Below are 57,671 nucleotides of genomic sequence, written 5' to 3'. Positions count from 1 at the left end.
ACGTACGCCCGCGGGCTAACCCGGCGGTGCGATTGCCGCCCATGGTCCCATGCCCGGTCGGGGACTTCCCGACAGGCTTGACCGTGTGATCGAAGTCAACGAACTCACCAAGCGCTACGGCAGCAAGACCGCCGTCGATCAGCTGTCCTTCACGGTGCGGCCGGGTCAAGTCACTGGATTCCTGGGCCCCAACGGAGCCGGCAAGACGACCACTCTGCGGATGATCCTGGGCCTGGACGCACCCACGTCCGGTGCCGCCACCGTCAGCGGCGTGCCCTTCGGCACCCACCCCCGTGGACTGCGGCACGTCGGCGCTCTCCTGGACGCCACCCAGGTCCACGGCGGCCGCAGCGCCACCGCTCACCTGTCAGCCCTGGCACGCAGCAACGGCATCCCGCTGCGCCGGGTCGACGAGGTCCTTCAGGAGGTAGGGCTCGCCGAGGTGGCGAGCCGCCGCATCGGCGGGTTCTCGCTCGGCATGAAGCAGCGGCTCGGCATCGCCACCGGGCTGCTCGGCGATCCGCCCGTGCTGATGTTCGATGAGCCGATCAACGGCATGGATCCGGAGGGAGTTTTCTGGGTGCGCCGCCTGTTCCGGCGGCTGGCCGCCGAGGGGCGCACTGTCTTCCTCTCCAGCCATCTGATGTCTGAGATGGAGAACACCGCCGACCAGCTCGTCGTCATCGGCCGGGGCAGGCTCATCGCGGCAGAGTCTGTAGGGGACTTCGCGGCCCGTAGCGGTTGCCGCAGTGTCGTGGTCGGCAGCCCGCAGGCTGCCGCGCTGGCAGCGGTGCTGACCGCCGCAGGCGCAGCGGTCGAGGTACAGGACTCGACCGGCACCGCGAAGCTCGCCGTGACCGGGCTGCCCGCGGAGCGGATCGGCGCGCTTGCTTTCGAGAACCAGATCGTGCTGAACGAGCTGACCACCCGTACCGCCTCACTGGAGGAAGCGTTCATGCAACTCACCGCCGACAGCGTTGAATACCTGGCAGGACACCCTCGATGACTACGATCACCTCCCTACCCTCGACCACCTCGCACGCGCCCGTCACCGAGCCGCCGGCCCGCTTCCGCGACGTCCTGGCCGGCGAGTGGATCAAGATGAGGTCCCTTCGCTCCACTCCGTGGACGATCGCCCTCACCAGCCTGTTCGTCATCGGGTCCGCAGCCGTGGCAGCCCTGGCGGACTACAAGAACTTCCAGGGCCGCGGCGCGAGCACCCGGCAGCCTCCCGGCTTCCTGCCCTTCGACGCCTATCCGCCTGCCGGCTACATGACGCTGATGCTCATCGCCGGCAGCCTCGGCGCCATCACCGTCACCAGCGAATACAGCAGCGGCCTGATCCGCACCACCACCGTGGCCGTACCTGCCCGCAGTTCAGTGCTGTTGGCCAAAGCGGTCGTCACCGCCGGCGTGTGGGCCGCCGTCGGCACGGTCACCTCCACCGGATCCTTCCTGGTCTCCCAGGCCATCCTGAACGGACGGCACATAGGGGTACCCATCACCCACCCCGGAGTGTTCCGGGCTCTGGTGGCATCCGCGCTGCTGGCCCCGGTCTGCGCACTGGTCGGCGTGGGCCTCGGTGTCCTGATCCGTCACAGTGCCGCGACCATGGTCACCAGCGTCTTCGCACTGGTGATGCTGCCCACCATCTTCTCCCAGGACAAGCGCTGGTCCGCCGACGTCAACCATGCGATGGTCGCCAGCGCCTGGAAGCGCCTGGTCCAGAACTGGCCGCCGGATCCCCATTCCCTCGGCTACACCGCCACGGTCGCCGGCTCCTGGATCGTGTACGCGCTCTGGCCGCTTGTCGCGGTCCTGCTCGCGGTGGTCGTCGTGCGGCGCCGCGACGTGTGAACCGTACTGGTGATCTCCGGGCGGACCGCCGTCTCAGGGGGTGGCTGGTTGGGCACGTCACCGTGGACAAAGGCAGTTGGGGAGAGAGGCAGGGGGGCGCAGCGCCAGGCTGCACAGGGCCGCCGAGGCCAGGACGCGATGCCGACGGCGACCTGGTGGCGGCCCTGGGCGGGCCGCACCGGGTGAAGAGGCGCTGTTCTGGCTGTGCAGTCTCCGCCCCGCGGCGGCGCCGGCCTCCACCGGCCACCGAGCCCGATCCTCCCGGGGATCAGCCGTCACGTGATCAACAGCTCTTTGTCGGAGCCGGTGAGGCGCAGCCTTTCTCGGCACGAGGCGATGCTGCTCAGCGCCCAGGCCCTGATGGCGCTCCTGTCGCGCGCCATGCCCCTCAGTTCCCGCACGGTCTGCTGAGCACTGTCCATCCAAGGGGCGACGGGCTCCTCCTCGAGCACCGTGGCGAATCGCTCCTGCGCCACGGCAACGTCACCGGCGAGCGCTGCCGCGACCCCGGCGTGCCACGGCTCCCAGAACCACCCGCGCCTCACCGGTTGGGCAGCCAAGTACCTCGCCACCGACTGAACATCGGGGAACTGGTGCCGGAGCTTCTGTACCTGAGTCTCTGCGCGAAGTGCGAGATCCTGTGCGACCGGCGCGAACTGCTCATCACTGCGGTAGCCCTCGGCGCCACTCAGCCGCTCACTGAGGTGGAATGCGAAGTGATCAACGTCCTGCCACAGCCACATCGCTCCGACGTGCAGTCCACTGCCCTGGCTCCAGCTGGGCGAAGGAAACTCGACGAGCCCCAGCCACCAACCATGGTCGTCCAGCCAGAGGCGGGACTGGCTGCGCCGGCGAAGTCCAAGGGGGCGCAGCCGGGCCCTGGCGGCCCCAGCCACGAACTGCGACGCGGGAGAGGCAGGTGGCATGACGATATTCTCCTCCAGCGCAAAGCGACTCACGGGCGCCTGAGGGGTCTTCGCTGTACGGGGTGCCTTGGCGGCCGGTCCGGGTGAGGCCAGGTTCGAAGGCGTTGGGGTCTGCAGCCGGATCCGCTTCCGCCCGGCCCTCTCGGCGTCGGTCAGCCCGCCGCCCTGCGCGTACCTCACACGCCAAGGGCTATCGCCGCCGACAGCCAACTGTCCGGCCAACGCCCCGACTTCACGCTCAGGGCCGGATTCCCCAATCGAGGCAACGGTGGCCCGACCTGTCTTCGTAGGGTGTAGGCCAGTGATTCAGGAAAGGAGTGCTCGTTTCCAGAGCATCGGCCAACGCGCGGAAGAACTCAGTGAGGCTGGCCGCCCAGAGCGTCCCCTCCAGATCTCCCGATCCGATGCCCATCTCGTAGACGTGGCCGTACGTAGGGCCGGGTCGGTGATCGACGAAGGCGACACCACCATCGTTGGGCAGCGCGAAAGGCACGCATCGATGCAGATTCACCGCCAGGGCTTCTTCATCCCAGAGGTCGGCGTCGATGTTGTCCTCGCCGACGTCCACGAGTATGTCGTATTCCTCGAGGATGTCGTCCACACCGCTCATCCGATGGCCCAACGGAAGGAAGGCCCCGGCATGCAGAGCTGCTGCACTCATCCCGGGGAAGGCTGAGGGAGCAGCGACTCCGTCGTGCAGCTCCAACAGCGTCCTCAGCTCCGGGTGCAGTGGGAATCCCAGTCGTGCTTCAAGCTCGGCGAGCTGTCCGCTGTCGGCAGGCCCGCGCAATGTCTCCAGGTCGGCGGGCGAGTGCGCCTCAAGCCACGACTCGAGTCGGGCCCATTCACGACGGAAGTCAGCAGGATCTGTCTGTTTCATGCGGCGAAGATAGACGGTGGTGCTGACAATGCGGCCTCGCACGGCCCGGGTGACAACGGCTCGATGAGCGACTGCAGTTCGTCCGAGACGAACACGCCGTGACTCCCGCTTCCCTACGACAAGATCAAGAAGCAATCGGGCCGACAGTCGCAGCATCGACAGTTTCTGGTGGGAGCTCTTATCGCTTGAGGCTGGCCATGAGGTCACGCATGTCGTTGATCATGGCCGGCTGGTACGAGGACAGATCAGGGGTGTCCGGTCCGTCACCGATCTGGTCGCCCGTGCCGTCGCCTTCGTAGTGGGGAACGGCGGAGAGACTGAGGGAGAGGACCGTTCCGCCGTCCACGACCCGCAACTCGGTGTCGCCGAGAGACCGGGTGACCAAGTAGGCCTTGTCGCCGAGGTGCATGACGGCCTTGACACTGTCTTCGGGAACGACCCCGAGATCGGTGACCCGTCGCCGCGCCTCGAACTCGGCCCTGGGATCAGCCTTCTTGTGCTGTTCCACCGTGATGCCGACGGTGTAGTAGAGGAACCAGCCTGGCTTGGACTGCTTGGCATTGGTTTCGGGCTGAAGAGAGACGAAGCACTGGACCTGGTCGAGGGCGGGATCCTTGAGCAGTCCCGAATCGGTCAGGCTGGCGGAGTCTCTTGGTGCGATGGCTGACTCGATCGACGCCAGCTGCACGGACGGGCAAGGGTCGTGGTCGAGGTGGTACCCCCGTGCGTCCGGCCTCGGACTGCCCAGCCCGAAGTGGAACACCGCTGCCGCCCAGAAGGCCGACGCTGCCACCATTCCCCCCAGCGCCCACAGCCAGGGGCTTCGCGACCCAGGTGGGCTGGTAGGGCTTCGGTCGAGGTCGCTGACTATCTCGGGCGTTTCAACCGCGCCGATCTCCCCTGCCATCTCCGGCTCGGAAATCATGCTGCTCCCCTTCAGCTGCGCTTGGCGTGCTCTGTGTGATCCTAGAGCCGATCTGGCTGGGGCAGAGCAGGGCGGTGCGGGAGGCGAGCCACGGTGGCCCTTGCGGGCACCTGCGGCGCGGTGACTTCGACTGCTCAACGACACGCGTCCTTGGCGCTGCTACGCGGGCGTGGCCGGGGAGGTCTGTGGGGTGCGAGGTCGCCGCGCCGGTACTGCTGCTGTCGCGCCTGACGTCACCGAAGCCGGACGACCTCGAAATGCGCTGGGGAACGGTCGGTCTCGCCTATGCCAGTTCCGCGCTCGCGATCGGTGAGGCGCTGATCACGGTGAACCCGCCGCGCGCTCGGCACGTCATCATCGACCCGTTTCAAGAACGTGACTGGTCCAATGCCGGCTGGGACCTGCTGCGCTCCGCGGGGCTGGACTCAATCGCGTCGCTCATGCTCGTTCCGTCGTCGATCGCGCTTCCTCAACTCCTCACGGAGGGTCTCGCCGCCGACGCGGCGTTCGTGGACGGCAGTCACCGGTTCCATGAAGTTTTCGTCGATCTCTACTTCCTGCGCAAGGTCGTCCGCCCCGGCGGGCTGATCGTCGTCGATGACGCCTGGGCTCCGTCTGTGCGAACTGCCGCGCGCTACTTCGAGAGGAACCTGGAATGGACGGTGCTTCCCGATGCCTTCCCCGGCGAAGCTCCGACGACGGTTTCCGCCGGTCCTCAGGCCGAACCAGCCACTCGCTGCACGGCTTTTCGCTTGCCTGACCCGTCGTTCGAGCCTCCCTTCGAGGAGTTTCACACGTTCTGACGGTGACACGGGCGCGCCGCGTTGGCGCCGGGTGGTTGGTCCAGGGGGCATGCGTGCGTTATCAGGTCTTGTCGCTTCCGCCGCGTAGGGATGACAGGACGAGGCGTCCGTAGGGTGTGGTGAGGGCTGCTGCTGTGGCGGCGATGGACAGTGCGAGGGCGATGAGCAGGTGTGTCACGGAGCCGTCGCCGAGGACTTGGAGGATGCTCAGCGCGGTGCCGAGGGGCAGTCCGAGAATGGTGAGGATACCCAGGGCGCCGCTGATCTGCTGGCTCTCCTGCGTCTGTACGAGCCTGCTGTAATCGGCTGCTTCGGCGAGGATCTCGTTGAAGCGGGCGGGCAGCCGATGCTGTTGTTGGAAGGCGAGCAGCAGATCGTTGGCAGCGCCATGCGCGGTGAGGTGTTGTCGCCAGTAGGTGCTGCGGAAGACGGCGATGTTCCTCTCCAGCGTGGCGACTCGTTGTGCCATCCGTGGGGAGGTGAATACCTCGGAGAGTTCGTCGGTGAGCTCGTCGATGTGATCGCGTTGGAGCGAGCCGAGGAGCAAGGCGTCGAGATAGACCGTGCGGGAGTGCAGCGCCCCGAACTCGAAGAAGTCGCCCGTGCCGGTGTCGGGCCGGTTACCCAGGAAGGCGGTCCCTTGACGCAGCACCAGGGCGCTCCAGTCCGCCGAGATCCTCACCGTGTCCTTGAGCTGTTCGTCGGCCGTTTCCGGAGGAAGAGGGAAGTCCTCGGGTGTGGAGCGTGAGGCCAGTTGCCACAGCCAGCGGTCCGCAGTGGCGGGCAGTGCCATTTCGGGGCCGGAGCGCAGGGCGGGAGTGTGCTGGTGACTCGGAGTCATGAAGGCGATGCTGTAGGGCCGGGCTATGGCGAAGGGCGCGTCGTGGTCGCGGACGTCGGCGATGCCGGCCAGCAGCCGGGCCGGATCGAAGGGCCCACTGAGGAGTTCGTCCGCGGGATCGAGCCGCCGTCCCGCCAGGGCCCGCAGTGCGGGCAGCAGTGGTCTTTCCACGCTGAAGTGCAGGACGGCGAGGGCGTGTTCGGGGTTGCGGGCCGTGGCCGCGCGCAGAAGCTCCAGGCCCAGCAGATGCATCCCGTCATGCTTGACGTCCAGGGGCAGGTGCCAGCGACGCGGCCGTCCCGGCGCCCCGTACAGCGCGCGAGCGGAGGCGGGTGCGAAGTAGGTGGACCGCGTGTGGGTGTCGGTGCGGCGGCTGCCCAACTCGAAGGGGAACGGGCCTTCGGACCAGTCGGGCAGGCGCAGCAGCCGCACGGGCAGGACGACGGTCAGCTCTTGGCGCGCCCCTGTGACAGTCTCCAGCAGAGGAAACCCGGGGGCGGTCACCGGTCGTACTCGGCGGAGTGGGGCTGGTCGAGCGCACCGACGAACTCCGCCCGGCCGGGGCTCTCGACGCTGACATGGAAGCGGACGCGTTCGCCCGTGCGGATGGTCCGGAGCCCGTCGGTCACGTTCTCACGATAGTTGAAGGTGTCGTCACGCCAGTCCTCGTTGTGCCGGACGACGAAGGAGCCGAGCGCAGGGCTCGGCCCCCCGCGGTGCGCGGCGGCCCTGGCGGTCGGCCTTGCGTGTGCCCGGTGCGTAGGAGTCCGGCGCTCGAGGGGAGAACGGGTGGCGTGGTGCGGTGTTGGCTGGGCTGGAGCGGTGCTCGGGTGTACCCGTCTGCTGGCTGAGTCGCCGGCCTTGGCGATCACTTCGTTGGGGTTCGTCTGCCGCCTGTGATCAGCAGCGCGGTCACAAGGTAGGGGAGTGCGGCCCAAGCGAAGGCGGCATGGTGGGAGGTTGCGGAGGTGACGGCTGTGTACGCGGCATACACCACCACGGTCGCTACGTCGGTGCCGAGGCTTGCGAGGGAGGTGAGGGTGGCCCGGCGCTGGTCGTCGATGCGGGCCTGGAGCCGGGCGTCGGCGAGCACGGTGGCCAGTTGGAAGCCTGCGAAGGCGAGCGCCACGAGGAGGAGGCCGGCCGGTGTGCGCAGTGCGGCCCCTGCGGCCAGTGCGAGCGCGGCGCTGGCGAGCAGCACGGCGAGGCCGTTCTGGCTCAGGCGTGAGCATGCTCCGGCCAGCAGGCTTCCTGTCGTGGTGGTGGCCCAGATCACGAGGAGCAGGTAGGGCACGGTGTGCTCGGCTACGCCGGTGCCTTGGACCAGGAGCGGGGTGTATTCGTCGAGTGCGCCCCATACGGCGCCGACGGCCGGGACGAGCAGGAGGGCTGTGCGCACGGACCGGTCGGCAAGGGCTTCGGCGAGCCCGGCCCGCAGGGTCGTGGCCCAGCTGCCGCTGCGGGCGGCCGGTGGTGGCTGTTCGGGTAACCGGGTCGCTGTCGCCGCCGCGAGCAGGCAGGCCAGTGCGCTTGCCGCGCCGACGGCGGAATAGCCGCCCAGGGTGAGGACGGGGCCGGCGAGCGCCATGGCCGCGACCACGGCCACCAGGCCGGCCGCGCGGGCGTGGCCCATGACGTGGGCGTACCGGCCGGCGGCGCCGAGCCGCTCCAGTTCGTCGTAGACGAGTGCCTCCAGCGCACCGGAGCTGAGTGCTCCGCCGGCGCCCCAGAGGACGAAGCCGGCTGCGAAGGCCCCGTACGAGGGGATCAGCACCCACAGGGTGAAGCCGGTGGCCGTGAGGAGCGGGCCGAGCCAGAGCGCGAGTCGGCGGGAGACGGCGTCAGCCAGGGCGCCGAAGGGCACTTCGAGGAGTACGCCGGTGAGTGACCAGAGGGCGAAGAGGGAGGAGATCTGCCACAGCGGCAGGCCGGTGTCGCTGAACAGCAGCGCGTACACCGGGTAGAGCAGGATGAAGTCGTTGAGGAATGCGTAGGAGTACAGCGTCGCCGTCAGCCGCCTGATTCCGGTGGCGGTTGTACGTGCAGGTGTATGTGTCATGAGGCCTTCCCGCAGGGACAGTTCGGACGCCGGAGGTAGGGCGTTCCGAGGCGGTCCTCGGGAGGCTCGGCTGCGGGATCAATGTCGCCAGGTCATGGCTCGCATGGTAGGCGGCGGCGCCGTGCGGCGCAGGGAATTACCTCGCGAAGGGTGTCGGCACCCGGGACCGTAGCTTCTGCGAGACGCCAGGCCGATGGGCAGGAAGAGTTCGACCGACTCCCTGGTTGTCGTTGCGTTGGTGGTGCGGTTGGCCCGGTGGGCGACTGGGCGTTCACTTACCGCGCTGCCTCGGCTCCAAAACCGTGTGCGAGCGACCGGGTGGTGTCCCTACCCTTCCGGCATGGAGCTTCGCGAAGAGCGTCCTGGCGACAGTGAGCCTGTACGGGACATTCACCTGCGGGCGTTCGGGGACCACGGCCCTGTCGTGGCCGACCTGGTCGATACGCTGCGGCAGATCATCACGCCCGCAGACGGTCTGTCGCTGGTCGCCGAGAGCGAGGGACGGATCGTCGGGCATGTCATGTTCACCCGCAGTCTGCTCGATGCCCCTCGACGTCTGGTCGAGGTGCAGGTGCTCAGCCCGTTGGCCGTCATGCCTGAGCACCACAAGCGCGGTATCGGCTCGGCCCTGGTCCGGCACGGACTGAAAATCCTCGCCGAGCGATCCGTCCCCCTCGTCTTCCTCGAGGGCGATCCGGGCTATTACTCACGCTTCGGATTTACTCCCGGCGGTGACCAGGGCTTCCGAAAACCATCCTTGCGCATTCCCGACGGTGCCTTCCAGGCCGTCAGGCTCCCGCAGTACGAGCCGTGGATGACGGGGACGCTGGTCTATGCGGAGCCGTTCTGGCGGCATGATGCAGTCGGTCTCCGGGACCCCAGCGCATAGCGCCGCGGGGGGTACGCCTGTTGTGACGTGACGCGCCGTCCGGGCCGGCATCCGCACTGCCGTCACCTCACCTGTACGGGCGGACAGGACCAGTACACGTCCCTGCCAGCCGCGTGAGTGGCTTTGCGTCGGGCCAGGCGCTGCTGGCCGGCGCCACGGTGCGGTTGTGGAACTTCGGCCGTGCGCGAGTGCCGGGCTCCTTCTTCGCCACGCCTTGCCGCGCCGCTATTTCGTGTGGTTCCGGCCTAGTGGGGTGGTACGTTGCGAGACTTTGTTCCGACCGGAAGGAATGCCATGGATGTGCCCTCCCTGCACAGCCGGTTCCTCAGCGACGTACTTCCTCGGATCCAGCAGGATCCGAGGGTGACGGGTGTTGCTGTCTCGGGGTCGATCGCGGACGGAAACCCCGACATCTACTCCGATGTCGACCTGATCGTGGTCATCGACGACGAGGCGTTCGACTCCGTCATGAAGGAGCGTCTCACGCTGATCGGGTCATGGGCCGCCCTGGTGGCCGGTTTCACCGGGGAGCATGTCGGTGAACCCCGCCTGATCATCACGCTCGTCGGGCCGCCCCTTCTCCATGTCGACTTCAAATTCGTGCGGGCCTGTGACTTCGCCGAGCGCGTTGAGGACCCGGACATCCTGTGGGACCGGGACAGTGGCCTGGCCGACTCGCTCGCGGAGCATCCCCCAGTACCGGCGTCGCTCGACCTTCAGTGGATCGAGGACCGGTTCTGGGTCTGGGTGCATTACGGTGCGACGAAACTCGGCCGCGGTGAACTGTTCGAGGTCATCGGCTTCCTCTCCTACCTGCGCGAGGCCGTGCTGGGCCCTCTGGCGGGTCGCCGGGTGGGTGCAATCCCGCGTGGCGTGCGCCACCTCGAGTCGATCGCACCGGATGAGGCGCGCGACCTTCAGAGGACCGTGTGCGGCTATGACCGGCACGGCGCCGGTCAGGCGCTCCTGGCCAGCGTCGAGCTGTACCGGCGGTGGCGCGACGACACAGGCGCGGCGATCGAACGCCATCGGCACGCCGAAAGCCTCGCGGTGCAGTACCTCTTCGACGTCATCGATGAGGCGAGTTGACCGCGCCGCCCGGCGTGCACCGCTCGGCCGTCGGTGGCTGTTCACCCTGAGCTTCACCCTGAGCGCCGTGCAATCTGGACGGCATGAACAGCGGCGACGGTGAACGCCATGCAGGTGGTACTGCTGCGGGCTTCACCAGAGATCCGCCGCTCCTTCGGTAGGGCGCAGCCCGCTCACTCGGGGACCCAGCCGGACATGGTCATGGTGGAACTCCCGGTACTGCCCCGGCGGCTAGCGCTCGGGCCCCTTACAGAGGGTGCGGAAGGTGGCGCCGTAGCCCGGTAGTGGCCGGCGCGAGCACCGGGCAACGATCAGGAGTAGTGCCGGGTCTGTCACGGGTTGTCGTAGTTCGCAAGGCAGCTGCGCATCGTGCCGGGGCGTCATCCATTACCGGTCAACAGTCGGAGCTTTTCGGGGTTGCGTACCGCCCAGATGTGCTTGATCCGGGTCGTCTGCGATGTCGAACGCGTACACCGTGACCGTGACGCCGTCATGCTGGGCCACCAGGCCGGGCTGGCCGTCTACCCTGCGCTCCAGGTGCGTCAGGTGGGGCACTCGGGCGGCGATTTCGACCCAGGCGCGGGCGATCTCCTCGCTCCCTTCGATCGGGTGGAGCACCGCGCTGGCGAGGCGGCCGACATCGGCGGTCGCGGTGGCGTCGGGGTCGAGGAGGCCGACGAGGGCGTCGATGTCGTTGGCTTCTCACGCCTGCTTGAAGGCCCTGACGATCTCGGCCTGCCGGACTGTGGGAGGTGCAGGGTCTGCCCTGCTGCGCTGACGACGTCACTTGCCGGGCGGCAGCAACCGGTCCGTCATCGCCTCGACCGCGGCGATCACCGCAGCACGGTGCCTTTTCAGCCGCGCCGCCTCGTCGTCCTTGCCCGGGTTCCGGATGGTCGGCGGGGTGGCGAGCCAGGCCTGTGCGGCGGCCAAGGCGATCATCAGCGCGTCCATGCCGGCCTCCAGGTCCGCGCCGTGCGCGTCCGCGACGGCCTGGGCCTTGGAGAGATGGGCCTCGAGTTCCGTGGCGGAGGCTTCGGGCTTTTCGAGGGCCTTCCACTGGGTGAGGCGGATGAGGTCGGGATCGGCGATGAAGGCGTCGAAGAGGGCGGCGGTGTAGGCGGGGAGATCGTCGGGGGTGAAGGGCACGACGTCGGCGAGGACGCGCAGGCGGCTGTCGAGGACGGCGTCGAAGAGATCGTGCTTGGAGCCGAAGTACGCGTAGATGGCCTGTTTGTTGGCCGGTGCGTTCTTGGCGATCCGTTCGACGCGGGCTCCGGCGAGGCCGTACGCCACGAACTCGGCGTACGCGGCCTCGATCAGACGCGCACGCGTGGCGGAAGAGTCGTAACCCATGGCGCCAGCTTAAAAGACAAACGTCTGGTTTGAGAAAGCCCGGGGACCCGGCAGCGCCACGGAGCCCAGGTCGTCCACGTCGCGCGGTGCCAGGCGGCCGACAGATAGACGGCTGCCTGGCACCACGCAGCTCGTCGGACGATCAGAGCTCGATCGTCACGACGATCTTGCCGCCTGAGCCCCCTGCCGCCAGCGCCCGCTGGGCGTCGGCGGTGCGCTCCTGCGGATACGTGGCACCTACCCGCACCTTGAGCAGGCCTGCGTCGGCCAACTCCGCGACGGCGCGCAGATCCTCACCGTTCAGGCGGCAGAACATCGGAGTGATGCCCGGATGACCGACGTCCGCCACGGACGCCGTACGTGCACCGTCCCGGGCCGCCGTGGCCATGGTCGCTCGGATGCGGTTGCCGACCGTGTCCAGCACCGTGTTCACCCCGGCCGGGACCAGTTCCCGCCAGCGATGATCTGACGGGGCTGAAAGGCGTCCAGGTGGGGGACCACCTCCTGGGCCGGCGGCCCGCGGTCACCCTGGCCGATCTCCAGGACCCGCCCAGCTACCAGGGTCACTGCCCGGAGGCAGGCCGCGACGAGATCATCGATCTGGTCGCGCTCGGCCGCCTCATCACGGTGGCCCGCTCGGCTGTGGCGGACCGTCTGCCGCCGGATCTCGCAGCCGTCCCAGCGGGCCACCTCCCGCCTACGCCCTTGCCTTCTGTTGGTCGCCCCGCAGCGCAAACGCGGAGGTCCTGGCTCTCGCCAACGCCTTCACCGCCCACGCACGTGGTGCGATCACCGCGGCCTCGCGACCGAAAATCCAACTGATTGGTTGGTAAGCGGGGACACCTGCGGCCTGAATGAAACAAGCCAGTTGGATGATTGATGGGGGACGCACGTATGCCTTCACACACTTGGTTCATCACTGGTGTCAGCAGCGGCTTCGGCTGCGAGATGGCGCGGCAGTTGCTGGAACGTGGAGACCGCGTTGGACGACCGGGCCACCGTCCTGAGCCGGATGCGAGCAGATGCCACTGCCAGTCATCTGACTGATGCGTACTACGCCCTCCAGCGGCCACGTTAGGAGAAGCGTCGTATGCAAGGGGTGGTCTCCATGAGCGGGAACCAGTTCGAACCACAGGCACAGCACTCCGGAACCGGGCGTACGGCCCCCTGTCGCTGGTCGTGCACCGGGTGCTGTGGGAGGACGTCCGGGTCCCGCTCGGCGCCGAGTTCCGGTTCGCCCCTGAGGACCCCTTGCTGGTGACCGTCGTCCTCCGGCCGGAGGACGGCCCCGCCGTCACCTGGCACCTCGGCCGCGACCTGCTGTGCGAGGGGCTGCTGGTATCCAGCCGCATCGGGGACGTCCGGGCCTGGCCAGTGCACAGCCGAGGCCGGTCCCTGCCGCGGCTTCGGCTTGCGACGCGTCGGGCCAGTGCGCTGTTCGAGATCGACCGGCACGCCCTGGAGAAGTGGCTGTTCGACACCTGCGACATGGTGCCGCCGGTCGAGGAACTGAACGACGTGGACTGGGACGCCCTCCTTGTCGGCCTCTTGGACGGCAGATGACACCGCACGGTCCGTCCTTCGCACGCACGCCAGCGAGTACATAGCGCCCCCCACGGCCCTCGGGGCGCAAGTGAATACGCTCGGCACCGGATCCACCCCCGGACCGGACCGCTCGCCCCTGCCACGCAGGCCTAGCAGCCCAACCCGTCCGGCGCTCACGCTGGTGGTCGACGAAGATCCCTTCAGGCGCCCGGTGGAGCTGCGTACCGTCAGTACGTCGCGCATGCCGCGCGGTGTGCGCGGTGCGCTGGTGACGGTGGTGGATGTGACGGCCCGCGCCGTCAAGCCGGTCGCGGGCCGCCGTGTGTCTGGTGGGAGACACGGCCCCGGTGCGGCGAGCGCCGGGGCCGGGCACCCCTACGGACGGACCGAGGTGGAACTCCCGTTGAACGCCGTCACCTCGAGCCGGGGCCGGCGCGAGGGCAGGGCGTGGGCGGGCCAGGACAGGGTGACCGTCCTGGACTCACCGGGCAGCAGCCACAGGTAGTTGTCGCTGTAGAGGGTCGGCAGCACACGGTGTCCCGTGGCGTCGTCCAGCAGCGACAGCCGGACCATCGAGGCGACCACCGAACTGCGGTTGCGGATCGTGGCGGTCAGCTCGTGACGGTCCCCGGACTGCGTCTGGTGCGTCACCGAGCCGGTGACCTTCACCTGCCGCGCCTCGGTCAGCTTCCGCATGGCGTCCGGTGTCCGGTAGCGCCAGTAGGTGTTGTCGGACAGCAACCGGCCGTCAGCACTCTCCAGCGTGAGCCGCAGGAGATGCAGATCGGGCAGGTCGTCCGTCCACGCGGCGGTGAACGCCTTCGCGGTGGCGGCCGACGCCACGTCCAGTTGGACGCTCTTGGTCCTGCCCAGCCGGCTGCCGGTCAGATCGAACAGCGTGGCGGAGACCGTGGCGTGCTTCAGGTCCTGGCGGGTGTGGTTGACCGCGATGACCCGGCCCTCAGGGTCGGCCTGCACGTGCAGGGGCTCGCAGGCCGCGCGGGCGCCGTAGTAGGTGCCGTTGACGTCGAAGTCGTAGTCGTAGGTCTGCCAGACCGTGCTGTGCCAGGCGGGGTGGGACATCCACAGCATCAGACCGGTGGCGTTGTCCCAGAGGTTGGCGTTCCACGCCTCGAACATCGCCCGTGTGTTCTCGTAGTTGACGAACTGGGCCTTGCGGGCGAAGTCGTCGAGGTCCCGCGCCTGCCCGAGGCGGGTCTCGATGGCCGCCTTGTACGTCTGCGGCGCCTGGTTCCCGTGCTCGCTCCAGTCGTGGTAGTACCACGCCCCGCGAATCGGCCACTCGGGCTCGTCGCCCGTCATGTTGCGCATGCTCGCTGCGGTGGACACGACCGGCATGCCGATCTCGGTGTGGAAGCCGAAGTCCCTGCTCCCGTACGTGGAGGCGTCGAAGTATTTCTGCGGCTCGACCCACCCGTAGGGGCCGCCGCCGGTGATGATCCCGCCCGCCGAGTTGTTCTGGTAGAGCAGACCGGGTGCCTGCTGCTCGACCGCGTCGCGCATGCCCTTGTCGATCGCAGCGGGCGGGTTGCCCTCGTTCGCGCCGCACCAGACGACCACACTGGGGTGGATGCGGTAGCGCAGCACGGTGTCCCGGGCGATCGAGATGAAGTCGTCGTGGTTCGGCGGGTCCATCCCCCACGCGTTGGGGAAGTCGTTCCACACGAGGATGCCGTGCTCGTCACAGGCCGCGAAGAACTCCTCGCGGTCGCACGTGCCCACCCAGTTGCGGATCATGGTGAAGTTCATGTCGCGGTGCATGCGCACCGCCGCGTCCATGCGCTCCGGTGGCATTCGGCGCAGCAACTCGTCCCAGCCCCAGTTGCCACCGCGGACCAGTACCCGGACACCGTTCACGGTGATCGTCAGCGGGTCAGGAGTGTTGGACACCGACTTCACGTCGGTCCACGAACTGCCGTCGTCGGAGACCTGGATGACATACGTCTTCGGGTAGGCCACTTCCCACACGATGGCCACACGGTCGAATTGCTGCGCCGAGCCGAGGTCGACCTGGATCCACTGGTTGTCCTCGTAGGCGGACGACCATCGGCTGCCTGGGTTGCCGTCCGTGGCGTTCGAGGCGGGGTTGCCCGGGTCTTCGCTGGAGGCGGTCGCCGTTCTGTGAAGTGCGAGATCGTGTCCGGGGTCGGCGCTGTTGACGACACCCAGTGACCACAGGGAGTTGCCCCAGCTGGTGTTGCGCACCCCGCAGGCGATACGGACGTAGCGGGCCGTACGGGCGTCGAAGTCCTCGACCTGGAGGCTCGCGTTGCCGTTGTTGAACGGCAGCGGTACGGCGGTGTTGTCGACGGAGGCCGCGTCGGTCCAGGTGGAGCCGTCGGCGGAAACCTGCACCACGAACGTCTTCGCGTACGCCTGCTCCCAGACCAGGTCGACCCGGTCGAAGGACTGCTGGGAACCCAGGTCGACCGTGATCCACTGGTCGTCCTCGTAGGCGGAGGACCAGCGGGTGTTCGGGTCGCCGTCGGTCGCGTTGGCCGCGCCGTGGTCGCTTTCGTCCACGCTCGATGCCTCGGCCGGTGCGTGCAGTGCGAGATCCGTGGTGGGCCGGGTGCTGTCGAGTACGGACAGGGTCCACAGCGAGGAGCCCCAGGAGGTGGCCCGGGTGAGGCACTTGACGCGCACGTGGCGGGCCTGCTGCCGCTCGAAGGTCACGGTCTGCGTGTAGGCGTCTCCGGAGGCGGCGAAGGGCAGCGGCACCTTGTACTCGTAGCCGAACTGCCGGATGCCGAACCGCGTGGTGCGGCGGTCGCTCTCTGCGCCGTCCACCGACGCCACGAGGGTGAGCGTGTGCAGGTCGGCGTCACCGAGCCCATTGGGCCACCACAGCTTGGGGTTGCGCAGCCGCAGTTGGCGGAAGGCGTCCGGGGCGAACGTGACATCGACGCTCTGTCCGGCCGGGACGGTGACGACCTTACTCACCCGGACGTCCTCGAAGGACGCGACGACGATCGCCTGGTGGTCGGCGGTGTCGGCGTTGCGCACCGGGACGACGACGGTCAGCTCGGCAACCGACACGTCGGGCAGGTCCGGCAGGACGGTGTCCACACGCGGGTCGCCGATGACGACGTGGCCGGTGGAGCGCAGCCGGACGTGGTTCCAGATGCCGGCCGCCCGGTCCCGCACCGCGGGCATCCAGTCCCAGCCCGAGGAAGCCAGGTACGTGGGTGAATTGAGGTTCATCTGGTTGGCGCCGGCGTCCACCCAGGACTCGCCGGCCGGGCCCTTGTCACCGGGGCTGCCCGGGACCGGCATGGGGTCGATCCGCACCGCGAGCGCGTTGGTCTCGCCTGCTGTGAGCAGTCCGGTCACGTCGTGGGCCGAGCGGGCGAAGGGGTACGTCAGACCGCCCACGTGCTGACCGTTGAGCCAGATGTCGGCCTTGTGGTTGATGCCGTCGAACTCCAGCCAGATGCGCCGGCCACCACCCGTGCGCAGACCGCGCGGCAGCTCGAAATCGCGCTTGTACCACCAGGAGTGCCGCGACAACGCTTCGGGGACGTGCAGGTTGTTCAAGCCGACAACCGGGTCGGGCAGCTTGCCCTGGTCCACGAGCGAGGTCAGGACCGTGCCCGGCACGGTGGCCGGCAGCCAGCCGCTCGTGTCGACGGACGTCCGCGACAGAGCCGAACCCTCGGCGTCGGCCCAGTCGTCGAGCGTCAACCGCCAGCCCGACTCCAGCGGCACGGTGCCGTCGGCGGCTACCGCCAGCTTCGGCGGGCGACTCGTGTCGGTACCCCAGTCGGTCCAGCCGGTGGCGGAAGGACGACGCCCCTTGGGCGTGCCGTAGACCTCGAAGCCGTTCAGCCCCAGCGGGTTGGCGCTGGAGCGCCGACGCGAGGTCATCCGCACCCAGCGGGCCGACACCGGACGCGGAAGCTGGAGGTTCACGACTCCGCCGGTGCCGGCGGTCGTACGGTAGACGCTCGTCCAGGACTTGTTGTCCTGGGAGGTCTCCACCACGAACTCGACGGCGTAGCTGGACAGGATCTCCTTGCCCGTGGTGCCGCTGTTCGGATTGCCGGTGCTGGGCGGCGTGAAGACGGGGTCGCTCGCGTCCGCCTCGAAGGTCAGACGGATCCACGTGACATCGCAGACGGACTGAAGATCGATCGATATCCACTGCGGATCGCTCGCCTCCGCTCGCCAGCCACTGCCGCGCACGCCCGGCGAGGTGAGCCGGTCGACCACGAACTCCGCCGGGGTGGGCGCGTAGGCCGTCGAGGACACCGTGACCGGCCGGTAGAGCGCGAGTTCCTGTGGCGAGGAGGAGGCGGTGGACGCGTCGGTGCCGGCGGCCGCGGCGGTCGCCACGGGCATCAGCGATCCGAGGCCGAACCCTGCCAGCAGTGTGGAGCCCGTGGTGACGACCGACCGTCGCGACACGTGCCGCGACGGACTCTCCTGATCTCTCATGAGCGTGATGTCCCATCAAAAAAGACAGCGGCGTGGGCCGGAGCGACCTGGCCGACCAGCTCGGCACGCCCGGTGCCAACGAAGAATGACAACGTTGCCAAAGGCTGTGGTGTGAGAAGAGTCCTGTCAACCCCTGATGCCGGAATCGTCATGAAAGCCGAGGCCGCGGGGGCGGGTTGACGTGTGGGCTGTATTTGCGTGAGCAGACGAAGGCGGGGGAGTTGGCGAGTGGGAGGCCTTGGATGTTTTCGCTGGGTCGCCGTCCGTGCAGGGGGAGCGCCTCGGGTGGGGACGGAGCCTGTGTCCGGGGCCGGCCGAAGTGTTGGTCGCAGTAGGGGAGTCGGAGATCCGTCTCCTCTCTTTGACGCGCTCCGAGTGGACTTTGAGCACGCCAAGGGGGCGCGCACCATGAACGCTCCAACGGCAAGGGGGGGTTGGACCGACCGGGTCGGTACGTCGCGGTCGCCGCCGCACATCGCTCGAAAACGGGCCGTTGGGTCCCGGACCACGTGCGGGGCACGCTGGGTGTCCTGGCGAGGCCAAAGGGTCTCCGTCGCGGGTCGGTTGCGGCGACGTCGTTTGCCTACGCACCGGGCAACTCGCGCGCCTGCGCCGGGACGGTTGGGGTGGATACGGGGAGTGCACTGCCCGTGACCCGGGGGCGCCGATCGACCCGCGGGCGCTCAATTGGGTCGCGGCCGTGCGGCATGGAGCGTCGGCCCGTCATCTGATGAATGCGCCGTATGTCCGTTTCGTTGCGGGCGCCCTGGACCGCTGTCCCGGGCTGCGCATGATCCCGTTGTACGCCGGGGGAGGGGTCCCTTTCCTACCGCGCCTTCTGACCGCGCGCCGGCATCAGCAATCCGACGCTGAAGGCATGTCAGCTGCGGGCGCTCTAGGCTCGTTGCGCAACCCTGTACTTGGACACGGCCGTGATCCGCGAACCGGCACGCGCTCGCTGGAGCAGTACCGAGAAGCCCGCTGTGCGTACGGCCTGGCAGCGATGCCCTGAGGTACCCACCCGTGAGGGACGTGCACCACAGGGCGAGCCGTGTGCCGTATCGGTCAAGCGTCGGCTCTGACACCGTTGATGACCGTCATGCCCTGCTGGGCGGGGACGCCGAGAGCCTTGAGGAAGGGAAGGGGGAAGTTGAGCGCCGGGGCGGTGAGGCCGTCGAGCTCGGTGAGGTGGCCGGGGGAGAGGGTGACGTCCAGGGAGGCCAGGTTGGCCTCGAGTTGTGCGACCGTGCGGGCTCCGATGACCGTGGTCGTGGTCAACGGCTGCTGGCGGACCCAAGCCAGCGAGACCGCGGCGACCGTGGTGTCCAGTTCCTTGGCGATACGGGCGAGCACGTCGAGCAGGACGAAGGTCCGCTCGTTGAGATGGTGGTCGACGAACATGCCTCGACCGGCACCGTCCGGGTTGTGATTCTCACGCGTGTACTTGCCGGTCAGCACGCCGTTGGCGAGCGGACTCCAGGGCAGGACGCCGAGGCCGAGTTCCCGCGCGGCGCCGAACAGCTCGCCCTCGGAGGTGCGTTCCAGCAGCGAGTATTCGAGCTGGAGGGCGGCGACCGGGGCCCAGCCGCGCCACTCGGCGAGCGTCGCCATGCGGGCGACCGCCCAGGCAGGAGTGTCGGAGAGGCCCACATAGCGGACCTTGCCCTCGCGGACGAGGTCGTCCAGTGTGGACATGGTCTCCTCCAGCGGCGTGTGCTGGTCCCAGTTGTGCTGCCAGTACAGGTCGATGTAGTCGGTGCCGAGCCGCTCCAGCGAGGCGTCGATGTGCTTGCGGATGGCCTTGCGGCTGGTGCCGCCGTTGTTGGGGTCGGTGGGGTCCATCGAGAGGGCGAACTTGGTCGCGATGACGAGCCGGTCCCGCTGCTGCGAGTTCTTGCGCAGGTACGCGCCGATCACCTGCTCGGAACGCCCCTCCATATAGCGGTTTGCGGTGTCGATGAAGTTGCCGCCCGCGTCGATGTAGCGCGCGAGGATGTCGAGCGAGGCCTGCTCGTCGGCGCCCCAGGAAGGGTCGCCGAAGGTCATCGTGCCCAGAGCCAGGGGGCTGACGCGAAGACCGGTGCGTCCGAGCGTGCGGAAGTCGGTGAGGCTCACGGGGGTTTCCTTAACTCTGCTCTGAGGGTGCTGAGACCGTCGATACAACCGGCAGGACTGCCGCTGCCGGCACTTGTCCGGCGGGCCGGAGGGAGGGGCGCTGTTGAGGGACGTACGCCGGGTGGGCTACTGGTCGTAGTCGGTGGAGAAGGAGATGGACTTCGTGCTCTCGAGCTGGGCGAGCCGACGCTGGAGCGCGGCCTGGATGGCCCCGTAGGAGTCGCTGCCGAGCGCAAGCCGCAGGGGGGCTGGGTTGATGTTGACGGAGTCGATGACCGCGGCCGCCACCTTCTCGGGGTCACCGCTTGCGTCGCCCGTCAGGTTGCCGCCCGACGCCTCGATGTACTGGCGCATCTGGCCGACCGGGGTCGAGGTGTAGGCGGGGATCGGCGGGGCGATGGAGAGTGCGGCGCCGAAGTCGGTGCGCACGACGCCAGGCTCCACCAGCGTGATCCCGATGCCGAACGGCGCGACCTCAGGGGCCACCGACTCCAGGAAGCCCTCCACACCCCACTTGGAGGCGTGGTACATGCCGGCGCCCGGCGAGGTGATCTGACCGCCCATGGTGGAGGTCTGGATGAATCGGCCGCCGCCCTGGGCGCGCAGGCGGGGGAATACGGCGCGGGCGAGCTGGATCGGGGCCACCAGGTTGAGGGCGATCTGCTGCTCGATCATCGAGTCCTCGAGTTCCTCGGCGGCACCGACGGCGCCGGAGCCGGCGTTGGAGAAGACGACGTCCACCTGACCAAGCTCCGCGAAGACTCGGTCGATCACGGCGCGCAGGGCCTCGGTGTCGGTGACGTCGAGCTGGGCCGTCCAGATCTGGTCGCCGTACTGTTCGGCCAGGTCGTTCAGGCGGTCCCTGCGCCGTGCCACGGCGGCGACCTTGTCACCGCGCTTGAGAAGCTGCTCCGCGACCTTGCGGCCGATGCCCGACGACGCACCGGTGACCAACCATGTGCCCATGATCGTTGCTCCAAGCTGAATTGACTGACTGAGGTGACGGCGCTGTGACGCTGGCCCGTCACTGAACTTGCATCCATCCGGTTGGTTGGAAATCTAGCGTGCCTCGTTCGAGAAAACAACCGGATGGTTTATTCGGTCCGGCTCCGCGCCCAGAGGCCAAGGCCGGGCCGCCCCTACGTCAGGCCGGCTCAACGATGGGGGTGCGGCACGCCGAAGGGATCTGCCTTCCAGCTGGGGCACCCGACTCTGTCGCGGGGACCGACACGGTCCCCTGGGACACGAGCGGCAGCCGGCGGGAACGCACCCGTCGGAACTCCTCGACAGGCGTTCTACCGGCGTCCGGGCGGAATGGCCATCGCTGCCGCGCTCGTTGACGTCGGACAGGGCTGCTCGGCCGCAATGCGGCCAGTCCCGAACCGACCTGAAGCGAAGGAGTCGTCACCGTGACGGACATCGAGATTCCCCCCGCCATCCGCACGTTCATCGACGCGACCAACGAAGGCGATGCGGCGGCCTTTGTGGCCGCTTTCACCCCTGACGCGTATCTCAATGACTGGGGCCGCGAGTTCCACGGACGGGACGGCGTGAGTAGTTGGAACGGCACTGACAACATCGGCGTCCAGGCGCACTTCGCCCTCAAGGGCGTTGACAAGTCTTCCGAGGACACCTACGTGGTGACGCTGACCGTCTCGGGCAACGGCTACAACGGCACCGGCCCCATGACCTTCGTTCTGAAGGACGGGCTGATCGCGAGCCTGCGGATCAGCTAGATGCGCTGACCACGAGCGTTGTTGAAGTTGGTTCTCGATCGTGACGAAAGCCTCCGTGCGAGGTGGAGGTGTCGAATCTTCACCGCACGGAGGCCTCGGGCACGACCCTGAACCTTGCGCCCCCACCCTTCAGTGCCGCTGGCAAGCACACCGCGCCGGACTTCGGCATGGACGGATGCCCCGAGCCCGTACACCAACATGCAACTGGTTCAGCCGGCCTCGACGCGCAGCCGCCCGAGCCGGTGCTCCCAGCCGGCGCGGTGGTTGCCGATGTGGGTGGGCGGCAGGCCGCGGTGCGTGAGTACGACCAGCGTGTCGTCGCCGTCACGTGTCAGCGTGACTTCGACGGTCGATCCGCCGGGCGGCAGCGCGTCGTTGCCGGGGATGCCCCAGCTGAACACGACGCGGTACGGCGGCTCGACGGTGATGTAGGCACCGCGGGCGACGACCTCACCCATGTCGAGCGAGAACACGCCACCGGGCTGCGGGTCGAGCTCGGCCCGTTCACCGACCCACTCGACGATGAGCGCGGGGTCGGTGAAGTACGGGAAGACCACCTCGGGCGGTGCCTTGATGTGCTCGGTCGCGACAATGACGTCATTGCGGATCTGAGCGGTCACGGCTACCTCTTCGGTGGTCGGGGATGGGCCGTCTCGACGGCCTTCTTCAGGCGGCTGAGGGCGTCGGGCCAGAACTCGGAGAGCAGCTCGCGCACCGGCTCGAGCGACTCGTGGCGCAGCGCGTAGAGGCGACGGGTTCCCTCGCGGCGCTCGGTGAGGAGGCCGGCCTGTTTGAGTACCCCGATGTGCTGGCTGACCGCCTGCTGGGTGAGGGTGAAGCTCGCCGCGATCTGGCCCGCAGGCAGTTCGGCGTGTTGGACGAGGCGCAGGATCTGTCGGCGGTGCGGGTCGGCGAGCGCCCGCAGCACCACATCGGTTGCCGCGGGCGTCGACTGCTTCGACTCTGCCATCGGACCAGGATCTCAAGCCCCGAACGGGGTGCCGATGCCGGTCTTGGCAAAGGTCTCGATGCTCGCCATGAAGTACGTCCAGGCGGAGACACAGGAGTCCCAGCACTCGAGCTGCGGGGTCAGGCCGGCGTGCCGGAAGCGGAGCTCGGTGCCGCTGCCGGCGGGGACGATGTCGAACTCCATCGTCGTGCCGAGCCACTCCTGCGCGTGCCCGGTCGGGGTGATCCCGTCGGGCGCGATGGACTCCCAGACCACGCGGCTGGGTCCGGCTTCGAGGACACGCATCGCGTTGACGCCGTGGTCGCCGAAGCTGGTGACGAGCGTGCCGCCGACTGCTTCATCGCCCTCGGTCGGGCCCCACCAGCGGCTGACGCCTGCGGCGGAGGTGAAGAGCGCCGACACGGCGTCGGGGCTGGAGGGGAGGTTCAAGACCGCGCTGAAGTCCTCGGTCCGCGTGCTGGTGGTGCTGGTCATCCCGGTCTCCTCCCGGATGCACAAGCAGTTCCTTGTACAAGCTAGCGCTTGTAAAACTAGGTCGACCTCTGTCGTCTGTCAAGACGTCGTGGATTACGGCGAGTCGTCGCCACCCGGATGTGTGTGCAGTGCGGGTGCATAGGATCGCCGGCATGGCACTGCGACCAGTTCAGGTGAACATCAAGGGTCGTGATGGCGCGGCGGTCGGCCGGTTCTGGGCGGAGGCGCTCGGCTGGAGTGCTTACAGCCCCGGCGTGACGGCCTACGTCGGACCCGCCGGCGGCCTTGTTTGGCCGGACCCGGTCGCCGTCTGCGTCGACGTCGTTCCCGTTCCGGAGCCCAAGACGGCGACAAAGAATCGTGTGCACCTCGATCTCGCCACCAGCTCTGCGGACCATCAGGCGGAGTTGGTCGCGCGCCTCCAGGCTCTGGGGGCGACGCCCGCCCACGTGGGTCAGGGCGATGTGCCGTGGACGGTCCTCGCCGACCCCGAGGGCAACGAGTTCTGCGTGCTGGAGCCTCGGGAGATCTACCGGGACACCGGACCGATCGCCGCAGTGGTGGTCGACTGCGCGGATCCCCGGGCCATGGCACGGTTCTGGAACGAGGCGATGGACTGGACCCTGCACGAGGTGACCGACGATCATGCGACGTTGCGCTCCGCCAAGGGTGTCGGCCCGTATCTCGAGTTCCTCCGCACACCCGACGTGAAGACCGTGCCAGACCGCGTCCATCTTGACCTGCTGCCGAACCCCGGTGACGACAAGGCGGCGGAGGTGGCCCGGCTGCGGGCACTCGGCGCCACCGACCTCGACCTCGGCCAGGGCGACGTCCCGTGGACGTGCCTGGCCGACCCGGAGGGCCACGAGTTCTGCGTCCTCGCCCCGTCCTGACGCGGAGCCTTGACGACACCCCGACATGTGAGCCTTGTGCGCTGATGCGCCATGACCCCAGGTGAGTTGGGTTGTGGCGTCTCGGTCGATTCGAGCGGCGAGGACTTGCGTGCCGGGGCCGAGATCAGCTTGCTCGCCGAGCACAACGCTCAACTCGCCAACTATAGCGCTGAGTTACATCCTGTCGTGACTGAGTACGCCGGCTGACCTCACGGATCTCCGCGAGAATCCAGCGATCCGGACACCTCAGGACCGCTTTCCCAGAGCCGCCCTGGGCACGGCGCGGACGGGCGGTGGCCGCGCTCCATCAGCGGGGCCACCGCCTCCCATCTCCCACGTTCCGGGCAGGGCGATGCCGGTCGGCCTCTCTTCACCTCCCGGGATCACGCGTGATGGACGGCCTTCAGCTGCCGGATCCGAGCAGGGCGGCGTAGCGAGCCAGGTACAGCGGCCACCCGGCGTCGTCGGCGACACCGCCGGCGACAGCCTGCCAGCCGGGGCCGTGCCGCTCGATGTTGCGGTGCTCCAGCTCCACCCTGGTGCGCTCCGGGGCCTCGGCGACGAACCGGACCTCGACCTCGCTGGTGTTCTCCGGTTCGGTCTCGATCTGCCACTGGGGGTCGATGTCCCAGCTGAACACGACCCGGTCCGGCGGCTCGTAGGCGAGGACGCGCGCCCAGCGGCACTCGCTGCCGTCCACGCCGCGGTCGTAGATATGGCCGCCGACCTTCGGCTCGAACACGGTCTCGGCGATCTCCACCGCGAGAAGGTTGTGCTCCGGCGGCTTGAAGTCGCCGAACCGCTCCGTGAACACGGTGAACGCCCGCTCGAGCGGCGCGTCGACCACGATCTCCCTGCGGACCACGGTGGTGGCTTCCTGGGTCATGAATTTTCCTCTTCCGGTTCTTCGGCGACGTCCTGGTAGCCGGCCAACGCCCGGTTCCAGAACGTCTCGAGTTGATCGCGCAGCGCGGCCACGCCGGCTGGGTTGAGCCGGTAGATCCGGCGAGTGCCGTCCGCTCGCTCGCTCACGAGCCCGGCGTTCTTGAGCACCTTCAGGTGTTGGGACACCGCGGGTCTGCTGACCGGGAGCTCGTCGGCGAGTTCGCCGACCGCGCGCGGCCTGTCAGCCAGGCGCTCGACGATGGCGCGCCTGGTGGGATCGCCCAGAGCGCCCAGCGGATCGCCAGCTTGGTAAGTACCCACGAACGGTAAGTATTGACTTACGGATGGGGGCGCGTCAAGGCCATCGCCCGGGAAGATCGCTCCTCAACATGCCGCCGATCGGTGGTTCCGCCTGCCGGAGCGACCCTCGCGTTCAGGGCTTGATCATCACCGTCACGACCGTTGCCCGCGTCTCCAGCGCCCGGCGGGCAGCGGCCGCCTCCGCGAGCGAGAAGCGCTGGACGGCCGGTGCGGGGCGGCCGGCCGCGGCCATGGCGAGGGCGCGCAGCTCCAAGGTGCGTACCGAGTGGGGACCGCCCGCTTTCCGCACGCTGCATCTCAGATTCGGCGCGCTGGACGCTCTCGCAGTCCACTCAGGCCATCAAGAGCGACCCTCACCGATCACGGTGCAGTGGTGATCGGTCTCGACCAGATGGGCTGAGCCGCAGCGAGGTCCAGTTCACCCTCGAGGGCACCGACTACGCCGGCCACAAGAAGCTGGGCAGCATGATGCGCCGGTTGATCAACGGGCGGCACCGGCATGCCACCGATGAGCGCCTGCAGGAATTCGTCGACGCGGCGAACGTTGCCTGACGCGACACCGCTGAACTTGATGGGTGATGTCGGGGTCGTACGCCCGCTGAGAGTCGGTGTGATCCGGTAGGTCTGGGATGTGAGGTACACACAGTGCGGCGGGCTGACCGACGCCGGGAGGGCTGCGGGAGAGCGGTTGTGACTGCTGGCCGTGGGGCGCGCTGAGGGGCTTCCCCACCCTGCTCTTGGGGAAGCCCCGCTACGTCGTCGAGCCGACCTTTGCACTCCCGCACCACGTGTAGCGCCTGGCCGCCGCGGTGATGCCGAAGCATCGGTTACGTGGCGAGCGCATCGGCGTCCGCATCGCGCACAAAGGAGTCGAGTCCAGCGAACGACTGGGGCGCAGCGGATGGGTCATCGAGCGCACCTTCTCCTGGCTGACCGGCCGCCGGGGCTCAAGCCCCGCTACGAGCACCATGCTCGGAACTCCCCGGCCTTGCTCGGACTCGCTCGCAGCAACCGTCTGCCGCTGCGAGCGACTGGTCCGCGTCACCGCATAGGGCTCAGCCTCATACAGCCTCGGCCTTGGGGCTGGCCCCCGTCATGGTGTTGGGCTGCTTCCCCGTCGGCAGGGGCGGGTTTCTCCGGGCCAACAGCCAGTACAGCAGCGCGGGCGCCACGAGACCGACGATCCAGGAGATGTCCGCGCCGCCCAGCGGGGCGACCAGCGGGCCCGTGTAGAAGGCCGTGGAGAGGAACGGCAGTTGGGCGAGCAGACCCACCGCGTAGACCCCGAGCGCGTCCCAGCGCCAGGCCCCGTAGCGGCCCGCGGGGTCGAAGAGCGCCGGGATGTCGTACCGCTCCTTCGAGATCAGGTAGTAGTCGACCAGGTTGATGGCCGACCACGGCGTGAAGAAGGTCAGCAGGAAGAGCAGGAAGTCCTTGAACGAGGCCAGGAAGCTGTCCTTGCCGAGGAGCGCGACCGCCGTGCCCGCGATCATGATCAGAGCGATGTACGCGGCCCGACCGCGCTGCGAGAGCACGCGCTGGCCGCGGAATCCGCTGACGCTGGTGACCATCGACATGAAGCCGCCGTACGTGTTGAGCACGTTGACGGTCAGCTTGCCGAGCGCGATCACGAAGTAGAGGAACGACGCGATCAGGCCCGCGCCGCCGAGGCCGACGACGTAGCCGACCTGGTTCGCGAGGAACTTGTCGCCCGCCGTCGCCGCCACCAGTACGCCGAACGTCATCGACCACTGCGAGCCGAGCGCCGAGCCCGACAGGGTCCACCAGAAGGTCGCCCGGCCGGAGGTGGTGCGCGGCAGATAGCGCGAGTAGTCCGCGACGTACGGTCCGAACGCGAGTTGCCAGGACGCCGACAGCGACATCGCGAGCAGGAACATCGGCAGCGAGAAGTGCGCGTTGTGCAGCAGCGTCGACAGGTCCACGTTGTCGAGCAGGCGTATGGCCAGGTAGATGAAGGCGAGCGCGCAGACGACGCTCGCGAACCGGCCGAGGGCGTGGATGACGCGGTAGCCGACGACCGCCGTGACCGCCGTGACCACGGCGAAGATCACGATGCCTGAGGTGTGGCTCGTGTGGGTGAGTTCGCCGACCGCCTGACCCGCGAGCACCGTGCCGCTCGCGAAGAACCCGACGTACATCAGGATCACGAGCAGCAGCGGGACCACTGCGCCGCGCACGCCGAACTGGGCGCGCGATTGGATCATCTGCGGGAGGCCCAGCTTGGGACCCTGCGCGGAGTGCAGCGCCATCACGGCGCCGCCCAGCAAGTTGCCCACCACCAGGCCGACCAGCGACCAGACGACGTCCCCGCCGAAGACGACGGCGAGTGCGCCGGTCACCACGGCGGTGATCTGAAGGTTGGCACCGAGCCAGAGTGTGAACTGTGAGAAGGCGGTCCCGTGTCGTTCCTCGTCCGGTACGACATCGATGGAGCGCTGCTCGACAAGAGCCTCTGCCATGATCCGTTGTCCCTCCTCGGTCCTGTTGCCGACGGACCTCGGGTTGCCGGGCCTGCATAACGGCATGCAGAGTTCTTGATGGCTGAATAGATTGTCAAGAGGGAGCACGTCATGAGCCTGTAAGAGGATCTTTCGTCCTGATTTCGCAGGTCGAGTGGGGTGACCTGGCGGGCTTGGTACGAGTGGCCTTGTCGTCGGCCGTGATCACGCAACTTGATCATGTGTCATCGGGTGACCTCCCGTCCGATCGTGACGAGCAGGGCCGGAACCAGGGCGGTGGTAGCAGCACATCTACGACGCCTGGATCATCACCGTCCCGCTGCACGTCACCACAGGCCAGGCCGCGCCGCCCCATGCCTGCCGGAGAGACAGAGCGGGACGCCCATCCGGCGCTGCCCCCGGACCCGGGGCGGACAAGCCGTCACCGCGGCGTGCGTCGCCAGAAGTCCCGGGCTCACCCGCGCTCCCAGATCATGTGCCGGCACACGCACCTTGGCCGCCACGGCGTCAGGCACCGCCGCCACGGACTCGAACACGCCTACCACCGGCTCCCGCACCCACCGGGGAACCGCAGTGAATCGGCCGGCGGTCAGCACACCGCCCAAGACGCGTCCCGCTATGCGTGCGATCCCATGGAGCGGCCTTCCTCAATTCTCCGTCGCGGCGTCGCCCGCCGAGGACGTAGCTGCCGCCGGCGCCGGGCCGATGCCGCGGGTCCCCCCGGGAGTATCCGGCATCTGAGCCGCGGGGTTTCCACCCCAGCGTGCGTGCGAGGGGACTTCTTCGCCTTTCATGAGGAAGGAGTCGGGCGCCAGTACGACGCCGTCACCCATTGTCACGCTGTAGTGCACAAGGGCGCCGACTCCGAGGGTGCAGCCTGCGCCGAGGGTGCTGTGGTCGGACTTGAAGGTGCCGTCCTCCTGCGAATGACACTGGATCTTGGTCCCCGCATTGAGCATGCAGTCGTCTCCGATGGTGGTGAGCGTCCGCTCGGTCACGTAGCAGCCGTCGTCGAAGACTCGGCGGCCGATCCGCACACCGAGCAGCCGCGAGACGATGTTCTTGAAGGGCGTGCCGTTGAAAACGTTGAGGTATTCGTCCGGCACCTTCCACAGACGCTCGTGCCACCAGAAGTAAGGGTCATAGATGGAGCACAACTGGGGGCGCAGCGGGCGGAACGACGCGATGCAGCGCTCGATCAGGACGAAGTAGACGGTGGTGAAAGTGAGAGTGAGTGCCAGGTAGGTGGCGATCACCACATGCCCGATGACGCCGTACAGACGGAGTGAAACCAGACCGAAGGCCGTGAGGACGAAAGTGTGCAGCCACCGCAGGGACAGATGGAAAGCCATCGAACGGAGGTTGTAGCGGTTTTTCGCGGACAGGTTGCGGCGTAGTTCGTCCCCGGTGCTCATATGGTCGAAGCGGGAGTCGCGTTCCACCGTTCGGGGGATCTCGAAGGGCGGCGAGCCGAGTAGTCCGACTCCCTCGCGGATCTCGCCGTCGAGGGGAACCATCACCTTGGTTGCCAGCAGGCAGTTCTCACCGGTCCTGCCGCCTGCGGGATAGGCGATGTGGTTGCCAAGGAAGTTGTGCGCGCCGATAGTGGCCCGGGACACCTTGAAGGACGTACTCGAGTACTCCGCATTGACGATGGAGAGCCCGTCGGCCACCATCGTGCCACTGCCCACGGATACCAGGTACGGGGACTCATGGCGCACATCTGTGCCGAAGTTGGACCCGGTCTGCTCGACCCGGGACAAGTCGTATCCGAGGCCGCGAAGATAGTGGACGATATACGAGCTGTCGCCGAAGAGCCAGGCGAAGAACTTGATGTTCGTGAAGCGCGCAATCGCTTGGTGCGCACCGTAATGGAAGCCGTAGAGGGGATAGGCCTTGTCGGGCTTGATCGCCAGAGCCGCCAGGCGCGGAAGGGTGTACTGAGCGGCGAGGCCCATGACGACGAAGCCGAAGAACAGCACGGCGGACACGACCAGTGCGTCGACGAGGAGCTCCGTGGCCGGGATGTCATTCGTGTCCGGGTTCAGCCGGTCGCCCAGCGTCGGAATCTGGTCGAACAGCATGTACACGCCGCCGACGCCCAGCGGAATGTACAACAGGAAGAGCTGAAGCACGGTGGCGAGGCTGAAGCCGGTGCGACGCATGGTGCCACACTCGGCCGGCGCCACCCTCACATAGTTGATCTCCGTGGGCTGTGCCGGGACTCCGTGGTGCCGCTCGCCGTCCGGAATCACCTGGCCGCGATACAGGGCGGATGCGTGTCCGAGCTGAGCTCCGTCGCCCATCGTGGTGCCGATGTCGAGTACGGTCTTCTCGCCGATGTAGACGTCCCGGCCGAGGGTGACCCGACCGGTCTGGATGCGTCCGGCGTGCGCGCGGTAGCAGAGGAAGTACGAGTCCTTGCGGATGACCGTACCGGCGCCGATCGTGAGCAGGTCGGTGCAGACCGGGACTTGGCGGGAAAGGATCGTGACTCCCTTGCCGATTCGCGCGCCGAGCGCCCGCAGGTACAGCACGTACAGCGGATTCCCGACGAAGAAGATCATCGGGTTGGCGTGGAGCAGTACCTTGACGATCCAGAAGCGCAGATAGGTCGGACTCCAGACGGGGAACTCATGGGACTTCCAGCGCCCGATGAGGATCCATTTGGCCGCGATCGGGAACGTGATCATCGCGATGAATGCGATGCCGCCGAACGTGACGGACCGTAGATAGATGTCGACAAGCCCCGAACCGTTGGCGATCCACTCGTAGCCTTGAGCGGCGACAAGTCCGGTGACGAAGGAATAGGCCAGGAAGGCCGTCAACTGGAGCGTTCCGCACAGAACATAATCCAGCGTGTTCCCCGAGTTCACCGGTGCCGGCGGTGTCACCGGAACCGGCTGCGACAGCTGCGCTGTCTCGACAGGGGAGGGTGTGGTCGCCGTGAGACCTGCGGCCAGGCTTCGGATCGTCGGGTACCGGTAGATGTCCTTCATGGACGCCGACGGCAGATCCGAACGCTTCCTGATGCGCGCGCAGAACTGAGCCATGACCAAGGAATTGGCGCCAAGGTCGTCGAAGAAGTGGCTTTCGGCCGAAACCCGTTCGATGGACACAAGGTCTGCCAGAACTTCGGCGAGTTTCCCCTCGGTGTCAGTGCCCTGCGCCGTCGGGTCTGGGCTGCCGGACCCGACGACCGCCGGCTTGTCCGGGCCTGTTGTCGCGACATCGCCAGACTTCTCCACCATTTCACGCTCCTCGAAGAAACTCGGCACCCCTCGGCCGGTGGCCGGTCCGTGCCCCCGCGTTCAGAAATGGCCGGGACGAGAGTCCAGAAGCCACGAGGTCGTCCTCCATCTGCGATCATGAAACCATGCGCTCCAGTTTGATTCGGTGACCGCCGAGTCGCCACTCGGCCTCGACCGTGGTGATCCGTCAGCGCCGTCCAACGCCCCGATATCTGTCGGCCGTTACTTCGTCAGGGTGCGCAACAAGTCACCCGGACGGAGGTTCACTCCGAAAGGCGAGGCCCAGCCGTCCAGCCGCAAAATCGCCGACTTACGAATGACCAGCCAACTGACGACTGCTGAACACCCGTTTCCGGCTCTGCCATGCGGTCCCGCAGGCCGACCTCATCACGGAGGACCCCGCGTGGAACCACCGTTCCGACTGCGTGGCCGCCGGAGGCGTGGCCCACCTCATGGCGTGGCAGACCGGACCGCCGGCGAGCCGAACACCATGTCCGCCCGCAACCGACCCGCACCGGGACCCGAGCCATCCTCATCACAGGGCCCCAGCCCACAGCGCCCGGGGCGGGCGGGCAGTGCCGATCGCCCGGCCGCGGCCGGTGCTGCGTCCGGCAAGGTGGTCGGGGCGGCGCCCAGTGGCGTAACCGGCGCTGCCGGCAGCGGCGACCGCGGCTCCGATCGCCGAGGCGGCCGCCGCATTTCTGGGGCGTAACACGGCACCAGGCACGTTCACCCTGTTGACTGCTTCGTCGGCGACGTGGTGGCGACGCCCATCCAGGGTCTGTCTTTTCCCCGGCACTCCGGGCCCGGAGCGATGTGCCGCGTGAGCGGATCAGACGCGCTCAGATGGCCGTCGCTTCGTGGAACAGCACAGACTTGAAGCGTGCCGACTGAGCAGGCCGACCAGGCATGCCCGGCCGTCCCGAGGGGACGGAACTCCTTTTCCGCGGGCGGTCACGCCGTCGCGGCGTACCGCTCGCCCGCGTACGCCCGCAGCACCGGCACGACTGCCTCCGCGCCCCCCGGGAACCGGTCCAGCCGGTCCAGGACGTAGGCCCGGTGACCGTCGGACAGGTGGCTGGGATGGTCGTGGGCGTGAGTGCCCGGCAGGGGCCACACCGTGAGGCAGGGGTGGGGGGCGAAGCCGTGCTGCGGCCCGACCGTGACGGTGGCTATCTGCGCCCACTGGAAGTACCTCTCCTCACCGGACACCTCGCGCATGCCGATGCCTGCCGCGCCGATCCGCAGCCGCAACGGCTTGCGCCAGCGGACGTAGGAGAAGCGCGCCTGGATCCAGAAGACGAGCGCGCTGAGAGCCGCCACCGTGACGGGGATCCCGGGGCCGGCTTCGTAGTCGGCCTGCTCGGGGTGGTAGATCAGGTACAGGTTGAGCAACACGAACACCGCGCTGCACAGAAGCGCCAGCACCGTCCAGACGACCGTCCGCCGGCCGGCGCCCTGGTCGGCCGTGAAGATCCGCTCCCCGCCGGGGACGCTCAGTTCGGGCCCGGCGATGGTCACCGGGATCGGCGGCCGTACAGCGCGCGGCGCCGTCTCGAAGTGGGCGCGGCCGTGCTCGGCGAGCGCAGCGGTGAGCTGCGAGACACTCTGGTCAAGGTCCGCGCAGTTCACCAGGGTGTAGCGGTTCCGGCCGTCCCAGGTGCGATCCTTTTTGCGCGGCAGCGTCACGCCCGGCGTCGTCCAGAGCAGCAGCCGCGGGTCGGGCGGCGTGGTGTCGCTATCCGCCGCGCGGTCGTGCCACAGGGCGACCGCGTCGATCTGCTCCCAGGACAGTGCGGCGTCGTGCAGCGTGATCCCGAAGCCGTCGATCCGCAGCCGGAACGGCCGCCGCGCCTTGCGCAGCTCATACCACCCGTACCAGACCGCCACCACAGACAGGGCCCCCACCAACGCCGGGCCCTGAACGGTGCCGCCCAAGGAGCCGAACAGCCACGCGAGCGCGCCCGTCAACGCGACGAGCCCCCAGCCCATCCACCGCGCCCCGCGTCTTCTCATCGTCCGCTCGACCGTGAATTCCATTGCCCCGTACCCCCCTTGTCGTTATCCGCCGGCACCATGATGCGGCTCCTCGCCGGCCTCACCCGGCCCCGCGGATGGAGTGGTTGCCCTTCCGTGACACCCGTGGGACACCAGCCCCCGCCCCGTCTCCAACCGTTCACCAGCCTGGCTCTACCAGGACGCCTTGACCCCCGATCGGCACGCGACAAGCAAGGAAGGCCGCGGAGGCGGGCGTCACGGCTGGGCCGATTTGATGGCTGACGAGCCGCCGAGTCCGCGACCTCGAGGCCAAGGGATCACCGTCCCGGCATCGACCCCGCCCGGATCGCCGGCGCCGGCGCGGGCGGAGGCCTCGCGGCCGGTGTGACCCTGATGGCCCGCGACCTCGACACCCCGGCGATCGCCGCTCAGATGCACCCGCACAGCGCCGCATGACCTCGCCCGGGACCTCAAGGGGTGAGCTGGTGTGGTCGATGCGGTCTGACCAAGGGGGCTGCGGCAGTACGGCGAGCCTGTTGCCCGATCGTGCTGCAGGTCGGGGAGCGTGGCCGACTGCTTCGTCAGCCCGCCGCGTCAGCTGACGGCATGAAACCCGCGCCCCTTTCCTCATCCGCCGGCACCAGCCGTCTCCTGTTCCTGCGGTGAGGTCGCGGCCCTCGCCCCCGCGCTTGACTCATACGCGCGGGTGCGATGAGCGGCTACGGCGCGGGAATCCGCCGTGGGGCGATGGCGGCGGACCGGTTCACTCAGATCGGTCGGTTGTTCTCGTTCTCCGCCGAGTACGCCTCGGCGAAACTGTCGTAGTCATTGGCCTCGGCCGGAACTGCAGACGGGGCGAGACTCACGGGCCGTCGGTTACGCGTTCCATCGTCGCAGCCTAGTAGTCACATGATCCGCCAGCCCCAGCCTGGCGACCACCTAGTCGAGGCGCTCGGTCATCTCGGCGTCGAGGCGCGCCGACGGGGAGGGTGGGGCGGCTCTCCGGGGTCAGTCGGCACCGGGAGCAACAGTGCGTAGTAGCGAACAGCCGTGAACACTGTGGGCTCGGGCAGGTTCAGCGTCGCCATCGCGGCCGAGGCGGTTTCGTGGCGCTCCCCGTTGACCCGGATCTCAACCTCCATCGCGCCAGGGCGCCCGCCGTAGAAGACCTTGACCCCGTTGAAGAACGGCGATTCGAGATCGGCGGTGAAGGTACCCGCGATGCGATGGAGCACGTTCGCATTGAGAAGAGCAGTCTGCAAGCGCCGGTTCTCGGCGGCGTCGAGTCCGAAGCCGACTGCGCCGGAGATGATCGAGTGCCAGCCGGGGACGCCGCGCTCGTGATCGGGGTCCGCGTGGTCCGCGAAGTGCCCGCGTGGGTCCAGAAGTTCAAGCATGCACGCGCCCGCGGTCTGCACCCATGCGTCGGCCGCCTTGCGGGGATCGCCGGACATCGCCACGACGCAGTCCATGAAGCAAGGCACATCCGGCTGGATACTTGCGTCCGGCAGTGCGACGAGGTCGTAATGGTGGCCGCCTCCATGGCCGGGAGGAGCCATGACCACTGCCCATCCGCGTGGGCTGCTCAGCGAGTTGCCCTTGAGTTCGGTGCCCCGTGTCACGCCGGGGGCGAACTCCTCAAGGCTTGCATTCACGAGGGCGAGGAACTCAAGGTCGGGCAGGCGGTCCTCAGGAGGCTGGGCTTGGCGCGCACGCCGTCGTATCCAGGGCATGCGGTGGATCTTACTGAGCCGCAGTCGTGCGCAGATGCCGTATCGGTTCCCGTCCTCCGCAGAGACTGACCGCCGATTGACGGAATCGTCGGCCATGCCCCAGGCGAGTAGTTCCGAAGGCTGACGGTTGTGACGTCGGCACTTGGCCGGCTATAGGTTCGTGGTCGGCTACGGCTCTGCTCCCGTGGTTGTCGCGTACGGGCGAGCTTGGGTCAGCGCGCAGAGCCGCCGGGTTTGGCGCGGAGAGAATATCCGTAAGCTACGAGTTCGCGGTCTGCTGATGGCGGTGGGGGAAGCTTGAGCGCTGAAGGGGCTCGGAGGGCCCGCTGGCGAGTGTGGTGGCGCCGGTGGCGGCCGGTGGCCTGGGGCGGGATTGTCGTGGTGGGTGTCCTGGGCGCCGTACTGCTGGTGCTTGGGCCGGTCTCCTGGCTGGTGGCGGGCGACACCGTGAGCTCGCTGCGGGGCAAAGAGCGGGCCGACGCGGTGAATGCGGTTCGGCAGACCGTGCTTGCCACGGTGACGGGGGCAACTGTCTTCGCCGGTCTTTTCTACACGGCGCGCAACTACCTGCTCTCCCGGCGGGGCCAGGTGACGGAGCGGTTCCGCACGGCCATCCAGCACCTGGCCTCGGACACGATGGAACTGCGCCTGGGCGGGGTGTACGGCCTTGAACATGTGCTGTCCGAGTCGCCTCATGAGCATGCGGCTGTCGTGAGCGTCCTGGCCGCGTTCGTACGGCACCGCACGCGCCCCGATCCGGCACCCGCAGCCGACCTGACACTGCCGGAAACCCGGAATGCCGGCCGACCGTCGCTCCCGCAGGGAACGCAGCCATCGCCCGATGTCCAGGCCGCGGTGGATGTGCTCGCTCGCCGCCCGGAGCGCCACGAGCCACGCAGAATCGACCTCCGCGACGCCGCTCTGTGCGGGCTGCTCCTGCGCGGCTTCGAGTTCGATGGCGCACCGCGCCTTGACCGGGTGTTCCTCACCCACGCGGACCTGCGCAGTGCCGACCTGCGCGGCAGCCGCCTCCAAGGCGCCGTTCTCAACTTCGCGGACCTCAGACAGGCCGCCCTCCACGGAGCCCGCCTCGACGGCGCCCTGCTCCACCGGGCAGACCTGCGCGGCGCGGGAGTCTCAGGAGCGGTTCTGAAGGGAGCCGACCTCACCGGAGCCGACCTCCGGAACTGTGACGGACTCACCGAGGAACAACTCACGGACGCCCGCATCGACGAATCCACCCGGCTGCCGCCCGCGCTGGCCGAACTCGCCGCCAGGCGAGCTCAGGACGACGGCTCTCCGACACCACCCCAGCCGACAGGCGGCACACGGTAATCGGAGATCGCGGGTGGGCAGCGGACCGACCGGTGTGGGGAGTGGTCAGTCCCAGACGTACTCGGAGACCGGGCGGTCCTTCTCGTCGGACTCGGCGAGTGCCTGTGCGGCGGTGCCGGCGTGCTGGACGGCGTCGCGGCCGAGTAGGAGGCGGACTGGGGCGTCATCACGTCCGGTCGGTTCGCGACGGTCCGGGCGGCCCGGACCGGGTCCGCTTCAAGCCCGGGTAGTGAGATCACGTGAGTGCCGGGCTGCTCCAGCAGTCCCACTGGCGGTATCCGCTCGGCGTTACTCTTTGGGATTCAGCGGAATGATTCCGGTGCCCGCATACAGCTGAGGATCGAGTGACAGGACGGTGACGGGGTCACCCGCTTTGGCGCCTTGCCAGGCGATTGCTGCAGGGTGGGCTACCGACCACTCGGCGTCCGGCCAGGCCATGGCATCCAGGGCATGGTTCGAGGTGAACGGCACTCGCTCGGCGAAGCGGAGCGTTGCGGCATGTGTTCCGGAACCAGGGGTCTGGCGCTCGGCGGCCAGTATGGACAGCGACGGAACGAGTACGCGCCCGGTGCCCCGTGAGGCCTCGATGTACAGGCCGGTGAAGAAGTGGTCTGCCCGGTACAGGGCGATCAGGGCGGTGTGATCCAAGACGGCTGTCAGACTCACGCAGCAGCGCTGCCCTGGTGCGCGCGGATCTTCTCCCAGGCGGACTGGCCTGCGTCCCGGACCTGTGCGGTGTAGTCGATCCCGAGTTCCCGCGCAGCTTCAGCGGCGCGTTCTGCCCGCTCGGCCTCGGTGAGTTCGCCTGCGGCGAGCTCCTCCAGGAGTTCCGTGATCGTCGTGCCGCGCTCCGCCGCGAGAATGCGCAGTCGATCGCGCACGGCCTCCGTGGTCTTGATGCTCGTCGGCTTGCCCATACGGGGATTCTACCACCGGTAGAATCTGCACGCGGTGCGTCTGACACCGCCACCGGGGGGGCGGCGCCCCCGGTATTTCCCCCTGGAGGGGGGCAGTTCGGAATGCCGTTGCGGGTTTGCATACCTACCATCACCACCGCGGACACACTCCGCTGAACGGCCGACCACCCGCCAGCCGCGTCCCCTACCTGGCAGGGCAATAGGCCTAGACCACCGCCGTGGGTGGCGGTGAGCTCGAGGATCCGGCTGCTTGCGTCGTGCGCTCGGCTGGGTCTAGATCGTCGCCTCGATGACCTCGACGGTCCGAGCCAGGTGCGGTTCGGAACGATCCGCGCGATGGGCCACGGCGAGTTCGACGCGGGCGGTGGGACCTGTCAGGGGCAGGTAGACCACCCCTTCGAGCGTCAGTGCGGTCGCAGGTTCCGGCACCACCGCGAGGCCCAGGCCGCCGGCGACCAGGGTGATCAGGGTGGACGTCTCGCCGACCTCGTGGCGGATGTGCGGCTCGACACCGGCGTCGTGAAGCAGGCGCAGCACAACGCCGTACATCACCGATCGGCGGTCGGCCGAGTGCATGATCAGATCGGCGTCGGCCAGATCGTGGGCACGGAGCCGGGACCGTTTTGCGAGCGGATGGTCGGCCGGCACAGCGACCACGAGCCGGTCGTGGCGCAGTGTTCGGACAGTGAGCGAGAGATCGGCGAGGGGTGGTCGCAACAGGGCGACGTCAATGGCGCCGGTGCGCAATGCCTCCACCTGGTCCGGAGCCAACATCTCGCCACGGAAGGAGAAGTCGACCCCCGGTAGCTCCAGCGACAGCCGGCGCGAGAGCGCCGGCAACAGGCTGTATGTCGCCGAGCCGACGCAGCCGATGGTGAGATGCCCGACGGCACCGGCCGCGACTCGGCGAGCCAGGCGGGCGGCGTCATCGACCTCGGCGAGGATCGCCCGTGCGCGCTTGAGGTAGGCGCGGCCGGCCGCGGTGAGGTCGACACGCCGGGTGGTGCGATGAAACAAGTCCACGCCGAGTTCGGCCTCGAGCTGGCGGATCTGTTGGGACAGCGGCGGTTGCGCCATGTGCAGCCGCTCCGCGGCGCGCCCGAAGTGACGCTCCTCGGCGACAGCGACGAAGTACCGGAGGTGCCGGAGATCCATATGTGCACCGTCTTAATCAGCAAGGATATGTGTATTTCAGAATATCAGGCGGCCGCATTAACTTCGGTGACATGAGCGCCTTCGTATACGCCGCGACGCGGACCCCCTTCGGTCGTTTCAACGGTGCCCTGGCCGCAGTACGGCCGGATGACCTGGCAGCTTCCGCCATCACTTCGGTGCTCGCCCAAGCCCCGAAGCTGGAGCCCGCCGCGATAGACGACGTCGTGTGGGGCAACGCGAACGGTGCGGGCGAGGAGAACCGCAACGTGGGCCGGATGGCCGCTTTGCTGGCTGGCCTGCCCGTGTCGGTGCCGGGTACGACCGTGAACCGTCTCTGTGGCTCGTCACTGGACGCGGCGATGATCGGCTCGCGCGCGATCGAGACGGGCGATGCCGAAGTGGTGCTGGTCGGCGGTGTCGAGTCGATGACCAGGGCGCCCTGGGTGCTGCCCAAGCCCGCCAGGGGCTTCCCGGCAGGGGACCTTACGGCGGTGTCGACGACGCTGGGCTGGCGGCTGGTCAACCCGAAAATGCCGGCTGAGTGGACGGTGAGCCTGGGCGAGTGCAACGAGCAACTCGCGGAGCGGTTCGGGATCTCGCGGGAGCGTCAGGACGAGTTCGCGGCCCGCTCGCACCGTCTGGCGTACGAAGCGTGGGAGGCGGGCTTCTACGACGGCCTGGTGACGCCTGTCGCGGGCACCGACCTGGCCCGAGACGAAGGCATCCGACCGACGTCGACGGTGCAGGTTCTGGCAGGGCTGAAACCGGCCTTCCGCGAAGACGGCTCCATCACCGCCGGGAACGCCTCGCCGCTCAACGACGGTGCCTCGGCGCTCCTGCTCGGCTCGGAGGGTGCGGCCGACGTGATCGGTTCGGACCCGGTCGCGCGGATCGTGGGCCGTGGCGCGATGGCGCTGGAGCCACAGATGTTCGGCTACGCCCCGGTGGAGGCGGCCAACCGAGCTCTCGCTCGCGCCGGCATCGCCTGGGACCAGGTCGGCGCCGTCGAACTCAACGAGGCGTTCGCGGTGCAGTCCATCGCCTGCGTCGACGCCTGGAAGATCGACCCGGAGATCGTCAACGCCAAGGGCGGCGCCATCGCGATCGGCCACCCGCTGGGTGCCTCGGGTGGCCGGATCGTGGGCACGCTGGCGAAGGTGCTGCGCGAGCGCAAAGAGCGGTACGGCGTCGCAGCGATCTGCATCGGTGTCGGGCAGGGGCTCGCCGTCGTGCTGGAGAACACGGAGGTCGGAAGGTGAGCAAGACCCGGATGCTCGAGTCGTGTGACGAGGCCGTCGCCGGCATCCAGGACGGCTCGACAGTCCTGGTCGGCGGCTTCGGCCTGGCGGGGATGCCGTTCGACCTGATCGACGCGCTCATCCGGCAGGGCGCGCAGGACCTCACCATCGTCTCCAACAACGCCGGCAACGGCGAGGTCGGCCTGGCCGCACTGCTCAAGGCGGGGCGGGTCCGTAAGGTGATCTGCTCGTTCCCGCGGCAGGTCGACTCCTACGTCTTCGATGAGCTGTACCACGCGGGCAGGATCGCACTCGAGGTCGTCCCGCAGGGGAGCCTGGCCGAGAGGATGCGCGCGGCCGGCGCCGGCATCGGCGCCTTCTTCTCCCCGACGGCGGTCGGCACACCGCTGGCCGAAGGCAAGGAAACCCGCGAGATCGACGGGCGTACGTACGTGCTCGAGTATCCGATCAAGGGAGACTACGCGCTCATCAGCGCCCACCAATGCGACGGGATGGGCAACCTGGTCTACCGCAAGACGGCCCGCAACTTCGGCCCGGTCATGGCCACCGCCGCCACGACGACGATCGTGCAGGTCAGCGAGGTCGTCCCGACCGGGCGCCTAGACCCCGAGGCGATCGTCACGCCGAGCATCTATGTCGACCGGGTTGTCCAGGTCGAGGCCCGCCACTACACCGTCGAGGGAGCACGATGAGCACCAGCCATATGGTCGAAGCGCCCATGGCGGCCGACCACCCCCTGTCGATGGATGAGCTCGCCGCCGTCATCGCCCGTGACATCCCGGCCGGCGCGTATGTGAACCTCGGCATCGGCCGGCCGACCAAGATCGCCGACCACCTGCCCGCCGACGCGGGCATCGTCCTGCACACCGAGAACGGCATGCTCGGCATGGGCCGCGCAGCCCACGGCACCGAGGTCGACCCCGACCTCACCAATGCCGGCAAAGTGCCGGTGATCGAGACGCCGGGCTGCTCCTACTTCCACCACGCCGACAGCTTCGCGATGATGCGAGGAGGCCATCTCGACGTGTGCGTGCTCGGCGCCTACCAGGTGGCGTACGACGGCAGCCTGGCCAACTGGCACACCGGAGAGCCAGGCGCCATCCCGGCCGTCGGCGGGGCGATGGATCTGGCCATCGGCGCCAAACAGGTCTTCGTGATGATGACGCTCTTCACCAAGTCGGGAGCGCCCAAGCTGGTGCCCGAGTGCACCTATCCGCTCACCGGCGTCAAGTGTGTGAGGCAGGTCTACAGCGACTACGGAGTGTTCGACCTTGGCCCTGACGGCGTCGCGATCCGCGAGACGTACGGCATCCCTGCGGCGGAGCTGTGCGAGCGACTCGGCCTCCCTGCGTAGCGCCGCGCCCAGCAAAGGCAGGGTCGCTGCGCGCTCACGGGGTGGTCGGCCGCACGGCTTGGCCGGGAGTCCGCCGACGTAGGAGCGATGCCCCGCCGGTGCTGTGGCCGGGAAGTTCTCCAGGCTGAGCCAGCTCCTCGCCATCGTCGCTGGTCAGTAGGGGGTCCTTCGACTCCTGAGGGTCCGGACGGGCCGAGCCGATCTTGTGGTCGGTGCAGACGGCCACCATCGGCCGGGCCGAGCTCGTCGGCCAGTCACTCGTTGGTCGATGCACACGCAGCCGCCTGCCTGCGCGCATCAATGGACGGGTGATCGGCATCGGCCGCGGCCGCCGCAGGATCACCTTCCGGGTATTCGGCCATTAGACGAGTTCGGTCCGCTGGGCCGAAGAGGCAAGCCGATCGGCTACCGGCGGCCTACCCCCGCACGTGCGTGCGCTATGCGGGCGGACGGGGGCGCCAGGCGTTTCTTGTGGGTAGTAGGTGGAAGGTGCGATCTGTCGCCGTGCTCGGTGCCGTCCCGAATTTCTGGGCGACCGCCCTTCCACCCGGGGGACTCGTTCGGGTAGTCGCCTGGACGTCGGCAACCATGCCCACCCCACGGCGGTGGCTCAAGCAGGGTAGCCGGAGGGTCGTGCCATGACTCGAATGTTCCAGTCTCTACCGAACCCGAGGCGCTTCACGTAAGGTCCCGAGGAGCACCAAGAAGCGCGGAGGTAGGGCGATGTCGGAACACATGGCCTGGGATGCCGGGAGATGTGTCTGCTCCTCCGGGCATCCTCGAAGTTGCTCCGATGGTTGATTCCGAGCCCGGTCGATCGAGCGTGCCGAAGACACCAGGTCGCCACCACCGCACGATCATCAGACGCAAACTCGCGATCCCCGAGCCTGCGAAAGAGGTAGTCCACCGCCAGAGGCTCAGCCAACGCATACACGAGCTGCTCGACCGCCGCACGGTGGTGAAAGTCTTTGCCACCGCCGGTGCCGGTAAGACCACCGCGGTGGTTCAGGCTGTTCGCGACCTCGACAGGCCTGTTGCCTGGGTGTCGCTCGACGGGACGGAGCGGGCGGCGGGGCGTCTGCTCGTCTATATCGAGGCGGCTGTCGAGGACATAGTCTCCAGTGCGGCGGATGTCGCCTCGGATGCTCTGAGCAGCAGCCTTCAGATCGGCGAGGCAGCCGGATTGCTTGCCGAGAGCCTTCAGGGCAGTCGGCTCATCGTGGTCTGCGACAACGTGGAGCGAATCGCTTCCGACGAGAGCTGCACCGCGGTGCTGTCCTCCTTCGCCCGCTACCTGCCGTCCGACGCGAACCTCATACTGATCTCGCGCGTCGACGTCCAGCTCGACTGGGGCTCGACCAGCGAGCGCGACCGGGTCGGCGAGCTGGTCGAGACCGACCTTGCCTTCGACGTCCAGGAGGCGAGCGCGGCCCTTCGAACAGTCGGTGACGTCGACGTCGATCCCGAGCAGGCAGTAGCCGCGACAGGGGGATGGGTAACCGGCGTCTTGTTCAAGGGGTGGCGCCACGCCCGGTCTCATGAGCTGGATCCCGACTCACTGCACTCCTACGTCGCCGCCAACATATTCAACTCCCTTTCCCTGGCTGAACGAAAGTTCCTGCTTCATACAAGTCCGTTGCACGAGATATCGGTTGACGGAGCCCGAGCACTGGGCCAGGAGAATGCAGCGCACATCATGGCCGACCTCCGGGGCCGATATCTTCCGGTGACGTGGTCCGCCGATGGTTCGCGCATGACACCCCATCCCATGTTCCGCGACTTCCTACAGGTGGCTCTCGAGCGGGAGGACGCCAAGACGGTCGGCGAGGTGCGTCGCAGATACGCAGAAGTCCTGATCGCCAACGGCGCGCGCGAGGAGGCCGTCGACGAGCTGCTTCGGCTCGGCGACGTGGAGGCGGCCGGGCGGTTGGCCGCCGCCGCCCTCCCAAGCCTGGTTGCGCGGATGGACTTCGCCCCGGCGGCACGTTGGCTCGATGCACTGGGTGCATCGGTCCGGACCCCGACTCCGGAGATCGGATCCGTCGTCTTGCGCGTTGCCTTTGCACTGGAGCAATGGGGTCGCGGAGTTGAGTTCATCGATCGGCACGGCTATGACTGGCTTCCAGAGCCGGGGGCTCCCGACTCCGAGGAGGCCCGCGTCCTGGCTTGTTGGTGCCTTTGGCACTCAGGACGGATCGCCGAGGCCCGAATCATCGGCGACCAGCTGCCACCTGGTCGGAACCGGCGCATCGCCGACACGCTGATCGCGGGCGCAACCGGCGAGGAGCCGCCACCCTTCCCGGAATACTCAACGATGCCCTCCGGCCCGGTCGACGGTCTGCTGATGCGCCTGGCCTTCGTCCGCGGTCGCCTTGACGGACTCGACGACCCAGGCTCGTTCGACCCGTGGCGCACTGTCCTCGGGGGTCCCTGGGTCGTTGCCGCACTGCGCGCCACGGGGCGCTTGGACGCAGCGATGGCCATGTACGAGCCTCGTCGCAGTTCGTCGCAGCCGGTCTGGTTGCATGCCGTCGACGCCGTCGATCTCATGCTGGACCTCGGCCGCGGAGAAGAAGCCTGGGCCTTGCTCAAACGGGGGCGGGACCTCATTGCGTCAACAGGCTCGAAGGTGTTTCAGAACATGAGCCTTCTCGCTGAAGCCAAGCTGTGGCTGCGCCTCGAAGGCAACAGGCAACGTGCCGACCGCGTGCTGGCGGCCGCGGCTGCCAACGGTGTCTCGGACTATGCCCTGACGCGCGAGGGGTGGCAGCTTTGGACGGGTCTTTCCATGCTGCTGCAAGGCAGAGATGCTGAGGCGCAGGAGCATCTCTCGGCATGCCTGCTGAGTATGCAGAAAGGAGACCGCCAGCTCGAGCTCCCGACGGCTGCGGTGTACCTGGCCGAGGCGCAATGGCGGCTCGGCCTCGAGGATGAGTCCGACGCCACGGCAGAGCTGGCCTTCGTCTCTGCCTCGGCCCACGGGACTCAGCACTTGCTGCTGACGGCGTTGGCGGACATGCCATCGGTTGCGTCCAGGGCGGCGGACACCAAGTCCAGTCGCATGTCGCACTGTCACGAGGTCCTCGACGTGCTCTCGGGCCAGCATCCCGTGCGCGTGAATGTGAGTGCGCCACGTCTTGTCCTCGAGGAGTTCGGAGAGCCGACCCTCACGGTCGACGGAAACGTGGTCCAGCCCCGCCTGACGAAGAGTGTGGAGCTGCTCAGTTATCTACTCGGAAGCCCTGACCGGAGGGCCACACGCGATGAGCTTCTCGGCGCGCTCTTCGGCGGCCGCAACGATGCTGCCAGCCGAAGCTATCTGCGCCAGGCCCTCTTCCGGCTCCGCCAGGCGCTACCCGCAGACCTTGGACCGTCGCAGGACGGGGATGTCTTCAGTTTGGTCGGCCCGGAGCTGGCGATGGGCTCGGCTCAGCGAGCTGTTGACATCGTCGCGCAAGCCGGAAGGCAAGACGGAGAGGTGCGACTCCAGACGCTCCTGCACGCCCTCAGGGGCGCAGAGAGGGGCACTTTTCTGGCAACAATGTCAGGCAAATGGGTCGCGGAGCGTCGCGTGGCTCTGACCGGGATCCTGCTGTCGGCCAGAGTCGACGCAGCCAAGTTGGCCTTTCGATTGAACCGCCTTCGTGAGGCGAAGGGTCTGGTTGATTACGTGCTCCGCGACGATCCCTACCGAGAGCAGGCCTGGCAGCTCGCGATCCAGCTTGAGTATGCCAGCGGCAGCGATGACGAAGCGTTGGCGCTTTATCGGCGGTACGTCGCACGGATGAGGGAGCTCGGCGTCGCGCCGTCCGACGAGGTTCGCCGGCTTGTCGCCCAACTGCGCCGATAAGGGCTCGCGCCGCTAGGCGCGGTGGGATACCTCGGTAGTAGAACAGGCACAGGGTCTGTTGATCATGGAGTTGCGACGCTCTGTGATCACCGGGAGGCCTGTGCCTGCCCTGTCACCATGGCTGACCGAAGCCCTCTGGGACAGCGCATCGCCCTCGAGCCCCACGACCGTATCGTCGGTCTAGCCTTGGACCAGCTCGCCCCGACGGGTCGATCGGCCCGATACCGCCTGTTCCCAGGCCGGGGTTGCCGGCGGCGCAGCGCGTTGGCGTAGCCATCAACCTGCCCACAAACAGATGTCTCCGCTCCCGACGAGCAGAAAGGGTCCGTCAGCGAGCTGACGAACCCTCATGCACGATCGGGGTTAAACGCCAAGCTAACACCCTCTTCGCAGGCGGTTAACGCCGTGGCCGCGACGATGAGCCGCGTCCCTGGAGAACTGGAGGCATGACCATGAGGACCGGTTCGGAGTACCTGGAAAATCTGCGTGACGGGCGCAACGTCATCATCGACGGTGAGCGCATCGAGGATGTGACAACGCATCCTCTGACCCGTGGCTACGCCGCGCAAGCCGCGCGCTTCTATGACCTGCATCACGAGCCCGAAAACCAGGACTCCCTGACCTTCGTCGACGAGAACGGCACGCGACGCCCGATCGGCTGGCTGTATCCGCGAAACCAGCACGACCTCGAACGACGGCGCGACTACGCCAACCAGGTGATCCGCAGCTTTGGCGGCGGCGCGTTCGGCCGCCTCCCTCAGAGCAACAACGGCAACTGGTACGCCCTCGTGGACGACACCGCCCCTTGGGCTGAGCTGTCCAAGGACACGCCCGCGACCGTCGACCTCGCCCGCAACATCGTCGCGGACTTCGAGGCCAACCGTGACGCGGACCTCTGGACGGTCCCCCTGCTGAACGACGTGCAGCGCGACCGCTCGGACCCCGAGGCGGCCGCACGCAACCCGATGCTCCGCGTCAAGGAGCGCAATGACGAAGGCATCGTGGTCGAAGGCTGGAAGGGGGTCTCCACCTCGGTCATATTTGCCGACACGATACTGCTCGGCAACATAGTGAAGCCCGGGACAGAACCGGAGCACATCATCTGGGCGAGCGTCCCCGTGAACCACCCGAAGGTCACGCACGTGGGACGCCGTTCCAACGCCACACCCGCCGAGTCCGCCTTCGAGCGGCCGCTGTCAAGCCTCGGCGACGAGCTCGACTCCATGACGTACTTCGATGACGTCCTCATCCCGTGGGAGCACGTCTACCACCTGGGCAACGTCGATCACTCCAGGTTGTATGCGCAGCGTACGTTCGATTTCGAGCATGCCGACACCCTGCACCACATGATCGTCAACGCGGAGCTCATGACCGGACTGGCGGTCCTCATCGCACAGTCAACCGGAACGGCTCAACACCCGGTCGTGGGGTCCGACCTCGCCGACCTCGTCCGCTTCCACGAGACGCTGCGCGCCTTCAGCATCGCTTCGGAGGCGACCGCGTTCGTGACGCCCAGGGGGCTGTGCAAGCCGAACAACATCTTCTACGACTTCGGCCGCGCGCACTACCTGGAGAACGTGGGCCGGCTGACGGAGAAGCTCGTGGAGATGTGCGGCCGCTCAGCGGTGTTGTCGCCGAGCGCGAAGGATTTCGAGGTTCCCGGGATCGGCACCAGGCTTCTGGAGATGTTCCACGGCACGACGTTGAGCGCGCACGACAAGGTGCGGCTCTTCAAGTTTGTCCAGGACCGGTTCCTCAGCGACTGGGCCGGACGCTTCAGGTCGTTCGAGAGGTTCCAGGGCACGCCGTTGTTCCTCATCAAGCTGCTGACGATGCAGCGCATCTCGACCGACCCCGGCGGCTCGATCACCGAACTGGCCCGCGAGGCAGTCGGTCTCGGCACCTCCGACGAGATGACCGCACGCGCCGTCGCCGAGCGTAAGGAGTTGTTCGGCTCGGTGACTTCCGTCGCTACCGAGCCTGCGCGCGCTCGGGGCGCCGATGCCAACCAGGGCTTCTCGCTGGACGACAAGGATCAGCCCGACTACATCAAGACCCAGGACGCGTGACCGCTCCCGATGTGCTCGGCCCGCGGGATCCCGCGGGCCGAGCACATCGGCAGCATGCTTCGCCCGCCGGCGATTCAGGAGTCGGTCCATGAACGCGGTTTGGATGTCCTCAACGGGCGTTGTCACGTTGTCGGCAGTGTGAATGCCGGACGGTGGGCAAGGTCGTGGTCGGCCTGGGGCGTTGGCTCGGGAACAGGCCGTCGCGGTCTGGCTGACTGCGCCGCAGTTGGCGAAGCGGATGGTCATTGCGGCTCGGTGGCCGGGGGCGGTGAGCAGGTGGCGCGGGGTCGGTAGTGGGGTGAGGTGCCGCTGAACGCGGACAGGAACCGCTGAGCCCCGCCACGCTACGGCTTCTGGAAGGCATGAGTCGGTGTCAGAGTGAGGAATTCGGATGAAAGCGTTCGTTCATCGGGGACCAGTCACCAAAGTGGTGTTCGGCAGGAGGACACGCAGCCGTATCTCCGACGAAGTCGTGCTCATGGGCTGCGAGCGCATGGTGATGCTGTCCACCCCGAACCAGGCGGAGCAGGCTGCCGAATTGGGTGACCTCCTGGGCGCAGCGACGGTCGGGCACTTCACCGAGGCGACCATGCATACACCGGTCGAGGTCACGGAGAAGGCGGTGGCGTACGTCCAGTCGGTCAAGGCCGATGGCGTGCTCACCGTCGGAGGAGGATCCACGACCGGTCTCGGCAAGGCCATCGCGGCCAGGACCGGACTTCCGCAACTGGCGCTGCCCACGACGTACGCGGGATCGGAGATGACGCCGATCCTGGGGGAGACCGAAGGCGGCCGCAAGACCACGCGACGACTGCCCGAGGTCCTCCCCAGGACCGTGGTGTACGACGTCGACCTGACGCTGACGCTTCCTTCCGCCGTGGCTGCGGTCAGCGGCGTCAACGCCCTGGCGCACGCGGTGGAGGCGCTCTACGGACAGGACCACGATCCCATCGCGAACCTCATGGCCGGTGAGGCGGTCGACGCACTGATCCGTTCCCTGCCCGCGGTGGTACGGCGACCGGACGACCCGGAGGCACGCGCCGGGGCACTGTACGGCGCTTGGCTGGCCGGTGCCTGCCTCGGGTCAGTCGGGACGGCACTGCATCACAAGGTGTGCCATGTGCTGGGTGGCACGTTCAATCTGCCCCATGCCGAGACGCACGCGGTGGTGCTTCCGCATGTCCTCGCCTTCAACGCGGCAGCCGCGCTCGATGCCGTCGAGCGCGTCGCACGCACGCTTCCCGGCTCCGAGGACGGTACAGCGGCCGCGCTCTTCGACTTCGTCGGAGAACTCGGTGCCCCGCGCGCCCTGAGGGACCTCGGCATGCCGGAAGCGGGGATCGATCAAGCAGCCGACCTGATCGTCCAGAACGCCTACTGGAATCCGCGCCCGGTGGACCGCTCATCGGCCAGGGCGCTGTTGACCCGGGCATGGGCCGGCGAACGCCCCGCAGTCTGATCCTCTCCTGCGCGCTTTCCACCACGACAACTTCATGACCAGGGAGCACCTTCATGCGTGACCTCAACAGTGAATCCATCACCCATGAGGTGATCGCCACCTTGGACGGCGTCAAGGACCCCCGTACGGCCAGGATTCTCGAGGCGCTCGTCCGTCACGCCCATGCCTTCGTCCGCGAAGTCGCCCTGACCGAGGAGGAGTGGGCCACCGGCATCGACTTCCTCACCCGCACCGGTCACCTGTGCAGCCCGACGCGGCAGGAGTTCATCCTGCTCTCCGATGTCCTGGGCGTCACCATGCTGGTGGACGCGCTGAACCACCAGCGCGAGTCCGTGGCCACCGAGAACAGCGTCCTCGGCCCCTACTTCCGCGAGGATCGGCCGGAGCACTCCCACGCCGCTGACATCTCCGCGGGCCTCACGGGTATCCCGCTCTTCTTCGAGGGTCTGGTGACCGATCACAAGGGCGAGCCGGTCGTCGGCGCGGCTGTCGACGTGTGGCACAGCGACTCCGACGGCCACTACGACGTCGATGTCCCGGGCCTGCAGGAGACCGCGATGCGTGCCCTGCTGCGGAGTGAGGGCGAGGGTGGCTTCGCCTTTCGTTCCATCCGTCCGGCGAGCTACCCGATTCCGGGGGACGGAACGGTGGGCGAGCTCATGCGGGCCGCGGACCGGTCCTTGATGCGCCCTGCTCATGTCCACGTGCTCATCGACGCGCCCGGCTTCCAGCGGGTGACGACGATGCTGTTTCCCTCCGACGACCCGTACCTGGAGCAGGACCCGGTCTTCGGCGTCAAGGACTCGCTCGTGGCCGATTTCGCCTCCTACGAAGCCGGAACCGGACCGTACAGCGACCGCACGGACCAGCCCTACACCCTGCTGCGGCACACCTTCGTTCTCGCCCCCGAGCAGGGCTGAGCCCTCGCCGGTGGGCGTTGCCTGTGGTGAAAGGCGGATCCCAATGCCAAGGCTTCCGGCCGACCGGAGCGTACAGCCCTCGACAGAGATCAGGGACCTGGTGGGCCGGCTGAGGCATTGACCCGCCGCCACCACTCGGAACACACGCAATACCCGCTTCGCTGCATGGATCACATCAGTTTTCCCGCCATCAGTGAGCACTGGAGCACGCTGCAACTCACCCGCCAAAGGGCTCAGATCAATCTTCAGGGAGGTCTACCGATGTCCGAGAGCCTTGAGATGCCCCAAACCCTTGACATGAGGGACGCCTTCCGGGCCACGATGAGCCGACTCGCCTCGGGGGTCAGTGTCATCACCACCCGGTCGGGGGACGCTCCCATCGGCATAACGGTCAGTGCCGTCACGTCCCTTTCGATGGACCCGATGCAGCTGATCATCTGCGTCAGCAACCACCTCTTCACCTGTAGCGCGATCGCCGAGCACGGACGATTCGCCGTCAACATCCTTGGGGAAGGCAGTCAAGCGCTCGCCAAGAACTTCGCGACCTCCAAGAAGGACAAGTTCGCAGGCGTGAGTATCAGCGAGGAGCACGGTGTTCCGGTGCTGAAGGACGCCATCGCCTGTGTCGTGTGCGATGTGTCGGCGGCACTCCCCGGAGGGGACCACACCATTTTCGTCGGCGACGCCCGACACTTCGAGCACCAGGTGGCAGCCCGGCCGCTGGTGCACTTCGCGGGCGCGTTCTGCGCCATGACCTAAGGGCATCGCCGGCCTCATTGGGTCATGGTCACGGGTGTGAGGCCGTCGAAGTCCCGGCCTTGGGTGCACGGCCCTCGCTCGGACGCCGAAGGCGCCGAAGAATCGCCATCGCACTGGAGGAGGGGCAATGCGGCCTGTCGTCCAGGAGTTCAAACTCCAACCACCGCCGCGGCCCCTCACCTTCAGGAACGCCCCCGCCTCGTGCCCCGACCGGACGCCGCTACCGAGCCGCCGATCGTCTTTCCGCACCTGCAGGCGCCGGGAAGGCGACACTCTTGGCCGCCCACCGGCCGGTGTCAGTTGAGATAGTCGGCGACGAGCGCGGCGAATTCGTCGGGTGTGGCGAGGCGGACGCCGAGGTCTTCGGCTTTTGCGCGCTTGGACCCGGCGTTCTCGCCGGCGACCACCAGGGTGGTCTTCTTGGACACGCTGGAGGAGGAGCGGCCGCCGGCCCGTTCGATGAGTTCGTTCATCTGGTTGCGGCTGAGCGGCTCCAGCGGCCCGGTCATTGCGCCGGTGACCACGACGGTCACCCCGGCGAGCGGACCGCCGGCCGGGACGCCGTCTGGGCCTTTGGCGGTCCGGGTGGTGTCGTCGGCGGCTGCCGACGGGGGAGTGGCGCCGGGTTCGGTCATGTTCACCCCGGCTGCTGCGAGTTTGTGGATCAGCCCGGCGAGTTCGCCAAGTTCGGCGACGATGGCGGGTGCCTTTTCGGCGCCGATGCCTTCGACTTGCTGCAGGGCGTCGGCGTCCGCGGCACGGATGTTGTCCATGGTTGCGAAGTGTCGGGCGATGCGGCGGGACATGGAGCGGCCCGTGCCGCGAACACCAAGGGCGCACAGCACCCGCGACAGCGGCCGCGTCTTGGCCGCGGCCAGGGCGGCCAGCAGGTTGTCGGTACTGGCGGCGCCCATCCGTTCCAGCCCGAGAAGCTGGTCGCGAGTCAGGGTGAACAGGTCGGCGAGATCGGTGACCAGGTCGGCCTCGACGAGCTGCACGACGCGGGTGGCGCCCAGGCCTTCGATGTCGAGCTGGTCGCGGCCCGCGGCGTAGGTGAGGGAGGCGACCAGGTGGCAGTTGCGGCCCTGCTCGCACCGCCAGCGCTCCTGGCTGGTGTCGATGCCCGAGCCGCAGCGTGGGCACACCTCCGGGAAGATGATCGGCTTCTCGTCGCCGGTGCGCAGGTGGGCGACCGGGGCCTCGATGCGGGGGATGACGTCGCCGGCGCGGTGGACCATGACGTGGTCGCCCAGGCGCAGGTCGCGGCGGGTGATGTCGGCCGGGTTGTGGAGCGTGGCGTAGGTGACGGTGGAGCCGTCGATCTCGACCGGTTCCAGGACGCCGCGTGGGGCGATGATGCCGGTGCGGCCCACGTTCCACTCCACTTCGAGCAGCCGGGTGATCTTCTCGACGGCCGGCAGCTTGTAGGCGATAGCCCACCGTGGGGCCCGCGATCCGGAGCCCGCGGCCTGCTGATCGGCTGCGAGGTCGGCCTTGATGACGATGCCGTCGATACCGAATGGCAGCTCGGCGCGCAGCGCGGCGAGCTCCTTGATGCGGGTGAGCACGTCGTCGTCGGTGGTAGCCGTGACGCCAGGCACCAGGGTGGTGGCGGTCGTGTTCACACCGAGCTCGGCGGCCAGGGCCATCAGCTCACTGTGCGCGAGGGCGGTAAGCCGCTCGGCCAGGACGTCGCCGGTGTCGGGCAGCGGCAGCAGGCCGTAGCCGAAGAACGTCATCGGCACCGTGTACGCACGGTCCTTGGCACGCAGCGTGCCTGCAGCGGCGTTGCGCGGATTCGCGAACGGCTGCCCGCCGTGTGCGGTGCGCACCTCGTTGGCATGCTCGAACTGGGCGGTGGTCATCAGTACTTCGCCCCGTACTTCCAGCGTGACCGGCTCGGCCAGCTCGTCCGGGAGGCCCTCGATGGTGCCTGTCGCGTGTGAGACGTCCTCCCCGGCTGTCCCGTCGCCACGGGTGATCAGCCGGGCCAGCCGGCCCTGGGAGTAGCGGGCGGCGATGGCAAGCCCGTCGAGCTTCGGCTCGACGCTGAAGCGTTCCGCCTCATGGCCGATCCTTCGGGCCAGCGAGGCCGTCCAGGCAGCGAACTGCTCCGGCGAGAACACGTTGTCCAGGCTCAGCATCGCCACTGTGTGCGGCACGTCGCCCTCGGCCGCGCCGCCGGCGACCTTGCCGGTCGGCGAGTCGGGCAGCACCTGGTCGGGATGATCGGCCTCCCACGCGGAGATCGCCCGCACCAGCCGGTCGTACGCCTCGTCATCCAAGGGCGAGGTACCGCCCGCGTAGTAAGCGGCCGCGGCCTTCACTGCGTCTGCTACCGCCTGCACGTAGGCGGCGGTATCCACGATCTGCGCAACGGGTGTCGTCATGTCCGTCATCCTGCCTGTCACCACTGACAACGCCCTCGTACGTACATCCCCACGCTCAGAGGACGACCACGCCATGCTGGTGTGGTGAGTGTGCACCGCACCCCGGCTGACGCCCGGTGGTCCCACCTGGCTGACCGGCTCCCGGACAGTCTCGACGACTTGTCCGGGCCCGGGTGAACAGCGTTGTGGTACCCATGCGTAGGCAGTCGTGGGCGACCCGCTGCATACCCCCGGGCATCAGCCGCCGGCACCGGCCGGGGCGAGGCCGGCGTTTTTCTCTGTGGTGAACTACCTCTCCTCGACGAGGGCACCGCCGAAGCCCGGCTCCGCACCGCGCAGCGCGGCCCTGTAGCCGCCTGATCCAGCGGCGAGGATCACGAGGCCGATCGTGGTCTCGGTCGGGGTGCGCGCTCCGCGGCTTCGAGTTCGCCGGTACTCAGAGCAGGATCCGGAGCGGGTGCTCGAGAACGTCCACGAACGCCTTCATCCACTCGGCCGCAGTGGCGCCGTCCACCGACCGGTGGTCGACGGCGAGGGTCAGACGCAGAACGGACGCGATGTTGATCGCACCCTCGTCGACGACTGCCTCCTGCCGCACGGCGCCGACGGCCAGGATCGCGGCCTGTGGCGGGTTGATGATCGCTGCGAAGTCCTCGGTGCCGTACATGCCGAGGTTGGTGATCGTGATCGTGCCGCCTTCCAGTTCGTCCTGCTGGAGCCGGCGTTCCTTCGCACGGGCGATCAGGTCCTTCGTCGCCTTGGCTACGCCGCTCATCGACAGGGAGTCCACGCCGCGGACCACCGGGGTGACCAAACCGCCGTCGGTGGCGACGGCCACAGCGATGTCGACGTCCGAGAAGTGCCGGATCGAGGTGTCGTTCCACTGTGCGTTCATCGCGGGAACGCTCATGTGCGCGGACGCGATCGCCTTGATGAGCAGGTCGTTGATCGACACCTTCACGCCCTGGCCGGCGTTGATCTGTTTCCGCAGCTCAAGCAATGCGTCGACGCGTGCGCCGGCGCGCAGATAGAAGTGCGGCGTGTTCTGCTTGCTCTCCGTCAGCCGGCGGGCGATTGCCGTCCTCATCCGCGTGTTGGGCACGTCCACGAATCGCGGCCCGACCGCCGAAGTCCCGTTTCTCGGGATCTCTGCCCCGGTATGGGCCGGCAACGTTTGCTCCGGCTCCACCGTGGCGGTGGCTGCTTCGATGTCGGCGCGCCGGATTCGCCCGTGCGGGCCGCTCCCCACCACGGCGTTCAGATCGACTCCGAGTTCGCGCGCGAGGCGTCGCGCCAGCGGGCTGGCGAAGATGCGCTCGCTGTTGTCCCGCGCGGCCACGGTGGGCGCCGGAGCGACCGTGCCCGCCGGCGTCGCGGGTTCTTCCGGCGCCGTTGGCGAAGTGGTGGACGCCGTCGTCGGCGCTTCACCGGTACCCAGCGAAGCCACCAGGGCGTCCACCGCGGACGTCGACTCGTCCTTTGCCCCCCAGACTGCGATCGGTGTACCCACCGCCACTGTCGTGCCCGCTTCCACCAGGAGGCGCAGGAGTACGCCGTCGCTCTCGGCTTCCACGTCGACCGCGGCTTTCTCGGTCTCCACCGTGACGATCGGGTCGCCGGCTGCATAAGGGGTGTTCAAGCCGACGTTCCAGGCTTGCAGGATCGCCTCCGGTGTGTTGGCGGCGACCTCGGGCATGCGCATGATCTCAGCCATTGTTCTGCCCCTGCGTGATCTCGCGGAGCTTGGCGACGACTTCCTCCGTGGAGGCGAACGCGGCACGCTCCAGTACCTTGCTGATGCTCGGCGACGCCTCGCCACCCGTCACGCGCTCGATCGGGGCGTCGAGCCAGTCGAACAGCCGGCGTTGGATCTCGTCCGAGAGCCAGCCGCCGTAGGAGGTGCCGATGGCGCCCTGCTCGGCGATGAGCACGTTGTTGGTCTTCATCACCGATTGGGTGATCGTCTCCCAGTCCAGGCTGGCCCGGTCCAGCCAGCGCAGGTCGATGACCTCGGCGTCCACTCCCGTCTGTTCGACGGCGGCCAGAACGGCGGGCGTCATCGCCAGGTAGGTGAGGATGGTGAGGGCCGCTCCTTCGCGGCGTACGGCTGCCTTGCCGACGGGAAGGTAGTGGTCGTAGTTCTCCGGCAGTCCGGGTCCGGTGGAGTTGTACAGATCCACGTGCTCGAGGACCACGACCGGGTCATCACAGGCCAGGGCCGTGTTCATCAGGCCGACATAGTCGAACGGCGTCGACGGAGCGACTATGCGCCAGCCCGGTGCCGTCGCGAAGATGCCGGCCGGGTCCATCGAGTGCTGCGATCCGTAGCCCGTACCGGTGGCGACCTTGCTGCGCAGGACGAACGGCACCTTGCCCTCACCGCCGAACATGTGGCGGGCTTTTCCGATCTGGTTGAACAGCTGGTCTGCCGCCACCCACATGAAGTCGGCGTACATGAACTCGACGATCGGGCGGAACCGGCCGTCCAGAGCCAGACCACCGCCGAGGCCGGCGAACGCGTTCTCCGAGATCGGGGTCCCGAGTACGCGGTCGGGGAACGTCTCGCTCAGGCCGCGGGTGGCACCGTTGGTGCCGCCGTTGAGCTTGTGTACGTCCTCTCCCATCACCACGACGCGCGGGTCGGTCTCCAGGCGGCGTCCCATCACTTCGGCGACGGCGCCGATGAACTTGACATCGGTCAAGCCGTCGGCGAAGTCTTCGGCGTCGGTGAACTCGATGCCGGACAGCTCCGACAGGTCGCCCCGGATGCCTTGGTCGACGAACGCCGGGTCCGGCCATTCCGAGGGCCGGATGCGTCGCTCACCGGGTTTGCCGCCCGGCCGCGGTTCCAGCAGGACGTCGCCGAGTTCCGACATCAGCGCCTTGGCGTGCTTGATCGTCTCCGCAACCGCCTTCTTGGTGAGGATTCTGCGTCGCACCAGGTGTCCCACCATGGTGTCGATCGGATCCCGACCACGCCACTGCGCTTCCTCTTCCTTGGTGCGATACCGGAACGCCGAGCCGGGGAAGGGGCCGTTCTGGTGGAAGTAGCGGTACACATCGGCTTCGATCATGGTCGGACCGTTGCCGTTGCGCATATGGGCGAGGGCCTGTTGCGTCACGAGGTACACGGCCAGCGGATCCATGCCGTCGACCTTCCAGCTCCGGATGCCGAAGCCCGGCCCGCGGCCGGACAGCCTTGGCTCGGCGGTGACTTCGGACACGTGGGTGGAGACGGCGTACAGGTTGTTCTCGACGAAGAAGCACAAGGGCAGCGACCACGCCGCCGCAAGATTGAAGCTCTCCAGCGTGGATCCGATGTTGATCGCGCCGTCGCCGAAGAACGTGAAGGTCACCGCGTCAGTGCCGGCCTGCTTGTGGGCCCACGCGGATCCGGCGGCGAGCGGTACCCCGCCGCCGACGATCGCGTTGGTCCCGATGGCGCCGGCCTCGTGCCACTGGAGGTGCATGCTGCCGCCTCGACCGTGGCTGAAGCCCTGGTCCAGTCCGCAGATTTCGCGCAGGCTGCGCAGGAGTACGGCCCGTACATCCTCAGGGAACGGCTTTGTCGGATCTATACCTTTTGAGTACAGATGGGCAAGCGCCTTGGCGAGGAACTGGTGATGGCCGCGATGCGACCCGTTCACGGTGTCCTCTGAGGTAAGGGCGAAGCACGCGCCGACCGCGCCGCCCTCCTGACCGATGCTGGAGTGCGCGGGGCCGTGGATGAGCCCGTCCGCGGCAAGCTCCAGGACGTACTCCTCGAAGGTCCGGATCAGCACCAGTTGGCTGAACATGCCTGTCAGGAGTTCTGGAGCCGCGGCGTCCCAGTCGTCCTGGGTGACGACGAACTCCGACCACGCGGCGTTCGCTTCGAGTGGGTGTTCCGCAGGCATCGGGAGCCTCCTTCAATCGGCCACAGTGCAACGCACACTGCCACATAGTTGGATCCAATCACAAGGGATTGCTCGACTTCTGGCAACATCGGCGCCATCATGAGGACGCGTTTGTATCCAAAGGAGGAAGATCATGGCTCTACCCGGCCTCGTGCGCCTGGATCACATCGGATTCACCGTGCCGGACCTGGACCAAGCGCACACGTGGCTCGTGGACGTCCTGGGTTGTGAGTACCTGTACTCGCTCGGCCCGTTCAGCGGGGCAGACGACTGGATGACGGAGCACCTGAACGTGGACGCGCGCACAGTCATGCGCCAACTCCGCTTCTACCGGTGCGGCGAGCAGGCTGTGTTCGAGGTCTTCGAGTACCAAGCGGACGGGCAGAAGAAGGTCGTCCCGCGCAACAGCGACGTCGGCGGTCACCATGTCGCGCTGTACGTCGAAGACCTGGACGAAGCCGTGTCGTTCTTGAAAGCGAGGGACGTTCCCGTGCTGGGCGACCCGACCGTCAGCGCCGGACCGTCAGAGGGGCAGCGGTGGGTCTACTTCCTCTCACCGTGGGGAATGCAGTTCGAGCTCGTGTCCTATCCTGGCGGCAAGGCCTTCGACCACGACCCGTCAAAGTTCAGAGGTGACCGCTCTTGACTCCTGAGCACGCTCGCGATCCGCGCGGGTCGGACAGCGTCAGGAGTCAGCGCATCGCCGGCATCCTCCGCGAGGAGATCCTCGCCGGCGAGCTGACTCCCGGCACGTGGCTGCGCCAGGATGAACTCGCGGAGCGCCTCGGCGCGAGCCGGATCCCGGTCCGCGAAGCGCTGCGGATCCTGGAGTCCGAGGGTCTCACCGAGTCGTTCCCCAACCGAGGGTCGCGGGTTCCTGTGCTCAGCCTCGAGGACGTGAACACGTACTACCGGATGCGCGAGCGACTCGAACCGCTGACTCTGGCCGAGAGTCTTCCCCATCTCACGGATCGCCACCTCGCCCACCTGGAGCACATCCAGGACGAGATCGAGAATCAGAACGACGTCAATCGGTTCCTTCTCCTGGACCGCGACTTCCACATGGCGACCTACGCGGGTTGCCCCAGCGACCACCTGCTGGCCATGACAGAGCGGCTCTGGAACTCCACCCAGCACTATCGCCGCGCGTTCATGGTGCTCGCGGACCCTGACCGGGCCACGATCGTCAACGCCGAACACCGGCTGATCCTCGACGCCGTGCGGCGCCGTGATCCTGAAGACGGTGAGCGGTACCTCACGGGGCACATCCGCCGCACGAGGGTCGAACTCACGACTCACCCCGAACTCTTCGTCGAAAAGCAGTGACGCGGGGCGGACTCCTGCAGCGGCCGGCAAGCGGGTGCTGGAGTCCGCTTTGGAAGGCGAGATCACAGGCCACCTCGGCCACGGGAAGCACGCCCCGGCCGTCGTCGGCAGCGGCACTTCCGCAACGGCGTCCGTACCAAGACGGTGCCGAGTGACGGCGGCCTTCTCACGCTCCCTTCTGATCTTTCGGGCCACCGACTGAGCGATCTCCGGGTCGGGACTGAACGCCCGTCTCGGGGGTGGGATGCCGCCGCGCGTGCCGGACTCGGCGCTTCGGACCGCCCGGTGGTGCGCGGCGTGCGGATGAGCGTCCGCCTTGGACGTCGTCCCTGAGAGCCACGGGTTGCAGCGCCGGTGATGCCTCGCAGCCGAGGAGCCCGACACCGCGACGGCCGTCCCTCCCCCTAGACGAGTCTGTCCAAATACGTTCAGTGATCGAAGGCGGTCAGTGAGCGGCTGACCGCCTGGCCGGTCTGGAAGTTGTGCCATATCGCCGCT

At 67.8% G+C, this 57,671-nt stretch carries 45 protein-coding genes and 5 pseudogenes; 21 read left to right on the top strand and 29 right to left on the bottom strand.

All coding sequences use genetic code 11. From position 1 onward, the window contains the following. The first annotated feature begins 85 nt into the window (after positions 1–85). Both ABZ904_RS33425 and ABZ904_RS33420 read left to right on the top strand, forming a co-directional pair. Entirely contained in the window at positions 86–1,006 is a 921-nt protein-coding gene (locus tag ABZ904_RS33425; protein WP_359398602.1) for an ATP-binding cassette domain-containing protein, read from the top strand. Continuing rightward, the gene (locus ABZ904_RS33420) at positions 1,003–1,857 is read left to right on the top strand and encodes an ABC transporter permease (protein ID WP_360997098.1); all 855 of its coding nucleotides are present in this window, start codon (positions 1,003–1,005) and stop codon (positions 1,855–1,857) included. Before ABZ904_RS33425 ends, ABZ904_RS33420 begins: the two co-directional genes overlap by 4 nt. Positions 1,858–2,132: 275 nt before the next feature. Here ABZ904_RS33420 and ABZ904_RS33415 read toward each other — a convergent pair whose 3' ends face one another. The 3 genes from ABZ904_RS33415 to ABZ904_RS33405 form a co-directional block, all read right to left on the bottom strand. Continuing rightward, entirely contained in the window at positions 2,133–2,600 is a 468-nt protein-coding gene (locus ABZ904_RS33415) for a hypothetical protein (protein ID WP_361827549.1), read from the bottom strand. A 421-nt stretch (positions 2,601–3,021) separates the two neighbouring features. Beyond that, the gene (locus ABZ904_RS33410) at positions 3,022–3,663 is read right to left on the bottom strand and encodes an SMI1/KNR4 family protein (RefSeq protein ID WP_359398609.1); all 642 of its coding nucleotides are present in this window, start codon (positions 3,661–3,663) and stop codon (positions 3,022–3,024) included. A gap of 178 nt (positions 3,664–3,841) precedes the next feature. Beyond that, on the bottom strand, positions 3,842–4,588 hold the full coding sequence (locus ABZ904_RS33405; RefSeq protein WP_361827546.1) for a hypothetical protein: 747 nt from the start codon (positions 4,586–4,588) through the stop codon (positions 3,842–3,844). Positions 4,589–4,773: 185 nt separating this feature from the next. On the opposite strand from ABZ904_RS33405, the gene ABZ904_RS33400 reads away from it, so the two are divergent. Next, a complete protein-coding gene (locus tag ABZ904_RS33400) occupies positions 4,774–5,391 on the top strand; it encodes a class I SAM-dependent methyltransferase (RefSeq protein WP_360997104.1) in 618 nt (205 codons plus the stop codon). 61 nt (positions 5,392–5,452) lie between these two features. On the opposite strand, the gene ABZ904_RS33395 is transcribed toward ABZ904_RS33400, so the two are convergent. The 3 genes from ABZ904_RS33395 to ABZ904_RS33385 all read right to left on the bottom strand — a co-directional run bounded on the left by ABZ904_RS33395 (position 5,453) and on the right by ABZ904_RS33385 (position 8,291). Then, positions 5,453–6,736: a hypothetical protein gene (locus ABZ904_RS33395; protein ID WP_361827543.1), complete on the bottom strand. Its 1,284-nt coding sequence runs from the start codon at positions 6,734–6,736 to the stop codon at positions 5,453–5,455. After that, positions 6,733–6,861, bottom strand: coding sequence for a hypothetical protein (locus ABZ904_RS33390; protein ID WP_359398617.1), 129 nt, complete (start codon positions 6,859–6,861; stop codon positions 6,733–6,735). The genes ABZ904_RS33395 and ABZ904_RS33390 overlap by 4 nt, the downstream gene beginning before the upstream one ends. Positions 6,862–7,100: 239 nt before the next feature. Continuing rightward, entirely contained in the window at positions 7,101–8,291 is a 1,191-nt protein-coding gene (locus tag ABZ904_RS33385; protein ID WP_360997111.1) for an MFS transporter, read from the bottom strand. Positions 8,292–8,631: 340 nt separating this feature from the next. Here ABZ904_RS33385 and ABZ904_RS33380 point away from each other — a divergent pair, with 340 nt between their 5' ends. Beyond that, positions 8,632–9,180, top strand: coding sequence for an N-acetyltransferase (locus ABZ904_RS33380; protein ID WP_360997113.1), 549 nt, complete (start codon positions 8,632–8,634; stop codon positions 9,178–9,180). Between the two features lie 294 nt (positions 9,181–9,474). Further along, the gene (locus ABZ904_RS33375) at positions 9,475–10,269 is read left to right on the top strand and encodes a nucleotidyltransferase domain-containing protein (protein WP_360997115.1); all 795 of its coding nucleotides are present in this window, start codon (positions 9,475–9,477) and stop codon (positions 10,267–10,269) included. Between the two features lie 380 nt (positions 10,270–10,649). Here the strand turns inward: ABZ904_RS33375 and ABZ904_RS33370 are convergent. The 3 genes and pseudogenes from ABZ904_RS33370 to ABZ904_RS33360 all read right to left on the bottom strand — a co-directional run. Then, positions 10,650–11,010: pseudogene (locus ABZ904_RS33370) on the bottom strand (nuclear transport factor 2 family protein); the annotation flags it as partial. A 42-nt stretch (positions 11,011–11,052) separates the two neighbouring features. After that, the gene (locus ABZ904_RS33365; protein ID WP_360999096.1) at positions 11,053–11,625 is read right to left on the bottom strand and encodes a TetR family transcriptional regulator; all 573 of its coding nucleotides are present in this window, start codon (positions 11,623–11,625) and stop codon (positions 11,053–11,055) included. A 142-nt stretch (positions 11,626–11,767) separates the two neighbouring features. Then, entirely contained in the window at positions 11,768–12,073 is a 306-nt protein-coding gene (locus ABZ904_RS33360) for a zinc-binding dehydrogenase (protein WP_359398673.1), read from the bottom strand. A 740-nt stretch (positions 12,074–12,813) separates the two neighbouring features. On the opposite strand from ABZ904_RS33360, the gene ABZ904_RS33355 reads away from it, so the two are divergent. Continuing rightward, positions 12,814–13,188 carry an SsgA family sporulation/cell division regulator gene (locus tag ABZ904_RS33355; protein ID WP_361827538.1) on the top strand — a complete coding sequence of 125 codons (375 nt, stop codon included), beginning with the start codon at positions 12,814–12,816 and terminating at the stop codon, positions 13,186–13,188. 357 nt (positions 13,189–13,545) lie between these two features. Here the strand turns inward: ABZ904_RS33355 and ABZ904_RS33350 are convergent, their stop codons facing one another. From ABZ904_RS33350 to ABZ904_RS33340, 3 genes are all read right to left on the bottom strand, one after another. Then, positions 13,546–17,628, bottom strand: coding sequence for a discoidin domain-containing protein (locus ABZ904_RS33350; protein ID WP_360999089.1), 4,083 nt, complete (start codon positions 17,626–17,628; stop codon positions 13,546–13,548). Between the two features lie 1,065 nt (positions 17,629–18,693). Beyond that, a complete protein-coding gene (locus ABZ904_RS33345) occupies positions 18,694–19,743 on the bottom strand; it encodes an aldo/keto reductase (protein WP_361827535.1) in 1,050 nt (349 codons plus the stop codon). A gap of 126 nt (positions 19,744–19,869) precedes the next feature. Continuing rightward, a complete protein-coding gene (locus tag ABZ904_RS33340) occupies positions 19,870–20,709 on the bottom strand; it encodes an SDR family oxidoreductase (protein WP_361827532.1) in 840 nt (279 codons plus the stop codon). 443 nt (positions 20,710–21,152) lie between these two features. Here ABZ904_RS33340 and ABZ904_RS33335 point away from each other — a divergent pair, with 443 nt between their 5' ends. Beyond that, positions 21,153–21,479, top strand: coding sequence for a nuclear transport factor 2 family protein (locus ABZ904_RS33335; protein WP_360999083.1), 327 nt, complete (start codon positions 21,153–21,155; stop codon positions 21,477–21,479). A 209-nt stretch (positions 21,480–21,688) separates the two neighbouring features. Here ABZ904_RS33335 and ABZ904_RS33330 read toward each other — a convergent pair whose 3' ends face one another. Genes ABZ904_RS33330 through ABZ904_RS33320 form a run of 3 tightly spaced genes read right to left on the bottom strand, consistent with a single transcriptional unit; the run spans position 21,689 to position 22,923 of the window. Further along, a complete protein-coding gene (locus tag ABZ904_RS33330; protein ID WP_359398637.1) occupies positions 21,689–22,099 on the bottom strand; it encodes an SRPBCC domain-containing protein in 411 nt (136 codons plus the stop codon). Between the two features lie 2 nt (positions 22,100–22,101). Next, the gene (locus ABZ904_RS33325; protein ID WP_359398639.1) at positions 22,102–22,449 is read right to left on the bottom strand and encodes a metalloregulator ArsR/SmtB family transcription factor; all 348 of its coding nucleotides are present in this window, start codon (positions 22,447–22,449) and stop codon (positions 22,102–22,104) included. 12 nt (positions 22,450–22,461) lie between these two features. Next, positions 22,462–22,923 carry an SRPBCC domain-containing protein gene (locus ABZ904_RS33320; RefSeq protein WP_360999079.1) on the bottom strand — a complete coding sequence of 154 codons (462 nt, stop codon included), beginning with the start codon at positions 22,921–22,923 and terminating at the stop codon, positions 22,462–22,464. A gap of 152 nt (positions 22,924–23,075) precedes the next feature. Between ABZ904_RS33320 and ABZ904_RS33315 the strand changes: the two genes are divergently transcribed. Next, positions 23,076–23,816: a VOC family protein gene (locus ABZ904_RS33315; RefSeq protein ID WP_360999077.1), complete on the top strand. Its 741-nt coding sequence runs from the start codon at positions 23,076–23,078 to the stop codon at positions 23,814–23,816. Between the two features lie 403 nt (positions 23,817–24,219). Here the strand turns inward: ABZ904_RS33315 and ABZ904_RS33310 are convergent, their stop codons facing one another. The 3 genes and pseudogenes from ABZ904_RS33310 to ABZ904_RS33300 form a co-directional block, all read right to left on the bottom strand. Continuing rightward, positions 24,220–24,702, bottom strand: coding sequence for an SRPBCC family protein (locus tag ABZ904_RS33310; protein WP_359398645.1), 483 nt, complete (start codon positions 24,700–24,702; stop codon positions 24,220–24,222). Continuing rightward, positions 24,699–25,022 carry a metalloregulator ArsR/SmtB family transcription factor gene (locus ABZ904_RS33305; RefSeq protein ID WP_359398647.1) on the bottom strand — a complete coding sequence of 108 codons (324 nt, stop codon included), beginning with the start codon at positions 25,020–25,022 and terminating at the stop codon, positions 24,699–24,701. Before ABZ904_RS33305 ends, ABZ904_RS33310 begins: the two co-directional genes overlap by 4 nt. 112 nt (positions 25,023–25,134) lie before the next feature. Continuing rightward, a pseudogene (locus tag ABZ904_RS33300) lies at positions 25,135–25,311 on the bottom strand (oxidoreductase); the annotation flags it as partial. Between the two features lie 538 nt (positions 25,312–25,849). Here ABZ904_RS33300 and ABZ904_RS33295 point away from each other — a divergent pair. Next, positions 25,850–26,074: pseudogene (locus ABZ904_RS33295) on the top strand (IS5/IS1182 family transposase); the annotation flags it as partial. Between the two features lie 9 nt (positions 26,075–26,083). Here the strand turns inward: ABZ904_RS33295 and ABZ904_RS33290 are convergent. From ABZ904_RS33290 to ABZ904_RS33280, 3 genes are all read right to left on the bottom strand, one after another. Beyond that, positions 26,084–27,502, bottom strand: coding sequence for a cytosine permease (locus ABZ904_RS33290; protein WP_360999074.1), 1,419 nt, complete (start codon positions 27,500–27,502; stop codon positions 26,084–26,086). A 647-nt stretch (positions 27,503–28,149) separates the two neighbouring features. Next, entirely contained in the window at positions 28,150–30,753 is a 2,604-nt protein-coding gene (locus tag ABZ904_RS33285; RefSeq protein WP_360999072.1) for a Pls/PosA family non-ribosomal peptide synthetase, read from the bottom strand. Between the two features lie 954 nt (positions 30,754–31,707). Next, positions 31,708–32,793, bottom strand: a complete 1,086-nt coding sequence (locus ABZ904_RS33280; RefSeq protein ID WP_360999070.1) for a hypothetical protein — start codon at positions 32,791–32,793, stop codon at positions 31,708–31,710. A 285-nt stretch (positions 32,794–33,078) separates the two neighbouring features. On the opposite strand from ABZ904_RS33280, the pseudogene ABZ904_RS33275 reads away from it, so the two are divergent. Further along, positions 33,079–33,186: pseudogene (locus ABZ904_RS33275) on the top strand (alpha/beta hydrolase); the annotation flags it as partial. A gap of 521 nt (positions 33,187–33,707) precedes the next feature. Here ABZ904_RS33275 and ABZ904_RS33270 read toward each other — a convergent pair. Then, on the bottom strand, positions 33,708–34,484 hold the full coding sequence (locus ABZ904_RS33270; protein WP_361827523.1) for a DUF6348 family protein: 777 nt from the start codon (positions 34,482–34,484) through the stop codon (positions 33,708–33,710). 297 nt (positions 34,485–34,781) lie between these two features. Between ABZ904_RS33270 and ABZ904_RS33265 the strand changes: the two genes are divergently transcribed. After that, the gene (locus ABZ904_RS33265; RefSeq protein WP_360999066.1) at positions 34,782–35,819 is read left to right on the top strand and encodes a pentapeptide repeat-containing protein; all 1,038 of its coding nucleotides are present in this window, start codon (positions 34,782–34,784) and stop codon (positions 35,817–35,819) included. A gap of 288 nt (positions 35,820–36,107) precedes the next feature. On the opposite strand, the gene ABZ904_RS33260 is transcribed toward ABZ904_RS33265, so the two are convergent. From ABZ904_RS33260 to ABZ904_RS33250, 3 genes are all read right to left on the bottom strand, one after another. Beyond that, positions 36,108–36,485: a PIN domain-containing protein gene (locus ABZ904_RS33260; protein WP_360999064.1), complete on the bottom strand. Its 378-nt coding sequence runs from the start codon at positions 36,483–36,485 to the stop codon at positions 36,108–36,110. Then, positions 36,482–36,736 (bottom strand): hypothetical protein, encoded by a 255-nt coding sequence (locus ABZ904_RS33255; RefSeq protein ID WP_360999062.1) that lies wholly within the window; start codon positions 36,734–36,736, stop codon positions 36,482–36,484. Before ABZ904_RS33255 ends, ABZ904_RS33260 begins: the two co-directional genes overlap by 4 nt. Before the next feature lie 273 nt (positions 36,737–37,009). Beyond that, complete coding sequence (locus ABZ904_RS33250; protein WP_361827518.1) at positions 37,010–37,891, bottom strand: LysR family transcriptional regulator; 882 nt, start codon at positions 37,889–37,891, stop codon at positions 37,010–37,012. Between the two features lie 71 nt (positions 37,892–37,962). On the opposite strand from ABZ904_RS33250, the gene ABZ904_RS33245 reads away from it, so the two are divergent. The 5 genes from ABZ904_RS33245 (at position 37,963) to ABZ904_RS33225 (ending at position 46,423) form a co-directional block, all read left to right on the top strand. Next, the gene (locus ABZ904_RS33245; RefSeq protein WP_361827515.1) at positions 37,963–39,150 is read left to right on the top strand and encodes a thiolase family protein; all 1,188 of its coding nucleotides are present in this window, start codon (positions 37,963–37,965) and stop codon (positions 39,148–39,150) included. 11 nt (positions 39,151–39,161) lie between these two features. Beyond that, positions 39,162–39,842: a 3-oxoacid CoA-transferase subunit A gene (locus tag ABZ904_RS33240; protein ID WP_360999100.1), complete on the top strand. Its 681-nt coding sequence runs from the start codon at positions 39,162–39,164 to the stop codon at positions 39,840–39,842. Continuing rightward, positions 39,839–40,504 carry a CoA-transferase gene (locus ABZ904_RS33235; RefSeq protein WP_359403082.1) on the top strand — a complete coding sequence of 222 codons (666 nt, stop codon included), beginning with the start codon at positions 39,839–39,841 and terminating at the stop codon, positions 40,502–40,504. The genes ABZ904_RS33240 and ABZ904_RS33235 overlap by 4 nt, the downstream gene beginning before the upstream one ends. 793 nt (positions 40,505–41,297) lie before the next feature. Continuing rightward, positions 41,298–44,354, top strand: coding sequence for a BTAD domain-containing putative transcriptional regulator (locus tag ABZ904_RS33230; RefSeq protein ID WP_360999057.1), 3,057 nt, complete (start codon positions 41,298–41,300; stop codon positions 44,352–44,354). Between the two features lie 446 nt (positions 44,355–44,800). Beyond that, on the top strand, positions 44,801–46,423 hold the full coding sequence (locus ABZ904_RS33225; protein WP_360999055.1) for a 4-hydroxyphenylacetate 3-hydroxylase N-terminal domain-containing protein: 1,623 nt from the start codon (positions 44,801–44,803) through the stop codon (positions 46,421–46,423). Between the two features lie 228 nt (positions 46,424–46,651). On the opposite strand, the pseudogene ABZ904_RS33220 reads toward ABZ904_RS33225, so the two are convergent. Continuing rightward, positions 46,652–46,764: pseudogene (locus ABZ904_RS33220) on the bottom strand (IS6 family transposase); the annotation flags it as partial. Positions 46,765–46,814: 50 nt separating this feature from the next. On the opposite strand from ABZ904_RS33220, the gene ABZ904_RS33215 reads away from it, so the two are divergent. From ABZ904_RS33215 to ABZ904_RS33205, 3 genes are all read left to right on the top strand, one after another. Next, entirely contained in the window at positions 46,815–47,882 is a 1,068-nt protein-coding gene (locus tag ABZ904_RS33215; protein WP_361827510.1) for a maleylacetate reductase, read from the top strand. Between the two features lie 53 nt (positions 47,883–47,935). Beyond that, positions 47,936–48,802, top strand: coding sequence for a dioxygenase (locus ABZ904_RS33210; RefSeq protein WP_361827507.1), 867 nt, complete (start codon positions 47,936–47,938; stop codon positions 48,800–48,802). Between the two features lie 261 nt (positions 48,803–49,063). After that, positions 49,064–49,561 (top strand): flavin reductase family protein, encoded by a 498-nt coding sequence (locus tag ABZ904_RS33205; RefSeq protein WP_359403068.1) that lies wholly within the window; start codon positions 49,064–49,066, stop codon positions 49,559–49,561. A gap of 296 nt (positions 49,562–49,857) precedes the next feature. Here the strand turns inward: ABZ904_RS33205 and ligA are convergent, their stop codons facing one another. The 3 genes from ligA to ABZ904_RS33190 all read right to left on the bottom strand — a co-directional run bounded on the left by ligA (position 49,858) and on the right by ABZ904_RS33190 (position 55,847). Further along, positions 49,858–51,951 (bottom strand): NAD-dependent DNA ligase LigA, encoded by a 2,094-nt coding sequence (ligA, locus tag ABZ904_RS33200; protein WP_361827504.1) that lies wholly within the window; start codon positions 51,949–51,951, stop codon positions 49,858–49,860. A gap of 436 nt (positions 51,952–52,387) precedes the next feature. Next, positions 52,388–53,665: a dihydrolipoamide acetyltransferase family protein gene (locus ABZ904_RS33195; RefSeq protein WP_361827501.1), complete on the bottom strand. Its 1,278-nt coding sequence runs from the start codon at positions 53,663–53,665 to the stop codon at positions 52,388–52,390. After that, entirely contained in the window at positions 53,658–55,847 is a 2,190-nt protein-coding gene (locus tag ABZ904_RS33190; protein ID WP_361827498.1) for a thiamine pyrophosphate-dependent enzyme, read from the bottom strand. Before ABZ904_RS33190 ends, ABZ904_RS33195 begins: the two co-directional genes overlap by 8 nt. Positions 55,848–55,980: 133 nt before the next feature. Between ABZ904_RS33190 and ABZ904_RS33185 the strand changes: the two genes are divergently transcribed. Continuing rightward, a complete protein-coding gene (locus ABZ904_RS33185; RefSeq protein WP_361827495.1) occupies positions 55,981–56,493 on the top strand; it encodes a VOC family protein in 513 nt (170 codons plus the stop codon). Next, positions 56,490–57,173, top strand: a complete 684-nt coding sequence (locus ABZ904_RS33180) for a GntR family transcriptional regulator (RefSeq protein ID WP_359403053.1) — start codon at positions 56,490–56,492, stop codon at positions 57,171–57,173. The genes ABZ904_RS33185 and ABZ904_RS33180 overlap by 4 nt, the downstream gene beginning before the upstream one ends. Positions 57,174–57,671: the final 498 nt, after the last annotated feature.

Source organism: Streptomyces sp. NPDC046900 (genome assembly GCF_040644975.1).
In the GTDB taxonomy this organism is placed as follows: Bacteria; Actinomycetota; Actinomycetes; order Streptomycetales; family Streptomycetaceae; genus Streptomyces.
Note: the sequence above shows the minus strand (reverse complement) of the source record. Positions and strands in the feature narration are given on the sequence as shown.

Excerpts from the sequence above, each read along its gene's own strand:
- ABZ904_RS33420 (WP_360997098.1), top strand. The coding sequence starts at position 1,003 with ATGACTACGATCACCTCCCTACCCTCGACCACCTCGCACGCGCCCGTC.
- ABZ904_RS33290 (WP_360999074.1), bottom strand. The coding sequence starts at position 27,502 with ATGGCAGAGGCTCTTGTCGAGCAGCGCTCCATCGATGTCGTACCGGAC.
- ABZ904_RS33385 (WP_360997111.1), bottom strand. The coding sequence starts at position 8,291 with ATGACACATACACCTGCACGTACAACCGCCACCGGAATCAGGCGGCTG.
- ABZ904_RS33205 (WP_359403068.1), top strand. The coding sequence starts at position 49,064 with ATGTCCGAGAGCCTTGAGATGCCCCAAACCCTTGACATGAGGGACGCC.
- ABZ904_RS33270 (WP_361827523.1), bottom strand. The coding sequence starts at position 34,484 with ATGCCCTGGATACGACGGCGTGCGCGCCAAGCCCAGCCTCCTGAGGAC.
- ABZ904_RS33325 (WP_359398639.1), bottom strand. The coding sequence starts at position 22,449 with ATGGCAGAGTCGAAGCAGTCGACGCCCGCGGCAACCGATGTGGTGCTG.
- ABZ904_RS33380 (WP_360997113.1), top strand. The coding sequence starts at position 8,632 with ATGGAGCTTCGCGAAGAGCGTCCTGGCGACAGTGAGCCTGTACGGGAC.
- ABZ904_RS33375 (WP_360997115.1), top strand. The coding sequence starts at position 9,475 with ATGGATGTGCCCTCCCTGCACAGCCGGTTCCTCAGCGACGTACTTCCT.
- ABZ904_RS33225 (WP_360999055.1), top strand. The coding sequence starts at position 44,801 with ATGACCATGAGGACCGGTTCGGAGTACCTGGAAAATCTGCGTGACGGG.
- ABZ904_RS33230 (WP_360999057.1), top strand. The coding sequence starts at position 41,298 with ATGGTTGATTCCGAGCCCGGTCGATCGAGCGTGCCGAAGACACCAGGT.
- ABZ904_RS33415 (WP_361827549.1), bottom strand. The coding sequence starts at position 2,600 with ATGTGGCTGTGGCAGGACGTTGATCACTTCGCATTCCACCTCAGTGAG.
- ABZ904_RS33285 (WP_360999072.1), bottom strand. The coding sequence starts at position 30,753 with ATGGTGGAGAAGTCTGGCGATGTCGCGACAACAGGCCCGGACAAGCCG.
- ligA (WP_361827504.1), bottom strand. The coding sequence starts at position 51,951 with ATGACGACACCCGTTGCGCAGATCGTGGATACCGCCGCCTACGTGCAG.
- ABZ904_RS33255 (WP_360999062.1), bottom strand. The coding sequence starts at position 36,736 with ATGGGCAAGCCGACGAGCATCAAGACCACGGAGGCCGTGCGCGATCGA.
- ABZ904_RS33405 (WP_361827546.1), bottom strand. The coding sequence starts at position 4,588 with ATGATTTCCGAGCCGGAGATGGCAGGGGAGATCGGCGCGGTTGAAACG.
- ABZ904_RS33410 (WP_359398609.1), bottom strand. The coding sequence starts at position 3,663 with ATGAAACAGACAGATCCTGCTGACTTCCGTCGTGAATGGGCCCGACTC.
- ABZ904_RS33340 (WP_361827532.1), bottom strand. The coding sequence starts at position 20,709 with ATGGGCACATGGTTGGTCACCGGTGCGTCGTCGGGCATCGGCCGCAAG.
- ABZ904_RS33240 (WP_360999100.1), top strand. The coding sequence starts at position 39,162 with ATGCTCGAGTCGTGTGACGAGGCCGTCGCCGGCATCCAGGACGGCTCG.
- ABZ904_RS33195 (WP_361827501.1), bottom strand. The coding sequence starts at position 53,665 with ATGGCTGAGATCATGCGCATGCCCGAGGTCGCCGCCAACACACCGGAG.
- ABZ904_RS33250 (WP_361827518.1), bottom strand. The coding sequence starts at position 37,891 with ATGGATCTCCGGCACCTCCGGTACTTCGTCGCTGTCGCCGAGGAGCGT.
- ABZ904_RS33310 (WP_359398645.1), bottom strand. The coding sequence starts at position 24,702 with ATGACCCAGGAAGCCACCACCGTGGTCCGCAGGGAGATCGTGGTCGAC.
- ABZ904_RS33320 (WP_360999079.1), bottom strand. The coding sequence starts at position 22,923 with ATGACCAGCACCACCAGCACGCGGACCGAGGACTTCAGCGCGGTCTTG.
- ABZ904_RS33350 (WP_360999089.1), bottom strand. The coding sequence starts at position 17,628 with ATGAGAGATCAGGAGAGTCCGTCGCGGCACGTGTCGCGACGGTCGGTC.
- ABZ904_RS33210 (WP_361827507.1), top strand. The coding sequence starts at position 47,936 with ATGCGTGACCTCAACAGTGAATCCATCACCCATGAGGTGATCGCCACC.
- ABZ904_RS33235 (WP_359403082.1), top strand. The coding sequence starts at position 39,839 with ATGAGCACCAGCCATATGGTCGAAGCGCCCATGGCGGCCGACCACCCC.
- ABZ904_RS33185 (WP_361827495.1), top strand. The coding sequence starts at position 55,981 with ATGGCTCTACCCGGCCTCGTGCGCCTGGATCACATCGGATTCACCGTG.
- ABZ904_RS33215 (WP_361827510.1), top strand. The coding sequence starts at position 46,815 with ATGAAAGCGTTCGTTCATCGGGGACCAGTCACCAAAGTGGTGTTCGGC.
- ABZ904_RS33245 (WP_361827515.1), top strand. The coding sequence starts at position 37,963 with ATGAGCGCCTTCGTATACGCCGCGACGCGGACCCCCTTCGGTCGTTTC.
- ABZ904_RS33280 (WP_360999070.1), bottom strand. The coding sequence starts at position 32,793 with ATGGAATTCACGGTCGAGCGGACGATGAGAAGACGCGGGGCGCGGTGG.
- ABZ904_RS33190 (WP_361827498.1), bottom strand. The coding sequence starts at position 55,847 with ATGCCTGCGGAACACCCACTCGAAGCGAACGCCGCGTGGTCGGAGTTC.
- ABZ904_RS33315 (WP_360999077.1), top strand. The coding sequence starts at position 23,076 with ATGGCACTGCGACCAGTTCAGGTGAACATCAAGGGTCGTGATGGCGCG.
- ABZ904_RS33365 (WP_360999096.1), bottom strand. The coding sequence starts at position 11,625 with ATGGGTTACGACTCTTCCGCCACGCGTGCGCGTCTGATCGAGGCCGCG.